The following is a 55,305-nucleotide window of genomic DNA, read 5'->3' on the forward strand; positions in this document are numbered from 1 at the left end:
GAGCCCGGCGGCGAGGCCGAGGACGAGATCTGCGAACTGAGCGCGCTGCCCAGCGAGCTGCTCATCGCGCCCAGGCTGGCCATCTGCGCCGTTGAACCCCGGTACCAGCCCATCGAGCGCGCGGTTTGTTCGGCCTGGGCCGCGCCCACTGCGGAAGTAAAGTGTTTCGTCCAGGCCTCTTCCACGTCGAGCGCCAGCGCGTAGGGCAGCAGCGCCTGGTAGCGCTCGGGATCCGGCGACGGCGCGTCGGGGCCGCCGGGCTTGGCCAGGCGGGCCAGCTCGTCGCGTTCGGCCACGCCGAGGTACAGGCGCAGGCCCTCGATGTGGTCGAGCAGCTTCCGCCCTTCGGGCGTCGGCGCCTTCATCAGGTAGCCGAAACCCACGTGCGCAACCAGCGCCAGGGCCAGCAGCAGGATGATGAGCGGGATCCCGCTGCCGCCCGCGACCAGGAAGGCCAGCGCGCCGTAGCCGAAGGAAAACAGCCAGCCCAGCAGCAGCGGCAGGCCGTTGCGCTTGAAGTAGGCCGGGTGCATCTTCTTGTCGAGTGCCGCGGTGTGCAGGATGCGCGCACCGCCGATCACCGAGGCGTTGGTGTCCTTGAGTTCGACCCGGCTGTCCTTGGAGAACAGCTTCTCCACCAGCTTGCTCTGCGCTTCGGAGGCGATCGGCTCGACGCTGACGCTGCGTTCGAGCACCCACTTCTTCGCGCCATCCTGCTCCACCAGGACGTGCCCGTGCACGCCCAGATCGACGATGTCGGCAGCGAAGCAGCGGTCGGTGTAGGCCTGTTTCCACAGGTAGCGCAGCTCGCCCGGGGTGAAGCCTTCCGGCGCCTCGTAGCGCGGGAAGATCGACCCCGGCGGCAGGTCGCGGCCGACGCGGTGCCAGTTCAGCAGGTACCAGGGCAGCAGCAGCAACAGGCCCAGCAGGGCGACGAGCCCGCCGGCGTTGTCGCGCAGCAGCCAGAACAGGCGTCGCGCGGCCGATGGTTCGGTCACCAGGCCCTTCGGGAAACCGACGACGATGGTCAGTCCTTCGTAGGATCCGAGCGGATTGGCGGTCCGGAACTCCGCCACCCCGGGCTCCGGGACCCGCGAAAGATAATTGGAGAGCGTTGAACCCTGCGGCCCGGTGTAGCCGTCGAGCCGCATCTCCCCCGCCGGCACCGGTGCCGGCAGCGTCACCTTCGCGCTGGCCTGCTCAATGGTGAAATCCCAGCCCAGCCCCGTGACGTTCCAGTACAGCTCGTCGTGCTCGTCGAAAAAACCGATCTGCCGCGACGTCCGGTAGCGGATCGAGAACGTGTAGTCGGCCGGCACCGGCAGGAAAGCGTCGCCGCCGGTGTTCACGCGCACGCCGTTGGACTGCTTCTCGGTGAACCAGGACTCCGCTTCGCCGTCGCGCTGGACGCCCAGCACTTCGAAGTCCACGACGTAGCGGTTGCCCAGGCGGTCCTTGTAGCGCGTCGGGAAATCCCGGTAGATGCCGCGGCGGATCCGGTTGCCCTCGGCGCGCACGGTGATGTGCTCGGTGACCTCCATCGAACCGTCGGCCAGCACCGTGATGTCGGCGTGGTAGGCCGTGATTCGCTCCTGCGCGGCGGCCGGGGCGACCCAGGCCAGCAGCAGGCAGGCGGCGAGCGCGAACAGGCGGCTCATGCCGACACCCGCGGCGCCGCACGCGAGCCTTCGTCGGCTTCGTAGAACTCCGCCTCGCGGAAACCGAAGCTGCCCGCCACCACCAGGTCGGGGAAACGCTGCACGGCGTCGTTGTTGGCGCGCACCGCGCCGTTGTAGAAGCGCCGGGCGTACTGCAGGTGGTCCTCGACCTCGACCAGGTCGTTCTGCAGTTTCAGGAAGTTCTCGCTGGCCTTGAGGTCCGGATAGGCCTCCTTGAGCAGCATCAGCCGGCCCAGCCCAGCCTCGAGCTGGCCCTCCAGCCCGGCCAGGCGCGCCGGCGACGAGGTCTGCATGGCCTGGGCGCGCAGCTCGGTGACGTTCTCGAGCACGGCCTTCTCGTGGCCGGCGTAGGCACGCACGGCCTCGACCAGGCGCGGCACCAGGTCGTGGCGGCGCATCAGCTGCACGTCTATGTCGCTCCAGCCGGCCCGCACCTGGTTGCGCAGGCGCACCAGCCGGTTGAAGGTGAAGACGAGCCACAGCACCAACACCAGGCTCACGATGATGAGCAACAGCACCATGAATATGTCTCCCCCTTCGAGATGGGCCCGATTATCCACATCCCGGGCGACGGCTGCCCGCCCTCGGTTATAGTCGGGCGCCCCGGGCCGCTGATGACGGCCCGCCCACGTTTCCCGGAGACTTTGAATGGCCGATCCCGCGACCAAGAAGCGCAGCCTGATGGACCGCTTCCTGACCATCGTCGAGCGCGGTGGCAATGCCCTGCCCCATCCCGCCACGCTGTTCGCACTGCTGGCCCTGGCCGTGGTGGTGATGTCCTGGCTGGCCTCGATGGCCGGCCTGAGCGTGGCGCATCCGTCCACCGGCGAGATCGTCACGCCGGTGAACCTGATGAGCATCGAGGGCCTGCACCGCATGCTCACCGGCGCGGTGACCAACTTCACCGGCTTCGCGCCGCTGGGCGTGGTGCTGGTGGCGCTGATCGGCATCGGCGTGGCCGAACACAGCGGCCTGATCGGCGCCTCGCTGCGCATGCTGGTGCTGGCGGCGCCGCGGTTCCTGCTGACGCCGGTGCTGGTCTTCGCCGGCGTGATGTCGAACATGGCCAGCGAAATCGGCTACGTGCTGCTGGTGCCGCTGGGCGCGCTGATCTTCCTGTCGGCCGGCCGCCATCCCATCCTCGGCATGGCGGCGGTATTCGCCGGCGTGTCCGGCGGTTATTCGGCCAACCTGCTGATCGGCACCATCGACCCGCTGCTGTCGGGCCTGTCGCAGGAAGCGGCGCGCATCGTTGATCCGAACTACACGGTCAGCCCGCTGGCGAACTGGTATTTCATGATCGCCTCGACGCCGGTGATCACCCTGCTGGGCTGGTTCGTCACCGAAAGGATCGTCGCGCCGCGCTTCGCCGACGCGCCTACGCAGGTGGTCAAGACCGCCGACGACGTGGACCCGGACTCGCAGAAGCTGAGCAAGGCCGAGAAGCGCGGCATGGGCTACGCCGCCATCGCGGTCGCCCTGTTCACCCTGATCCTGGTCTGGTCAGCCCTGCCACAGGGAACGATCCCGGGCGCCGGCTTCCTGCGCGATGCACAGACCGGCGACCTGCTGCGTTCGCCCTTCCTCAGCGGCGTGGTGGTCATCATCTTCCTCTACGGCGTCATCGCCGGCATTGCCTTCGGCGTCGGCGCCGGCACGATCAAGTCGGACAGCGACGTCATCAAGGGCATGTCGGCGAGCATGAGCACGCTGGGCGGCTACCTGGTGCTGGTGTTCTTCGCGGCGCAGTTCGTGGCCTTCTTCAACTGGACCCAGCTTGGCCTGGTGTTCGCCGTCGAAGGCGCCGACTTCCTCAAGGCGCTGGGCCTGCCGACGATCCCGCTGTTCATCTGCTTCATCCTGCTCACCGCGACGGTGAACCTGTTCATGGGCTCGGCCTCGGCCAAGTGGGCGCTGATGGCGCCGGTGTTCATCCCGATGTTCATGCTGCTGGGCTATTCGCCGGAGATGACCCAGGTGGCCTACCGCGTCGGCGACAGCGTCACCAACATCATCTCGCCAATGATGAGCTACTTCGCGCTGATCATCGCCTTCTTCCAGCGCTACGAGCCCAAGGCCGGCATCGGCACGCTGGTGGCGACGATGCTGCCGTATTCGATCGTGTTCCTGATCGGCTGGAGCCTGATGTTCGGCGTCTGGATCTGGTTCGAGCTGCCGATCGGCCCGGATTCGCCGCTGACCTACATCCCGGCCGCCCCCGTCGCGAACTGAGCCATGTCGCGCTGGCGGCCGCCGGGCGAAAAGTCCACGGCGATCATCACCCGCGCCGGCTTCGACCGCCTGCGCGCCGAGCTCGACGAGCTCTGGCGCGTCCGGCGGCCGGTGGTGGTCAAGGCCCTGGCCGATGCCGCGGCCGAGGGCGACCGCAGCGAAAACGCGGAATACACCTACCGCAAGAAGCAGCTGGGCGAGATCGACCGGCGCGTTCGCTACCTGACCAAACGCATCGAGGTGCTGAAGGTCGCCGAAGGCCCGCCTTCGGACCAGGGCGCGATCTTCTTCGGCGCGGTGTTCGAGATCGAGGACATCGAAAGCGGCGACTGCGTGCGCTACCGCATCGTAGGCCCCGACGAAACCGACGCGAAGGCCGGCTGGATCAGCGTGGATTCGCCGCTGGCACGTGCGGCGCTACGCAAGCGCGTGGACGATGAGTTCGAAGTGCAGCTGCCGGCGGGGCCGGCGCGTTACGTCGTCGTCTCCGTCAGTTACGACGACTAGGGGACGGGTGCAATTTGCCCAGGGGATGCGTGGGCTGACGAACAAGGTCCGGGCAAATTGCACCCGTCCCCTACGCCTCGTCGCCGACCAGGCCGAACAGGTCATGCTCGTCGCTGCCCATGATGCGCACTTCGCAGAAATCACCGGGCTTGAGGCCGGCGGCCTCGCCGTCCTGGATCTGCACCAGGCCGTCGATCTCGGGCGCGTCGGCCATGGACCGGGCGATGGCCAGCTCGCCGTCGATCGCGTCCACCAGGCAGCGCTGCACCGTGCCGACCTTGCGTTCGAGTTTCTCGGCGCTGATCTCGGCCTGCAGGGCCATGAAACGCGCCAGCCGCTCCTGCTTCACCTCTTCCGGCACCGGGTCGGGCAGCGCGTTCGCGGCCGCGCCGTCCACTGGCGAATAGGCGAAGGCGCCGACCCGGTCGAGTTCAGCCTGGTCGATGAAGGCCAGCAGCTGCTCGAAGTCGTCCTCGGTTTCTCCGGGGAAACCGACGATGAAGGTGCTGCGGATGGTCAGCTCCGGGCAGATCGCGCGCCAGCGCTGCACGCGCTCGAGTGTCTTCTCAACCGCGCCGGGACGCTTCATCAGCTTCAGGATGCGCGGGCTGGCGTGCTGGAACGGGATGTCCAGGTAGGGCAGCACCTTGCCCTCGGCCATCAGCGGAATGATCTCGTCCACGTGCGGGTACGGGTAGACGTAGTGCAGGCGCGTCCACAGGCCCAGTTCGGACAGGCCCTCGCACAGCCCCTTCATGCGGGTCTCGTAGGACTTCCCGCGCCACTCGCGCTGGGCGTAGCGCAGGTCGACGCCGTAGGCGCTGGTGTCCTGGGACACGACCAGCAGCTCCTTCACCCCGCCGCGCGCCAGCTTCTCGGCCTCGCGCAGCACCTCGTCCACCGGCCGCGACACCAGGTCGCCGCGCATCGACGGGATGATGCAGAAGCTGCAGCGGTGGTTGCAGCCTTCGGAAATCTTCAGGTAGGCGTAGTGCTTCGGGGTCAGCTTCAGGCCATAGTCCGGCACCAGGTCCACGAAGGGGTCGTGTTTGGGCGGCAGCGCCTTGTGCACCGCCGACATCACGCTGGCGTAATCCTGCGGGCCGCTGATCGACAGCACGTCCGGGTGCGCCTGCAGGATCTGCTCCGGGCGCTTGCCCAGGCAGCCGGTGACGATCACCTTGCCATTCTCGGCCAGGGCCTCGCCGATGGCGTCCAGGCTTTCGGCCACGGCCGAGTCGATGAAGCCGCAGGTGTTGACCACCACCACGTCGGCGTCGTCGTAGCTGGGCACGATGTCGTAACCCTCGACCCGGAGCTGGGTGAGGATGCGTTCGGAATCGACGAGGGCCTTCGGGCAGCCGAGGCTGACGAAGCCCACCTTGGGCTGGCTGGCGGACATGGGGCACGGGTTCGGGACGGGGCGCGGAGTATACCCTCCCCCGGCCCCCCGGCCGGTGTAGGCTAGGCGCCGGGGACAGCTGAACCGGGGAAAGCCGCGATGGGCCAATCGATCTCCATCAACACCCGCCACGGGCGGATTTCCGGCTACCAGGCGCGGCCGCATATCCCGCCGCGCGGCGCGATCATCCTGGTGCACGAGATCTTCGGCGTGAACCACTACATCCGCGCCCAGGCCGACCGCTTCGCCAACTACGGTTACCTCACGGTGGCCCCGGCCCTGTTCGACCAGGTCCACCCGGGCACCGAGCTGGGCTACGACGACGAGTCCGTGGCCAAGGGCCGCGCGATCGCCGAAGAGCTGGGTTTCAACGGCGCCCTGGACGGCGTGCGCGGCGCCTACGACATGCTCGAGGCCGAGAACCGCGTCGTCGTGCTGGGCTATTGCTGGGGCGGCAGCGTCGCCTTCCTCGCCAATACCCGGCTGGGCCTGCCGGCCGTCAGCTATTACGGCGGCCGCACCGTCCCCCTGCTCGGCGAGCGCCCGAAGGCGCCGCTGCTGCTGCATTTCGGCGAAAACGACCCGCTGATCCCGCCCGAGGACGTGCAAAAGCACCGGGACGCGCTGTCCGGGGCGGAAATCCACGTCTGGCCCGACGCCGGCCACGGCTTCGACTGCGACCAGCGGGCGGACTACAACGCCGAGGCCTCGCAGCAGGCCCTGCAGCGCACGCTGATGTTCCTGCAGAAGAACCTGCGCTGAGCATGGCCGGCGGTTTTTGCCTGGACCCGCGGCTGGCGGGTGATTCGGTGCTGGTCGCCGACGGCCCGCTGTCCCAGCTGCGGCTGATGGACGACGCCCGTTTTCCCTGGCTCGTGCTGGTGCCGCGCCTGCCGGGCGCCGAGGAATGGCTGGACCTGGACGGCGACGCCCAGCGCCTGCTGCTGGCCGAGATCAACCTCGCCGGCCGCGCGCTGCGTTCGCTCGGCCCCGTGCACAAGCTCAACATCGGCGCGCTGGGCAACATCGTGCGCCAGCTGCACGTGCACGTGGTGTCGCGCCGGGAAGGCGACGCCGCCTGGCCGGGCCCGGTCTGGGGCAGCGGCCCGCGCCAGCCTTATGCGGATGCGGCGCGCGTAGCGCTGGTATCGTCCCTGCGCAAAGGCCTGGAAGACCCCGGCCGCTGAACCGGAGCCCCCATGAAAGGCAACCTCATCCCCGCCATCATCCTGATCGTGCTCGGCGCCCTGCTGCTGGCCAACAACCTGGTGCCGAACTTCCGCGTCTGGGAAATGCTGCTGGACTGGTGGCCGCTGGTGCTGATCGCCCTGGGCATCAACATGCTGGTGAAGAAGGGCTGAGGCCGCCCCTCAGGTGCGCGGCAGCGTCACCCCGGTCTGGCCCTGGTATTTGCCGCCGCGGTCCTTGTAGCTGGTCTCGCAGACTTCGTCGGACTGGAAGAACAGCATCTGCGCCACGCCTTCGCCGGCGTAGATCTTGGCCGGCAGCGGGGTGGTGTTGCTGAACTCCAGGGTCACGTGCCCTTCCCACTCGGGCTCGAGCGGCGTGACGTTGACGATGATGCCGCAGCGGGCATAGGTGCTCTTGCCCAGGCACACCACCAGGGTGTCGCGCGGGATGCGGAAGAACTCCACCGTGCGCGCCAGCGCGAAGCTGTTGGGCGGGATGATGCAGACGTCCGATTCCACGTCCACGAAGCTCGACGGGTCGAAGGCCTTGGGGTCGACGATCGTCGAGTTGATGTTGGTGAATATCTTGAACTCGCGCGCGCAGCGCACGTCGTAGCCGTAGCTCGAGGTGCCGTAACTGACGATGCGGTGGCCGTCGGCGGCGTGCTTGACCTGGCCGGGCTCGAAGGGCTCGATCATGCCCTGCTGCTCGGCCATGCGGCGGATCCACTTGTCGGACTTGATGCTCATGCGGGGGCTCGTGGGCGAAAGGCCGGATTCTAGCCGGTTGGGCGGCCGCGGCGGGCCGCCGCGGGCTCAGGTGTTCTGGATGACGATGTTGGGCAGGCCGATCGCCTTGTTGCGCGCTTCCAGCGAAAGCCGGGCCGCGGTGCGCCGGGCGATGTCCCGGTAGACCAGGGCCAGGCGCGAAGCCGGGTCGGCTGCCACGGTCGGCGTGCCCGAATCGGCCTGTTCACGGATGCGGATGTCCAGCGGCAGCGCGCCCAGCAGCGGCACCTCGTACATCGCCGCCATGCGCTCGCCGCCGCCGGCGCCGAATACGTGTTCGGTGTGGCCGCAGTTCGTGCAGGTGTGCACGGCCATGTTCTCGACGATGCCGAGCACCGGCACCTCGACCTTGGCGAACATCTGCAGGGCCTTGCGGGCGTCGAGGGTGGCGATGTCCTGGGGCGTGGTGACGATGACCGCGCCCGACACCGGCACCCGCTGGGCCAGGGTCAGCTGGATGTCGCCGGTGCCCGGCGGCAGGTCGATCACCAGGTAATCAAGATTGTCCCAGCGGGTGTCGTTGAGCAGCTGCTGCAAGGCCTGGGTGACCATCGGGCCACGCCAGATCATCGGCGTGTCCTCGCCGACCAGCAGGCCGATCGACATCGCCTGCAGGCCGTGGTTGCGCTTGGGCTCGATGGACTTGCCGTCCGGGCTGTCCGGCCGGCCTTCGAGCCCCAGCATCTTGGGAATCGAGGGGCCGTAGATATCGGCGTCGAGCACGCCGACGCTGGCGCCCTCGGCCTGAAGGGCCAGGGCCAGGTTGACCGCCGTGGTGGACTTGCCGACGCCGCCCTTGCCCGAGGCGACGGCGATGATGTTGCGCACGCCCGGCAGCGGGGTCAGGTCCTTCTGGACCTTGTGGGCCTGGACCCGCGATGCCACCGAGACCGTGGCCGCGGCCACCCCGGGCAGGGCCTCGAGCGCGCCCCGGACCTGCGCCTCCAGGCTGTCGTGCCAGCCGGCGGCCGGATAGCCCAGCAGCAGCTCGACCGCGACGCGGTCCCCGTCCACCCCGATGCCCCGCACGCAGCCCTGGGCGACCAGGTCGCGGCCGGTATGGGGATCGACCACGGTGGCCAGGGCGCTGCGTACGGCGGATTCGTTCAGGGACATCTCAAACTCCTGTTTTTCCAGCGATTAGTGCCGGTTTTGTGACGGCGGTCTTCAGTTTTGTGACCAGGCCGGAAGTCATGCTGCATTTCGGCCCGGCCCTGTGTTACTTTCCGGTTAAGGCGACGCCGGGGTTGGGTACGCCGAAAAGCAAGTTCAAGCCAGATCCAAATAAAACGTGTCCATTCTAGGGGGTCCAATGACTACTGCTCCAATTGCCGGGTACCGCCGTTCGGTGCTTGCGCGTTCCCTTGCCTTTGCCCTGACCATCCCGTTTGCCTGCGGCGCCGCGTTTGCCCAGGAAGCGTCGGACGAGGAAGAGGAAGATTCCGCCGACACCACCCAGCTCGATACCGTCGAAGTCGTCGGCTCCCGCATCAAGCGCGCCGAGATCGAAGGTCCGTCCCCGGTCACCGTGATCACCGCGGCGCAGATCGAGGCGGAGGGCTTCAACACCGTCTATGACGCGCTCAACACGCTGACCCAGACCACCGGCTCGATCCAGAACGAGCTGACCCAGAGCGGCTTCACCCCGAACGCCCAGGTGCTGAACCTGCGTGGCCTCGGCCCGGGCCGCGTGCTGACCCTGATCAACGGCCGCCGCGCCGCTGACTACCCGCTGCCCTACAACGGCCAGTCGAACTTCGTGAACCTGTCCTCGGTCCCGGCCGCGGCGGTCGAGCGCATCGAACTGCTGGCCGGCGGCGCTTCGGCCATTTACGGCTCCGACGCGGTCGCGGGCGTGGTCAACATCGTCCTGAAGTCCAACTTCGAAGGCCAGTACCTGTCCTACCTGACCGGCCGGCCGACCCGTGGTGGCGCCCCGACCAACAACATCCAGTGGGTGGGCGGCAACACCGGCGACCGCTGGAGCCTGACCTACGCCGTCGAGTACTACGACCGCGGCGAGATGTTCGCTTCCGAGCGTGACTTCATGGACTCCTACCGCGACGACCCCTCGGTCGACCCGGCGACGGCCACCGCGGTGCAGGGCATCCGCCTGCGTGACCGCCTCGCCGGCCCGGGTGCCATCGGCACCGGTCCGCAGAGCCAGGTCTGGCAGAACGGCGAGACCCTGGAGTCGACCTGCGCCCGCTGGGGCGGCGACTTCGAGATCGACACCCGTACCGGCAGCGCCAACCCGGCGAACGACGGCAGCTGGTGCGGTTACTACGGCTATCCGGCGACCCAGGCCATCCGCAACTCGGACGAGAACATCTCCGGTTACATATACGGCACCCTGGACATCACCGACAACACCCAGGCTTTCATGAGCCTGAACGTCTGGGATTCCGAGGCCTCCGCCGCGTCGAACACCCAGTTCTGGTCGGTGCCGCTGTACTACGACCCGAACTACGGTTCGATCATGGACGGCCAGCGCATCTTCACCCCGAATGAAACCGGCGGTGTCGGCGGCCAGCGCACCATCTTCAACGAGCGTGCCATCGACTTCGCGGCCGGCCTGCGTGGCTCCTTCGCCGACAGCCGCTACACCTGGGACCTCGTGCTGAGCCACTCGCAGTACGAAACCAGCAACGACCGTCCGCGCTTCCTGGCCCAGGAACTGACCAACTTCTTCCTCGGCCCGCGCCTGGGCACGGTTTCCGGTTACCCGGTGTACGAGCTGAACCAGGATCGTTACTTCAACCCGATCACGGCCGCCGAGTTCAACGCGATGTCCACCATCGTCAAGACCGAAGCCGACTCGTCCGCCACCAACGCGCAGTTCGTCGTTACCGGCGACCTGTTCGAAATGCCGGCCGGCCCGCTTTCGTTCGCGGCCGTGGTCGAAATGGGCTCCCAGGAATATGACCTGAACCCGGATCCGCGCATCCTGCCGGGCCAGAACATCATCTACAACCTGACCGGCACCGGCGGCGGCGGCGAGCGTGACCGTTACGCGTTCGGCACCGAGTTCTCGATCCCGCTGCACGACACCTTCAAGGCCACCCTGGCGGCGCGTTACGACGTCTACGACGACATCACCGCCGTGGACAACGCCTTCACCTGGAATGCCGGCCTCGAGTGGCGTCCGACCGACAGCCTGCTGTTCCGCGGCGCCTACTCCACCTCGTTCCGCGCTCCGGACATGCACTTCGTGTTCGCCGAGACCAGCGGTTTCTTCCAGACCTCGTTTGACGAATTCGCCTGCCGCAACGCCGGCCTGACCGTCACGCAGTGCGGCAACTCGGGTGTCTACAACTACTCGGTGTTCGGTACCCGCGAAGGCAACCCGGACCTGGAAGAAGAGACCGGCCGCAGCTACACCGTCGGCATGGTGTGGGACATCGTCGACAACCTGGCCCTGACCGTCGATTACTACAACATCGAGCTCGAGGGCGGCGTGCGTGACCTGAGCCGCTCCTACATCCTGCAGAACGAGGCGGACTGCCGCCTTGGCCAGGATCGCCAGGGCAATGCGGTCGACGGCGGCTCGGCGTTCTGCCAGTACATCACCGGCTTCGTCACCCGCACCGTCGGTGGTCCGAACGACGGTCGCCTGGAGCAGATCGACAGCATCCCGATCAACGGTTCCTTCATCTCGAACGAAGGCATCGATGCCAGCATCCGCTACACGCTGGACACCGACCGCATGGGCAACTTCGGCTTCCAGCTCGGCTGGTCGCACGTGCTTGACCAGAAGTTCGCCGAGTTCGAAGGCCAGCCGCGCGACAGCTACCGCGACGACCTGACCAACTTCGACTTCCGCAGCCGTATGCGTGGCAGCGTGTCCTGGCAGTACAAGGACCTCGACGTCACCGTGTTCGGCACCCGTTACGGCTCGCTGCCGAACTGGGCGGAAACCGGCCGCATCGCGCCCTACCACGTGTACAACCTCAACGTTGGCTACGAGTTCACCGAGAACTTCCGCGCCAGCCTGATCGTGAACAACGTGCTGGACAAGATCGCCCCGAAGGACGACACCTTCTTCACCTACCCGTTCTTCTGGCGCGCCTTCAGCCCGATCGGCCGCGAGGTCTTCGTGCAGGCCGAGTTCAACTGGTAAGAGCTGCAAGACTGGTCGCATGACCAAGGGCCCGGCGAAAGCCGGGCCCTTTTTTATGCCCACCCCTGTAGGAGCGCCTTCAGGCGCGAATCTTTTGGCTTTGCCTGCGGCAAAGAAGGGATTCGCGCCTGAAGGCGCTCCTACAGGCGGCTTCCTCTGGGATAATGCAGGCCTTCTTCGCACCGACTCCTTCCGATGACGCCCCGCCCCGCCCTCGTCACCACTGCCCTTCCCTATGCCAACGGCCCACTGCACCTGGGCCACCTGGTGGGTTACATCCAGGCCGACATCTGGGTCCGGGCCCGGCGGCTGGCCGGCGGCGAGGTGCACTTCGTTTGCGCCGACGACGCCCACGGCACCCCGATCATGCTGGCCGCCGAAAAGGCCGGCATGGCGCCCGAGGAATTCATCAAGGCCATCCAAGAGGGGCACGAAGCCGATTTCGCGCGGTTCGGCGTGCACTTCGACCACTACCACTCGACCCACTCAGACGAGAACCGGGAACTGGCCAGCCTCATCTACACGCGCCTTCGCGACGGCAGCCACGGCCCCAAGGCTGTCGCCAGCCGCTCCATCCAGCAGCTGTTCGACCCCGAGCGGAAGATGTTCCTGCCCGACCGCTACATCAAGGGCGAGTGTCCCAACTGCGGCGCCGCCGACCAGTACGGCGACAACTGCGAGGTCTGCGGCAAGGCCTATGCCCCCACCGACCTGAAGAACCCGCGTTCGGTGGTGTCCGGCGCCACGCCGGAGCTGCGCGACTCCGAGCACTATTTCTTCGAGCTTGGCAAATTCGAGGCCTTCCTGCGCGAGTGGCTGGCCGGCGACGTCGCCCACCCGGCGGTGAAGGCCAAGCTGGCGGAATGGCTGGAAGGCGGCCTTCGCGACTGGGACATCAGCCGCGACGCGCCCTACTTTGGCTTCCCGATTCCCGACGCGCCGGGCAAGTATTTCTATGTCTGGCTCGATGCACCCATCGGCTACCTGGCCTCGTTCAAGGCCCTGTGCGCGAAGAAGGGCCTGGACTTCGGCGCTTACACCGACGAGGCCCGCAACCCGGCCGGCGCCGCACCCACGGAAATGCACCATTTCCTGGGCAAGGACATCATCAACTTCCACGGCCTGTTCTGGCCGGCGATGCTGCACGGCGCCGGGCTGCGGCCGCCCACCGCGCTGCACGTCAACGGTTACCTCACCGTCAACGGCGCCAAGATGAGCAAGTCGCGCGGCACCTTCGTGATGGCGCGCACCTACCTCGACCATGGGCTCGACCCGGAAGCGCTGCGTTATTACTTCGCGGTCAAGACCGGCGCCGGCGTGGTCGACCTCGACCTGAACCTCGAAGACTTCGTCGCCCGCGTAAACGCCGACCTGGTCGGCAAGTTCGTCAACATCGCCAGCCGCTGCGCCGGCTTCATCAGCAAGCGCTTTGACGGCCAGCTGGCCGCCGAGCTGCCGGATCCGGCGATGTACGAACGTTTCGTCGCCGGCGCGCGCGAGGTCGCCGCCAGCTACGCCCGCGACGAATACGGCCAGGCCATGCGCCAGGTGATGGCGCTGGCGGACGAGGCCAACCGCTACATCGACGAGAACAAACCCTGGGTCATCGCCAAGCGCGAGGGCGCCGATCCCGAACTGCAGGCGGTGTGCAGCCAGGGCCTGAACCTGTTCCGGGTGCTGGCCGCGGCGCTCAAGCCGGTGCTGCCGGGCACGGTGGCGCGCGCCGAGGGCTTCCTGCGCGCCCCGGTGGACCACTGGGACGACATCGCCGCGCCGCTGCTCGGCCACGCCATCGCGCCCTTCGAAGCCCTGATGACCCGCATTGATCCCAAGAACATCGAAGCCATGACCGACGCCAGCAAGGAAGACCTCAAGCCCGCGAACGCCCCTGTAGGAGCGCCTTCAGGCGCGAAGCCTTTGCCTGCGGCAAAGAAGGAATTCGCGCCTGAAGGCGCTCCTACCGGTGAAAAATTCATCGGCATCGACGACTTCGCGAAGCTCGACCTGCGCATCGGCAAGGTCGTCGAATGTGGTTTCGTCGAGGGTTCGGACAAGCTGCTGCGCTTCCTGCTCGACGCCGGCGAGCTCGGCCAGCGGCAGATCTTCAGCGGCATCCGCGCCAGCTACGGCGAACCGGAGAAGCTGGTCGGCCGCCATGTCGTGTTCATCGCCAACCTGGCGCCGCGCAAGATGCGCTTCGGCCTGAGCGAAGGCATGATCCTCTCGGCCGGTTTCGACGGCGGTGCGCTGGCGCTGCTGGGCGCCGACGACAGTGCCGAGGCCGGCATGCCGGTGCGCTGAGGCCCGCATGGACGACATCGCCCTGCTGCTGGTCGGCGCGGTGTTCGTCAACAACTTCGTGCTGGTGAAGTTCCTGGGGCTGTGCCCCTTCATGGGCGTGTCGCGGCGGCTCGATGCCGCCTACGGCATGGCCCTGGCCACCGGCTTCGTGCTCACGCTGTCGGCCGCCCTGGCCTGGTGCGTGCACCACTGGCTGCTGGCGCCGCTGGGCCTGGAGCACCTGCGCACCCTCGGCTTCATCCTGGTCATCGCCGCCGTCGTGCAGTTCACGGAAACGGTGATGAACCGCCAGAGCCCGCGCCTGTACCGCGTGCTGGGCATCTACCTGCCGCTGATCACCACCAACTGCGCCGTACTCGGCGTGGCGCTGCTGAACGTGCAGGCGCGCCGGGGCCTGTTCGAGGCCGTGCTTTACGGCTTCGGCGCCGCGGTGGGCTTCGGTCTGGTGCTGGTCCTGTTTTCTTCGATGCGCGAACGCCTTGAAGCCGCCGACGTGCCCGCGGCGTGGCGCGGCACGCCGATCGCGCTGGTCACGGCAGGCCTGATGTCGCTGGCCTTCATGGGCTTCACCGGCATGGTGCCGGCCTGATGGGGCTGTCGGTGCTGGTGGTCGTGTTCCTGGCCGCCGTGTTCGGCGCCGTGCTGGGCTGGGCAACGGTGCGCTTTCGCGTGCAGGCCGACCCGATGGTCGAGCGCATCGACCGGCTGCTGCCGCAGACCCAGTGCGGACAGTGCGGCTACGCGGGCTGCAAACCCTATGCCGAAGCCATCGCCCGCGGCGAGGCCGACATCGACCAGTGCCCGCCCGGCGGCGAGGCCGGCGTGCGTGCACTGGCCGAACTGCTCGGGCGCGAACCCAAGCCCGTGAATCCGGAAAACGGCGTCGTCAAGCCGCCGCTGCTCGCGCTGATCGTCGAAGAAGACTGCATCGGCTGCACCAAGTGCATCCAGGCCTGCCCGGTCGACGCCATCATCGGCGCGCCCAAACGCATGCATACGGTGATCCCCGAACTGTGCACGGGCTGCGAGCTGTGCCTGCCGCCCTGCCCCGTGGACTGCATCGAACTGGTGCCGCCGGCGCCGCGGGCAAGCGAGTACCGCTGGCCCCGACCCGGGGTTCAGAGCCGTTCGACGGTGTAACCGGCCCCGCGCAGCAGCGCGACCAGGCCGTCCTCGCCCAGCAGGTGCATCGCGCCCACGACCACCAGCACGTCTTCGTCGCTGCCCCCGCGGTCGAGCCGCTGCCGGATCACCGGCAGCCAGGCCAGGTTGCGGTCGCGGTTGATGCGCGCGTACAGCTCCGGGTACTCGTCGCGCATGCGCTCATTTGTCTCGGCTTCCAGGCCGGCCACGTCGCCCCGGCGCCACAGTTCGTGCAGGCGGTTGATGTTTTGCTCCATCTCCCCGGCATCGGACAGCACGTCCTCCAGCGACTGCTGCTGCAGGCGCGGGTCCATGCCGTCGAACAGGGCGATCTGCGCGGCGCCGGTTTCCAGGCCTTCGGCAGGCTTGCCGGCTTCGGTGGCGCGCTGCGCGAAATGGCGGTCCAGCCCCATCTTCGGATCCAGGCCCAGGGCCTGCATTTCCACCAGCGAAATGGTCAGGCTGACAAACCAGGCGTCGAAGCCCTGAAGGTTCTCCAGCGGCACGGCGCGGCGCTGCGCCCAGGCCTGAAGCTGCGCCCAGGTTTCGGGTGCCAGGGTGTCCTGGAGGCGCTTGCCGTCCTCGCGCCGTGCAGCGGCGCCCATCATCTGGCCCAGTGCCGGGTCGTTCATCTCCGAAGGCGACAGTTCGAACACCACTGATTCGGCGTCCTCGAAGGCCAGGTCCGTGCTTGCGGCCAGCGGATAGTCGCCCGGGCGCAGCAAATGGAAGGAACCGAGCAGGTAGACGCTGTTGTCGGCGTCGCTGACCTTCCACAGCAGCGGCCGGGGTGGCTCGGCGCGGGCGCAGCCGGCAAGCAGGGTCAGACAGAGCAGGCAGGCGATCCAGGCCAGGCGCATCCGGGGGGTCCTTTGAACGTGGGGGCTTATTCGGGGAAAGGCAGGGGCTTCTTCTCGCCCGCCTCGATGCGCAGATCCAGGCGGTTTTCCGGGGGCGGCATCGGGCAGGTCGAGTACGGGGTGAAGGCGCAGGGCGGGTTGTAGGCACGGTTGAAGTCCAGCACCGTGCTGCCGTCTGGGCCGGCGGCTTCGGCATAGAGGAAGCGGGAGGCCGCGTAGGTTTCATGGCCGCTGGTGCGATCGGCGAATACGAAGAACAGCCGGCCATCGCCTTCGTCCAGCGCTTCCAGGCTGTAGCTGACGCCGTCCTTCTCGAAAAACACCCGGCCCGGATTCGCCATGGGCTCGACCATGCCCAGCATGTTGACGATGTCCACGGTCTTGCCGGCCGGATACGCTTCGAAACGCGCCTGGAAACGGAACCCGGGATCGATGTCGAAATAGTCGATGCCCGGGAACGAGGTCCGCGTGCGCGCCATCGCGTTGCGCACGCGCAGCGCATGGCGACCGGAGCGTTCGATCAGGATGAAGCTGGCGTCGCCCCGGTTGAAGCCGACGACCGTCGGCTTGCCGCGCGCATCGGAAACCAGCTCGACGCGTCCCTTCGCCGGTTCGCCGTCTATCCAGACTTCCGCACCCTCGGCGACGTCCAGGCGCGCGCTGCCGTCCTTGTCCAGGCTAAGCATGCCCAGCTGCGGCGGCCCAAGCTCCAGGCGGGTTCCGTTGTCCCTGGCCGAACCGACGAAGGTCGTGCCGGTGCCCACCCAGTGCAGCCCGACCAGGGACAGCCAGCCATCCGGACGCGTCAGCCGTTCGACGCGCTCGTTGCGCCAGGCGCGGATCTCGCGCTCGTAGGCCGTGCGCGCGGCCTGCTCGGCGCGGGCGGCCGCGTCGGCATTGTTTTCGCCGTCGTTGCCGCCGCAACCGGCGAGCGCGGCGGACAGGGCGAGTCCGGGCAGCAGGATCGTTCGCATCAGCGTCCCCTGAGGAAAAGTCGGTCGAGTTCGGCCTTGCTCAGCTGCACCCAGGTCGGGCGGCCGTGGTTGCACTGGCCGCTGCGTTCGGTGGCTTCCATGTCGCGAAGCAGTGCGTTCATCTCCGGCAGCGTCAGCCGGCGGTTGGCGCGCACCGAGGTGTGGCAGGCCAGGGTGGAAAGCAGTTCGTTGCGGGCCTGTTCGAGCTTGCGGCTGCTGCCGTGTTCGCGCAGGTCCGAGAGCACGTCCAGGGCCAGTGCACGCGGGTCCAGGTCGGCCAGCAGGCTGGGCACGGCGCGGATCGACAGGGCCTGCGGGCCCGCGCGCCGGATCTCGAAGCCATATTCAAGCAGGGCTTCGGCATGCTGTTCGGCGGCATCGGCCTCGCGTTCGCTGACCGCCAGCGACACCGGCACCAGCAGGGGCTGGCTGCGGATGCCCTCGCCGTCCAGCGCCGCCTTCAGGCGTTCGTAGGTGATGCGCTCGTGGGCGGCGTGCATGTCGACCAGCACAAGCCCGTGTTCATTCTCCGCCAGCACGAACACGCCGTGCAGCTGTGCGAGCGCATACCCCAGCGGCGGCGCCTCGCCTTCGTTGGCGGCCGCTGGCGCCGGGCTTGCGCCGCCCTGCCCCGGTGCCGGCGCGCGATACAGCGAGGCATAGGCAGACATCGCCTCGCGCACGGGCAGGCCGAGGCCGTCCTGGCGCGGCGCCCAGCCACCGCCACCGCCACCGGCGGGCAGCGCCGCCGTTGCCAGCTGCCCCGGCAAGGGCGAAGCTGCTTCCGCAGCGGCTGCGCCCGCGCGCGTGCCGGCCAGCGCCTCGTGCAGGGTTCGGTAAATGAATTCATGCACCAGGCGCTGTTCGCGGAAACGCACCTCGTGTTTGGCCGGGTGCACGTTGACGTCCACCTGGCGCGGATCACACTCCAGGAACAGCACGAAGGCCGGATGCCGGCCATGGAACAGCACGTCCGAATACGCCTGGCGCACCGCATGCGCGACCGTACGATCGCGGACCGCACGGCCATTGACGTAGAAGTACTGCTGGTCGGCACTCGAGCGCGCCGCGGTCGGCAGGCCGACCCAGCCGTGCAGGCGCAAGCCGGCGGCCGCATGTTCGACGGCCAGGCACTGGCGGGTGAAATCCTCGCCCAGCGCCTCGGCGACCCGGCGCAGGCGTTCCCCGCCGTCGCGCACGGGCTTGTAGTGGCGGCTGGCGCGGCCGTTGTGGCTGATGCGCAGTTCGACGCCCGGACGGGCCAGCGCCAGCGAACGCAGCCATTCCTCGATGTGGCCGAGCTCGGTGCGTTCGGCACGCAGGAACTTGCGCCGCGCCGGCACGTTGAAAAACAGGTCGCGCACTTCGACCGTGGTGCCATCGGGATGCGGATGCGGCGTGACCTCGCCAACGCGGCCGCCGTCGACCTCCAGGCGCGCGCCCTGCGCCTCGCCGCGCGGACGCGCACTGATCGCGAACCGGCTGACCGAGGCGATCGACGGCAGCGCTTCGCCGCGAAAGCCCAGCGTCGCGACTTCCTCGAGGTCTTCGATCGAGCTGATCTTGCTGGTGGCGTGGCGCGAGATCGCCAGGGCCAGCTCCGCGGCCGGGATTCCGCCGCCGTCGTCGCGGATGCGGATCAGCCGCACGCCGCCTTCCTCGAGCTCGATGTCGACGCGGCCGGCGCCGGCATCCAGTGCATTTTCGACCAGCTCCTTGACCACCGACGCGGGGCGTTCGACCACTTCGCCGGCGGCGATCTGGTTGACCAAAGTGTCGGGCAGGGCTTGGATCGGCACGTCGCGCGGGGCCTGGGTGGGAACAGGCCCGATGATACCAGCGGCGGTGCGGCTTACTCCGGCAGGCCGGCCAGCGTGGCGGTGGCCGCCGGGATGGTCAGGCGTTCGCCGACCTTCACGGTGTCGCCGCTGATGCGGTTGGCGGCGCGGATTGAATTCATCGGCACGCCGTGGCGCTGCGCGATCAGGCTCAGGGTTTCACCGCGGCTGACCACGTGCTGGCGACTGCCGCCCAGGGTGCCCTGGCGCGCGGCATACCAGGTGCCCGGGGGCGCCTGATTGGCGAAGTAGTTGCGCACGCCCGACACGATGGCGCTGGCCATGCGGCCGCGGTAGGCCGGATCGGACAGGCGGGTTTCTTCGCCGGGATTGGTGATGAAGCCGGTTTCGACCAGCATCGAGGGCACGTCGGGCGAACGCAGCACGACGAAGTTGGCGCGTTCGATCTGCTTCTTGTGGGTCTTGCCCATGCCCTTGAGCGCCGACAGCACTTCGCCGGCGACGTCGTCGGAAACGCGCATCGTGGCGTTCTGCGAAAGGTCGAGCAGCACTGCGGCGAGGTTCTTGTCGCGCGCATCCAGCGACACGCCGCCCACGAGGTCGGCGGCGTTCTCCTGGTCGGCGAGCCAGCGCGCGGCTTCGGACGAGGCGCCGCGCAGCGAGAGCACGTACACGGAGGCGCCGCTGGCCGCCTTGTTGTGGGCGGCGTCGGCGTGCACCGAGATGAAGAGGTCGGCCTGGGCTTCGCGCGCCTTCTGGTAGCGCTCGTGCAGCGGGATGAAGACGTCGGCGTCGCGGACCAGGAAAGCTTCCATGCCCGGATCGGCGTTCACCTGCCGGGCGAGCTCGCGTGCCATCGCCAGGGTGATGTCTTTTTCGTACTTGCGGCTCGGACCGATCGCGCCCGGGTCCTTGCCGCCGTGGCCGGCGTCGATGGCGATCACCAGCTTGCGTTCGCCGGCGCCGATGACATCCTCGAGCGTGCGCGCCACGGCGGGCGTGCCGCTGGGGCGGTTGTTGGAAATGAGTTCGACGATCAGGCGGGCCGAATCACCTTCGCGTTCGATGCGGCTGCGCGGCTGCACCGCGCTGCCCAGGTCGAGCACCACGCGCAGTTCGCCTTCGGCCGGCTTGCCGGTGCGCACGCCCGAGACCAGGCCGTTGGGCGACGGGGCACGGAAACCACTGGCCACCGAGGAGCCCGACAGGTCCAGCACCAAGCGGTGCGGGTTGGCCAGGGTGAAAACCTTGTAGTCGGCCGGTGCCGAAAGATCGAGCACGGCATGCGTGCCGGACTCCCCCTCGACCAGGGTCAGCGCTCGCAGCTGCGCGGCCTGGGCCACGCTGGCGGCGACGCCCAGCAGGGCGGCAAAGGAGATGGCAAGGACCCGGATCCGGCGCATGGGCCGATTGAAGCACCGCCCTTGCACGAATGCAAGGACTTTTTCCTTTGTAATCCGGCACCTGCCCCACCTTCCTAGGAATTGGGTAAGAAGGGGGCCCCAAACACACTATCCGGGGAGCCGGCCCAGCCAGGCCTCGCCGCGGGCGCTGCAGGCCTGCAGGCGAGCCACCCGCCCGGATCCGTCCATGGCCAGCCGGATGCGCAGATCGGGCGGCGGAAGCCCGACCGCCCCGCGATCCGGCCATTCCACCAGCCAAAGGCCGGCGTCCGCGAGTTCGTCCAGGCCCAGGAAGTCCAGCTCGCCGGCATCCGCCAGCCGGTAGAGGTCCAGGTGTGCTGCTTCGCCGCCGGCCGGCAGCGGGTAACGCTCGACCAGGGTGTAGGTCGGACTCTTCACCGGGCCGGTGACCCCGAGGGCACGCAGCCAGGCCCGGGCCAGGCTGGATTTGCCGGCGCCCAAGGGGCCGTCCAGGAAGACCACGGCGCCCGGCGGCTGGCTGCCCGCGAGCAGGCGGCCCAGGGCATCGGTGGCCTCGGGATCGGCCAGGGAGATTTCGCGCTCGCTCATGCGGGATTGGCCAGGCGGCGCAGGTGCGGGAACAGGTCGGAGGGCAGCAGCCCGCGTTCGCCGTCGACGCGGGCGGCGGCGTCACCGGCCGTGGAATGCAGAAGCGCCCCGGCGACGGCCGCTTCGAAGCCCGGCAGGCCCTGCGCCAGCAGCGAGGCGATGACGCCCGACAGCACGTCCCCCATGCCGCCGGTCGCCATGCCCGGGTTGCCCGCGGCGATCACCACGGGCACCCGGTCCGGCGCCGCGACCACGCTGCCGGCGCCCTTGAGCACCACCACGGCCTGGTAACGCCCGACGAGCGCAGCCGCCGCCGCGAAACGATCCGCCTGTACCTCGGCGGTGGAACAGCCGAGCAGGCGACCGGCCTCGCCGGGATGCGGCGTCAGCACGGCCTGCGGCACGAACCCGGGCGCCGACGCCATCAGGTTCAGCGCGTCGGCATCAAGCACCGCGGGCTTGCCGGTGGCCAGCGCGGCCGCAAGCAACTCCCGACCCCAGTCGCCCTGGCCCAGGCCCGGCCCGACGGCCAGTACGCTGGCGCGGCCGAGCAAGGGGGCCAGCGCGCGCGCATCTTCGACGGCGTGGGTCATCGCCTCGGGCCGGGCAGCGACCAGGGCAGCCACGCCGGCGCTGCGCGTGGCCACGCTGGCCAGGCCAACGCCGGTGCGCAGCGCCGCTTCGGCACACAGTCGCACCGCGCCGCCCATGCCGACTTCGCCACCGATGCAGAGCACATGGCCGTTCTCGCCCTTGTGCGCATTCGCGTGGCGCGGGGCCAGCCAGGCGGACAGGTCGGTGTCGCGGACCAGCCAGGCCGAAGGCGGGTCCTGGTCGGTGTCGATCGGCGGCAGGCCCAGCCGGTCCACGCGCACTTCGCCGTCGACATCGCGCGCATGGCCGGTGTAAAGCCCCTGCTTGGCGGCGATGAAGGAAATCGTCGTGCGTGCATTGACCACCATGCCCGGCGCATGGCCCCGGTCGGCATCCAGGCCCGAAGGCACGTCCAGCGCCAGCACCGGCCGGCGGCTGGCATTGATGCGTTCGATCAGCGCGCGCACGGCGTCGGTGGGCGGACGCGAGAGGCCGATGCCGTAGATCGCGTCCACCCAGACATCCACGTCCGGCAGCATGCCGTCGAAGGACTCGACCCGCCCGCCGGCTTCCCGCCAGGCCGCCAGCGCCGCCCGGGCCGGATCCCGGCGCGGATGACCGCCGGGGGCAGACACCACGTGGACCGTGCGGCCTGCCGTGCGGGCCAGCCGCGCGAGCACGTAGCCGTCGCCGCCGTTGTTCCCCGGCCCGCAGGCCACGCCGATGGTCCTGGCCTGCGGCCACTGGGCCTGAAGCAGGGCCCAGGCCGCCGCGCCGGCGCGGTTCATCAGTTCGAGCGCGGGGATGCCCCACTGTTCGATCGCGCGGCGGTCCATCGCGCGCACCTGGTCCGCGCGGTAGAGGGGGAACATGTCGGCCATGACGGGATTCTATACTTGCCGGCATGCACGACACCTCGGACATGCACGCACTGGCGCGGGCCATCAAGGCCTGGGGCGCCGAACTGGGCTTCCAGCAGGTAGGCATCGCCGGCATCACCCTCGATGCCGATGCAGCGCACCTGCGCGACTGGCTGGCGCAGGGCCTGCACGGGCGCATGGACTACATGGCGCGGCACGGCGACAAGCGCGGCCGCCCGGATGAACTGGTGCCGGGCACCATCCGGGTGGTTTCGGTGCGGCTGGACTACGGCACCGACGAGGATGCCGAGGCCTGGGCCACGCTGGCCGACGGCCGGCGCGCCTACGTCGCCCGTTATGCCCTGGGCCGCGACTACCACAAGCTGATGCGCAACCGCCTGCAGAAGCTGGCCGACCGCATCGCGGGGGAAACCGGGCCGTTCGGCTACCGCGCCTTCGTCGATTCGGCGCCGGTGCTCGAGCGCGCCCTCGCCCGCGACGCCGGCCTGGGCTGGATCGGAAAACACAGCTGCCTGATCAACCGCGGTGCCGGCAGCTGGTTTTTCCTGGGCGAGATCTACACCGACCTGCCGCTGCCGGTGGACGCGCCGGCGACCGCCCACTGCGGCACCTGCACGCGCTGCATCGAGGTCTGCCCGACCGGCGCCATCGTCGCGCCCTACCGGGTGGATGCACGGCGCTGCATCAGCTACCTGACGATCGAACTGCGCGAGGCGATTCCCGAGGAACTGCGCCCGCTGATCGGCAACCGCATCTTCGGCTGCGACGACTGCCAGCTGGCCTGCCCCTGGAACAAGTTCGCGGTGCGCCACGACGAGCCGGACTTCCGCGCCCGCAATGGCCTGGACCAGGCCAGCCTGGCCGAACTGTTCGCCTGGGAAGAGGACGAATTCCTGCGCCGCACCGAAGGCTCCGCGATCCGCCGCACCGGCCACGAAGGCTGGCTTCGCAACATCGCCGTGGCCCTGGGCAATGCGCCGACGACGCCCGAGGTGCTGTCGGCCCTGGCCTCGCGCCGCGACCACCCCAGCGACCTCGTGCGCGAACACGTCGCCTGGGCCCTGGCCCGCCACGCGAAGGGGTCCGCGAAGGGGTCAGAGTCGAATTTTGAAAACCCGGGTCAGAGTCGGGTTTCTTAAACGTGACTCTGACCCGGGTTTTCAAAATTGGACTCTGACCCCGGTTTTCACCGCCGTGAGCGAATTTCGTGGATGAGAGCGCGGGTGACCGGGTCGGAAGGCTCCACATCCCCCGCCACCGCCGGCAGCAGTTCGCCGGCGATTTTCTTGCCAAGCTCGACGCCCCACTGGTCGAAGGCGTTGATGCCCCAGAGCACCGACTGCACGTACACGCTGTGTTCGTACATCGCCAGAAGCGCGCCGAGCGAATACGGCGTCAGCTCGTCGAGCAGGAACATCGTATTGGGCCGGCCGCCGGGGTAACGCCTGTGCGGATCCTCCGAAGCCGCCCCGTTGGCGAGCGCTTCGGACTGCGCCAGCAGGTTGGCGAGCAAGGCGTGGTGGCTCTGGTCGAAACCATGGGCAGGCCGCACGACGCCGATGAAATCGGCCGGCAGGATGTCGGTGCCCTGGTGCAGGGCCTGGAAGAAGCTGTGCTGGACATTGGTGCCCGCCCCACCCCACAGCACCGGTACGGTAGGCCCCAGTACCGGACTCCCGTCCAGGCGCACCGACTTGCCCAGGCTCTCCATCACCAGCTGCTGCAGGAAACCCGGCAGCAAGGCCAGCCGCTGGTCGTAAGGCATCACCGCATGGCTGGCGGCACCCAGCGCGTTCCGGTTCCAGACCGCGAACAGGCCGTGCCAGGCCGCCAGGTTGCGCGCCGGCGGTGCGTCGCGCACGTGCTGGTCCATCATCGCCGCGCCTTCGAGCAGGCGCGCAAAGCCGTCGTGGCCAATCGCCAGCTGCAGCGCGAAACCCACCGCCGACCACAGCGAATACCGCCCGCCGACCCAATCCCACATCGGCAGCACGCGCTCGCGCGGGATGCCGAAATCCTCGGCGCGAGCAATGTTCGCGCTGACCGCGTACAGACGCTCGGCGCCACCCAGCCAGTCGCGAAGGATCGCACCGTTGAGCAGGGTCTCCTGGGTGCCGAAGCTCTTGGACACCAGGATGCCGGCGGTGCGCGCCGGGTCCAGGTCGGCCAGCAGGTGGCGCGCGGCGCTGCCGTCGACGTTGGTCAGGAAGTGCACGCGGAAGCGGCCGTCGTGGAAGTCGCGCAGCGCGTCGACCGCCAGCCGGGGCCCCAGGTCGCTGCCGCCGATGCCGACGCTGACGATGTCGGTCACCGGCCCGGCCGCCAGCTGCGCATGCAGCTGGTCGATGCGTCCGCGGGCCTCGCGGGCCTGCGCCGCCGCGGCCCGGGCGGTGGCGCCCTGCCCCACGTCGCCGCGCAGCGCGCTGTGCAGGGCCGGACGTCCCTCGGTCGGATTGACCACCTCGCCGTCGAACAGCGCCGCAAGCGCTGGACCCAGGCCAGCCTGGCCGGCCAGCGACTGCAGCTGCGCCCAGGCGGTGTCGTCGATGCGCTGCCGGGCGAAGCTGGCGTGGATCGGCCCGACCCGCAGCGACCAGGTGCCGGCGCGCGCCGGTTCGGCGGCCATCAGTTCGGCCAGCGGCTTCGCCGCCAGGCGTTTGCCGTGCTGGCGCAGGGCCTGCCAGTGCACCGCGGTCAGCATGCGTGTTCCCGAAGGCTGGCCGGTCGGTTCATGCGTCGTCGAACGCCAGGTTGTCGATCAGCCGCGTTCGGCCCAGTCGCGCGGCGATCAGGGCCAGCAGGCCCGGCTCGTCCGGCGAACGCGGCCGCGACAGGTCGGCGCGCCGCACTTCCGCGTAGTCCACCGAGAACCCCGCGGCCTCCAGGCGCGACACCGCTTCGTCTTCGATGCCGCGCACCGGCAGGCCCTGGCGCGCGGCATCGCGCATGAACAGCAGGGTCTGGTGGATATGCGTGGCGGTCTGGCGCTGGTCGCCCTGCAGGTACTGGTTGCGCGAACTCATGGCCAGGCCATCGGCCTCGCGAAGGGTCGGCGCCGGGATGATCTCGACCGGGAAGCTCATCTCCCTGGCCATGTAACGGATCACCTGCAGCTGCTGGTAATCCTTGCGGCCGAACACCGCGAGGTCGGGCTGGACCATGTTGAACAGCCGCGCGACCACCTGCGCGACGCCGTTGAAATGCCCGGGCCGGTGCGCCCCGCAAAGGATGTCGGTGATGCCCGGCACGTGCATCTGCACGCAGCCCATCGTGCCGAAGGGATACATCTGTTCGACGTCCGGCAGGTACAGCGCGTCGCACTTGTGCGCGGCCAGCGCGTCGATGTCGCGCTGCGGCGTGCGCGGATACAGCGCGTAGTCCTCGTTGGGCCCGAACTGGGTGGGGTTGACGAAGATACTGGCCACCACCTTGTCGGCGTGTTTGCGCGCGAGTTCCACCAGCGCGAAATGCCCCGCGTGCAGGTTGCCCATCGTCGGCACGAAGCCGACGCTCGCCCCCTCCCGGCGCCAGTGGCGGAGCTGGGCGCGCAGCGACGCCAGGGTTTCATGGGTCTGCATCAGGCGTATCCGTGTTCGGGGCCGGGGAAGCTGCCGTCGCGCACCGCGTCGGCATAGGCGCGCAGGGCGCCTTCGACGGAGCCACCTTCGGCCAGGAAATCCTTGACGAAGCGCGGGCGCCGATGGCCGCTGTTGAGGCCAAGCAGGTCGTGCAGCACCAGGATCTGGCCGTCGCAGTCGGGGCCGGCGCCGATGCCGATGGTGGGAATGGCGATGTCGTCGGTGATGCGCTTGGCCAGGGCCGAAGGCACGCACTCGAGCACCAGCATGTCGGCGCCGGCATCGGCGACCGCGCGGGCGTCGGCGGCGAGGCGGTCGGCGGCGGCCTGCTCGCGACCCTGCACCTTGTAACCACCCAGGCGCAGCACCGACTGCGGCGTGAGCCCCAGGTGCGCGCAGACCGGTATCTCTCGCTCCGACAGGAAGCGGATCACCTCGAGCTTGGGACCGGCGCCTTCGAGTTTCACCATGGCCGCGCCCACCTGCAGGAAGCGGGTCGACGCGGCCAGCGCGCGCTCCGGCGTGGCATCGGCCTGGAACGGCAGGTCGGCGACCAGCAGAGCCGACGACAGCCCGCGCGCCACGCAGGCGACGTGGTAGGCGATGTCGTCGACCGTGACCGGCAGCGTGCTGTCGTGGCCCTGGCAGACCATGCCCAGCGAATCGCCGACCAGCACGAAGTCCAGGCCGGCGCTGTCCACGCAGCGCGCGAAGCCGGCGTCGTAGGCGGTGACCGACACGATGCGCTTTCCCTGGGCCTTCATGCCGCGAAGCGCGGGGACCGTCAGGCGCGGTCGCGGCGCGGCCTTTTGTTCGTTGGCGTACATGGCGGCGTCCAGGAAGGGGAAAGCCTAAGGTATCGCCTCAATGCCCGACGCATCCACCTTCGCGAGCAGTTGCCCGACCGGGCCGCGACCCGGCACGACCAGCTCCGGCGAAATCTCCGCCAGCGGCACCAGCACGAAGGCGCGTTCATGCAGGCGCGGGTGCGGCAGGCTCAGGCCGGGCAGCTCCAGCACCTGGTCGCCGTAGAGCAGCAGGTCCAGGTCGAGCGTGCGCGGGCCCCAGCGGACGTCGTCGGCTGCGCGGGTGCGGCCGAAGCGGCGCTCGATCGCCAGCAGTCCTTCCAGCAGCACCGGCGCCGGCAGCGTGGTTTCGATCGCCAGCACGCCGTTGAGGAAATCGGGCTGGTCGGTCCGGCCCCAGGCCGGCGTGCGGTAGATCGCCGATGCCGCCAGGACGCGCGTGCCGGCCAGGGCGCCGATGTCCCCGGTCGCCGCTTCCAGCGTGGCCCGGACCTCGCCCTGGTTGCCGCCGATCGCGACCCAGGCCGGCACCGGGACGGTCGGAGTCACTCGGAGCCGCCGCCGGCGGGTTTGCGCCGGCGACGGCGCGGACGCCGGCGCGGGCCACGGTCCTCGTCGGCGTCGCCGTCGGAAGGCTCGCCGCCGGCTTCGTCGTGGGCGCCGCGGGGCAACGTCTTGGGCGACAGCCGGCTGGCCAGCTGCTCGGGCGCCTGCGCCTGGGCCTCGCGCCAGAAGGCCAGGTCCGCGGCGACATCCGGCGCGGCGCTGGCGCGCAGCTCGAGGAAATCAAAGGCGGCGCGGAAACGCGGGTGCGCCAGCAGCCGGAACACGCGCTTGCGCACGCGCTGGGAGAAGCGCGCCTGCAGCAGCCAGATTTCCTGCATCGGCAGCGAAAAACGCCGCGGCAGCGCGATGCGCTGGGCCTGGTGCAGGGTCACGCGGTCGGCGGCGCGCTGCTGGGCGACGCCGGCGTCCACGCCCTGGTTCTGCAGCAGGGCCAGTTCCCGGCAATACGCCGGCCACAGCAGCGCGGCGAACAGGAAGGCCGGCGTCACCGGCTTGTCCTGGGCGATGCGCTCGTCGGTGCTGCGAAGGGCCTGCAGCACCATCGCGCGCAGCGCGCCGCTGCGGTTGGTGGCCAGCGCCTTGGCGGTCTCGGGGAACAGGGCCGGCAGCAGGCCGAGTTCCTCGAGCGTGAGGAAACTCTTCTCGGCGTGCCCGGCCAGGAACATCTTCAGGCATTCATCGAACAGCCGCGCCGGCGGCGCCGAGGACAGCAGGTCGGCCAGGCCGGGGATCGGTTCGGCGGCCTCGGGTGCGATGGAGAAACCCAGCTTCGCCGACAGCCGGGCGGCGCGCAGCATGCGCACCGGGTCTTCGCGGTAGCGTTCGACCGGGTCGCCGATCAGGCGCAGCACCCGGTCGCGCACGTCGGCATAGCCGCCGACGTAATCGCGCACTGAAAAATCCTCGACCGTGTAGTACAGCGCGTTCGCGGTGAAATCGCGGCGCACCGCGTCGTCCTCGATCGTGCCGTAGACGTTGTCGCGCAGCAGGCGGCCGCCGTCGTCGGTTTCGCGGTCGTCGGTGTCGTTGGAGCTGTTGGCCCGGAAGGTCGCGACCTCGATGATCTCGCGGCCGAACACCACGTGCGCCAGGCGGAACCGGCGGCCGATCAGCCGGCAATTGCGGAACAGCTGCTTGACCTGTTCCGGCGTGGCGTCGGTGGCGACGTCGAAATCCTTGGGATGGCCGCCGGCGAGCAGGTCGCGCACGGCGCCACCGACCAGGTAACCCTGGAAGCCGCCGTCGCGGAGCCGGTACAGCACGCGCAGCGCGTTCGGACTGATGTCCTTGCGGGAAATGCCGTGTTCGGCGCGCGGCACGACCTCGGGCGGGTTCAGGCTGGGAATGGCGGTGTCCGTCATGGGCTGGAGGCGGCGCGGGATCCTTGCGCGGCGGGCGGGCGCCGGCGGGCCGTGTGGCTTCCCGCAGACGATCAAGCCCGCTATACTAACCGCCGCTTCATCGCTTCGCCATCCGCGCTCCCTTCGTCTAGTGGCCTAGGACACGGCCCTCTCAAGGCTGGAACAGGGGTTCGAGTCCCCTAGGGAGCGCCACCCATTCCGAAGGCCCGGCCATGCCGGGCCTTCTTCGTTCCGGGCCCCGGCCGGTACAATGTCGGGCCAGAGTCGCCAGAACCGGGAATCCCCATGCCCTTCGTCGTCACCGAGAACTGCATCCGCTGCAAATACACCGACTGCGTCGAGGTATGCCCGGTGGATTGTTTCCACGAAGGCCCGAATTTCCTGGTGATCGACCCGGAGGAGTGCATCGACTGCACCCTGTGCGAGCCCGAGTGCCCGGCCAAGGCGATCTACCCGGAAGACGACGTGCCGGCGGGCCAGGAAGGCTATATCGCGCTCAATGCCGAACTCTCGAAGGACTGGCCCGTGATCACCACGCGCAAGGACCCGCTGCCCGACGCCGCCGACTGGGACGGCAAGACCGGCAAGCTTGGCGAGCTCAAGCGCTGAGCCGGGCTTCCCCCTGACGTCAAAAGGGCGCCCACCGGGCGCCCTTTTTGCTTGCCGCCGGGACGGGACCTCAGCCCAGGCGGGCCTTGAGCAGGGCCAGCAGCTCGGTGGCCACGCCGCTGCGCACCGGCTGGCCATCCGGACCCAGCGCCACGACGCGGGTCTGGCCGTCGGCGGCTTCCGCGCGCACCAGCACCGTCACGCCCTTGTAGCTGACCTCGTAGCTGTTGAGCAGCTGCGCGCGCTCGCCGATGCTGGCGCCTTCGATCTTGCCCAGCGCGATGCCGATGCGGCGCCAGCTGCTGGCCACCGAGTCGGCCAGGGTGAAGGCGTCGATGCCGGCGACGGTCTGCGCTTCGGTGGCCGAGGGCACGCCCGTGGCGACCGCGGCGCGGGGCGCCGACGGACTGGCGGCGGGGATGGTGATGGCGCCGGCGGTCGACGGCACGTCCAGGCCCGGCGGCACTTCCAGCGGCTGGTTCTGGCGGCTGGCCTGGTATTCGGCCTCGTTGCCCCACTTGCTGCGGACCCAGCTGCAGCCGCTGGAGGCAAGCACCGCCACGGCCAGGGTGGCGACCATCAGCGGGCGGAAGGAAAGGGTGGCGGTCATGGGGTTCTCCTGGGGAGCGGCGCGCCGGGGGCGCACGCGCGGGATTTGAAGTCGGCTAGGTTACTTCAGTTCGGATTCGATCTGCTCGCACAGCGCCGTCATGGCGTCGGCTGCCGCAGCGTGGCCCTGCGAGAGCGGCAGCAGCGGCAGCCGGAGGCCGGCGCCGATGCCCTGGCGGGCAAGGATGGCCTTGACCGGGATCGGGTTGGGCTCGACGCCGAGGAAGTGATTGAGGTCGGCCAGCCGGGCGTCGAGTGCCCTCGCCTGCCCCGCATCCCCTTCCCGCGCCAGCCGGCAAAGCCGGGCGAACGCCCGGGGCACCACGTTCGAGGCCACCGAGATGACGCCGGCGGCACCTCCCAGCATGGCGCGCACGAAAGTGGGGTCGTCGCCGCTAAGCAGCGCGAAACCCTCGCCGCCCAGCGGATACAGCGCCTGCCAGCGGGCTTCGTCGCCACGCGCTTCCTTCAGGCCGATGATGTTCGGGTGCCCACGCAGCTGCGCCACCACGTCCGGCGACATGTCGCAGCCGGTACGACCCGGCACGTTGTACAGCACCACCGGCAGCCCGCCTTGATCGGCGACCGCGCGGTAATGCGCCACCAGGCCCTCGGGCGTGGGCCGCACGTAGGGCGGCGTGACCACCAGCGCGATGTCGGCGCCGCCGTCGCGGGCCAGGCGCGTCTGGCTGATGGTTTTCGCCGTGTTCGACAGGCCGGTGCCAGCCAGCACCGGGATGCGCCCGTCGACCTGCTGCACGGCGGCCCTGAGCAGCGCCATGTATTCGGCGTCGGTGAGGGCGGCGGCCTCGCCGGTGGAGCCGGCGACGACGATGCCGGCGGTGCCGGCTTCAAGCTGGCGGTCGATCAGTCGCGACCAGGCGTCGAAATCGGGTTCGCCGGCGGCCGTGAACGGCGTCGCCAGCGCGGTGATGCTGCCGGAAAGTTGCAAAATGAATGCCTTGCAGGGACTGCCTGCGATCTTACTTGCGGCCTCAAAGCGGCGGCAAGTATGCTGGCCGGGACCGCCAGGCGCGCCCCCTGCCGCGCCCCCTTGGACCTTCGCTTTGACCGACCCTGCCGCACGCCCGACCGCCAACGAGAACCACCTGCTGATCAGCGCGTACACCACGCATCCGCAGTCGCCGCTGCTGTCGGTCAGCCGCCGCATCTCGGACAGCGGCTGCAACCTGGTCGATGCCCGCCTCACCACCGTCGGCCGCGATGTTTCGGTCACCGCGCTGGCCGTCGGCTCCTGGGACGCGGTGGCCAAGCTCGAGGCCATGCTTGGCCGGCTCGAACGCGAGGACGGCTACAAGCTCGTCTGGTACCGCACCGGCCCCAAGGCCCCGCAGTCGAACCTGCTGCCCTACATCGTCGAGGTGGTGGCGGCCGACAAGCCCGGCATCCTGTTCCAGCTGGCCGATTTCTTCGACCGCCAGGGCATCACCGTCGAGAACCTGCACAGCTCGCGCTACCGCGCGATGCAGACGGGCGCCGACATGTTCTCGGCCCAGGTAACCATCGGCATCCCGGCGAACATGCACATCGCCGCGCTGCGCGACGACTTCCTCGAGTTCTGCGACCACCTCAACCTCGACGCCATCATGGACCCGATGAAATTCTGAGGACGCGATGACCGGAAACGGCGACAAGATCCCCGACCTCCCGCTCACCCTGGGCAGCGGCACCACCGCGAAGCTTTCCGACTACCGCGGCAAATGGCTGGCGCTGTACTTCTACCCCAAGGACTCCACGCCCGGCTGCACCACCGAGGGCAACGACTTCAACGCCCTGCTGACGAAATTCCGCCGCGCCGGCGCCGAAGTGCTGGGCGTGTCGCGTGATTCGGTGAAGTCGCACGCCAACTTCTGCGAGAAGCAGGGTTTCCGCTTCGACCTGGTCTCCGACGCCGACGAAGCCCTGTGCCAGGCCTTCGACGTAATCAAAGAGAAGAACATGTACGGCCGCAAGGTGCTGGGCATCGAGCGCAGCACCTTCCTGCTCGACCCGCAGGGCCGCATCGCGCAAGAGTGGCGCAAGGTGAAGGTGGCCGGCCACGCCGACGCCGTTTACGAAGCACTCAAGCAGCACCAGCAGGCCGCCAGGGCAAAGTGACCCTCCCTCCGAACATCCCCGCCGCCGACTCGCCCCGCGAGCATCGGCGGCGCTGTCCTTTCCGGGGCCCACGCCCCTAGCCCGAGAAGCCCATGACCCGATCGAAGCGCATCTACGTCCTGGACACCAACGTGCTGATGCACGACCCCACCGCCCTGTTCAAGTTCGAGGAACACGACGTCTTCATCCCGATGATGGTCCTGGAGGAGCTGGACAACGGCAAGAAGGGCCACTCGGAAGCCAGCCGCAACGCCCGCCAGGTCAGCCGCTTCCTCAACGAGATCATCGTCGCCCACGGCAGCGACAGCATCGAGGACGGCGTGAAACTCGTGCGGCCGCAGGGCCTGCAGCTACGTTCGGCGGAAGCGATCGGTTGCCTGCGCTTCCAGCTCAAGCAGGTCGAGGTCGGCAAGCGTTTCGGCACCGTGCTGCCGGACAACCAGATCCTCGGTTCGATCCTGCAGCTGATCGAGGACAATCCCGGCGTGCCGGTGGTGCTGGTGTCCAAGGACATCAACCTGCGCATCAAGGCATCGATCTGCGGCGTCAAGGCCGAGGACTACGAAAACGACCGCGCGATCGACGACTTCAACCTGCTCTTCACCGGCGCCACCGAGCTGCCGGCCGATTTCTGGGAGCTGCACGAAGGCAGCCTGCGCAGCTGGACCGACCGCGGCCGCACCTTCTACGAAGTCGCGCGAAGGGACGACGACGGCTGGTACCCGAACCAGTTCCTGTACATGCCCGGCGACGACGAAGTGGAAATGAAGGTCGCGCGCCTGGACGACCAGAAGGCGGTACTGCAGATCGTCGACGACTTCCGCAACCCGCAGCACCAGGTCTGGGGCATCAACGCGCGCAACCGCGAGCAGAACTTCGCCTTCAACGCGCTGATGGACCCGGAGATCGACTTCGTCACCCTGCTCGGCACCGCCGGCACCGGCAAGACCCTGTTGGCGCTCGCCGCGGGCCTGACCCAGACCATGGACGTGCAGCGCTACCGCGAGATCATCATGACCCGCGCCACGGTCAGCGTCGGCGAGGACATCGGCTTCCTGCCCGGCACCGAAGAGGAAAAGATGACGCCGTGGATGGGCGCGCTGACCGACAACCTCGAAGTGCTCACGCACACCGAGGACCACGGCAGCTGGGGCCGCGGCGCCACCAACGAACTGCTGGCCAGCCGCATCAAGATCCGTTCGATGAACTTCATGCGCGGCCGCACCTTCCTCAACCGCTGGGTCATCGTCGACGAGGCGCAGAACCTCACGCCCAAGCAGATGAAGACGCTGATCACCCGCGCCGGCCCGGGCACCAAGATCATCTGCATGGGCAACGTCGAGCAGATCGACACGCCCTACCTCACCGAGACCACCTCGGGCCTGACCTACGCCGTGGACCGGTTCAAGAACTGGAACCACAGCGCGCACATCACCCTGCGCCGCGGCGAACGTTCGCGCCTGGCCGACTACGCCTCGGAAGTGCTGTAGCGCCATGGCCGAACGGCTGGCGACCTGGGTCTGGGTGGGTGCGGCCGCCCTGGCCTTCGTCGCCGGCATGGTGAACGTCGTCGGTTACCTGGGCTTCGAGCACCAGGCGATCACCCACCTGACCGGCACCACCACCCTGCTCGGCGCCGCGCTGGCCGGCGGCGAAACTGGCGCCGCGATGCAGCTGGCGGGCATGGTGCTGGCCTTCGTCGCCGGCGCCGCCTTCAGCGGATTGCTCATCCAGGACAGCGTGCTGCGCCTGGGACGCCGTTACGGCGTGGCGCTGACGCTGGAGGCGCTGCTGCTGGTGGCGGCGGTGCCGCTGTTCCAGCGCGGCCTGTTCGCCGGGCCGCTGCTGGCCGCCGGCGCCATCGGCCTGCAGAACGCCATGGCCACGACCTACAGCGGCGCGGTGGTGCGCACCTCGCACGTCAGCGGCATGTTCACCGACCTGGGCATCATGCTGGGCCATGCGCTGCGCGGGCTGCCGCTGGCGCGACGACGACTCTGGCTGTGCCTGGTGATCATCAGCGCCTTCCTGGCCGGCGGCGTAGTCGGCGCCCTGGCCTTCGAGCGCGTGGACTATTCGGCGCTTTACCTGCCCGCCGCGCTCACTGGCGGCACCGGCCTCGCCTACGCCCTTTGGCGGCGGCGCGGCGCCTGAGCCGGGACTGGACTAAGCCCGATCCAGCCGCGACCATGCCGCCATGACCGACACCCGACCCGTCTGCGCGCTGACCATCGCCGGCTCCGATTCCGGCGGTGGCGCCGGCATCCAGGCCGACCTCAAGACCTTCGCCGCCCACGGCGTGCATGGCCTGAGCGCGCTGGCGGCGCTCACCGCCCAGCACACCCGCGGCGTCACCGCGGTGCACGTGCCGCCGGCCAGCTTCCTGCGCGAACAGATCGATGCTTGTTTTGCCGACTTCGAGATCGGCGCGGTGAAGCTGGGCATGCTGGCCAACGCGCGGATCATCAACGCGGTGGCGGACGCCCTCGAAGCGCACCGTCCCCGGGCCGTGGTGCTTGACCCGGTGATGGTCGCCACCTCGGGGGCCAAGCTGCTCGAGGACGCCGCACTCGACGCCCTGCGCCGGCGCCTGCTGCCGCTGGCCACGGTCGTCACGCCCAACATCCCGGAAGCCGAACTGCTGCTCGGCCATCCGGTCGCCGACGACGAGGCGGCCGAGGCCGCGCTCGTTGAACTGCTGGCCCTGGGGGCCGGCGCCGTGCTGCTCAAGGGCGGCCACCTGCCGGGCACCGGCGCGATGGTGGACCGGTTCGACGACGGCGAGGCGCTGCTGGAGTTCGAACACCCGCGGCTGGACCTCGAAGGCCACGGCACCGGCTGCACCCTGGCCTCGGCCATCGCCGCCAACCTCTGCCGCGGCCTGTCGCTGCGCGAAGCCTGCGCCAGCGCCACCGACTACGTGCATTGCGCCCTGCAGTCCGCCTACCGCCCGGGCAAGGGATCGGCCGCGGTCCTCGACCATTTCTGGCGGCGCCGCGGCGAGGTGCCGGGCCCCTGAACTGGCGGTTCCGGCCCGCCCTCCGGTAGCATCGGGCGCAGTCCCCGCCCCTTTCCGGAGCCCTCCATGCGCAGCGGCAATCCCGCCCTGAACCAGAACACCTTCCTCGACGTCGGCAGCGGCCAGGTCGTTTCCCGCGACGCCAGCCAGGTGATGACGCTCAACGGCACGGTCAACAAGACCGGCATGCTGCTGTTGATGTGCGTCGCCACCGCTGCCTACACCTGGAACCTGTTCGACCCGGCCAACCCCGGCGCGATGATGCCGTGGATGCTGGTCGGCGGCATCGGCGGCTTCATCGTCGCCCTGGTCACGGTGTTCAAGAAGACCTGGTCGCCGGTGACGGCGCCCATCTACGCGCTGCTCGAAGGCCTGTTCCTGGGCGGCATCTCGGCCTTCTTCGAGGCGCAGTTCCCGGGCATCGTGATGCAGGCGGTGATGCTGACCCTGGGCGTGCTGGCGGCCCTTCTGATGGCCTACAAGTCCGGCCTTATCAAGGCCACCGAGAACTTCAAGCTGGGCGTCGTCGCGGCCACCGGCGGCATCGCGCTGCTCTACCTGGTCAACATCGGCATGCGCCTGTTCGGCTTCGAGGGCATGGGCTTCATCCACGAGTCGAGCGCCATGGGCATCGCCTTCAGCGTGTTCGTGGTGATCATCGCCGCGCTGAACCTGGTGCTGGACTTCGACTTCATCGAGTCCGGCGCCGAGGCCGGTGCGCCCAAGTACATGGAGTGGTACGGCGCGTTCGGCCTCGTTGTCACGCTGATCTGGCTGTACCTGGAAATCCTGCGCCTGCTCGCCAAGCTGCAGTCGCGCGACTGATCGCCGCGATGCGCCACCCGGAGGCGAACTGATGCCGGACGCGTTGGCCTCCTGGCTGCGCCGGCGCCTGCTCGACCTGCGCCAGCGGCTGTGGGCCAAGCCGCTTGCGGCCTGCGTGCTGTCCGTGATGGGCGTCGGGCTGGCCTGGATGCTCGACGCCGAGTGGCTGATGAAGGATCCGCCGGAGGTCTCGGCGGACTCGATCGAGTCGCTGCTGTCGATCATGGCCTCGAGCATGCTGGTGATCGCCATTTTCGCCGCCGGCGCGATGGTCTCGGCCTATGCCTCGGCCAGCAACAATTCCTCGCCGCGCTCCTTCCCGCTGGTGCTGGCCGACGACAGTTCCCAGAACGCCTATTCGATCTTCGTCGGTGCCTTCATCTTCGGCGTGGTCGGGCTGGTGGCGGTGGAGAACAGCAGCTTCGACACCGTCGGGCGCTTCGTGCTGTTCATCGAAACGGCGCTGGTGTTCGCGCTCGTCATCCTGACCTTCGTACGCTGGGTCGACCGCATCGCCCGGCTCGGGCGCCAGGGCAATACCAACCAGCGCGCCGAGGAAGCCGTCACGGCGGCGATCCGCCGCTATCGCCGGGCCCCGCTTCGCGGCGGCGTTCCAGCGACCGGGCTGCCGCCGGATGCCCTGGCGGTCGAGGCCGACGAGGTGGGTTTCGTCTGTGCGATCGACATGCAGGCGCTGCAACAGTGCGCCGCGGATCACCATCTCCAGCTTGAAGTCGCCGCCCTGCCCGGCGCCTTCATGGTCCCGGGCCGCCCCCTGCTGCGGGTGGCCGGCGCCGGCCAGGGCCTGCCGGGAAACGTGGCCGCGTCGCTGCGCGGTGCTTTTCGCATCGCGCAGAGCCGTGAATTCGACGGTGATCCGCGCTTCGGGCTGGTGGTGCTGTCCGAGATCGCAGGTCGCGCGCTGTCGCCGGCGGTGAACGACCCCGGCACCGCGATCGACGTGACCGGGCGCCTGGTCCGGATCTTCGTGCGCTGGCTGCAGACGGCTCCGGAGGTCGACGCTCCTGATTTTCCGCTGGTGCAGGTGCCCGAACTCGCCCTTTCCGATCTGGTCGAAGACGCCTTCACCGCCATCGTCCGCGACGGCGCCGGATCGCTCGAGGTCAGCTGCCGACTGATGAAGGCCCTGCAGACGCTGGCCTCACTGGGCAACGAGGAACTCGCCGCGGCCGCCCGCGCCAAGGCCCGCGAGGCGCTGGCCCTGGCGGAGCTGCGCATGGAGCTGCCGGCGCACCTGGAGCGGCTGCGCAGCTTGGCAAGCTTCGCCGACTGACATAGGGTATCGCCCGCGGCGGGGACCGCCCTGCAGGGACGACGATGCGAAGGAACTTCATTTCAAGTGCGGCAATCGGGCTGGTGCTGCTGATCGCCGGCATCTGGTTCGTGGTGGTCTGGCGCGGTGCCGACCCCGGCGCTCCGCGTTCCGCGGCCGTCGCCCTGCCGCTGGCATCCACGCAGGAACCGAAGGCCTTCCAATGCGACGGCCGCATACACTGTGCCCAGATGAAATCCTGCGCCGAAGCCACCTACTTCATCCGCAATTGCCCGGACACGAAGATGGACGGCGACGGCGACGGCATCCCCTGCGAATCGCAGCACTGCAAGCCATGAAAAAGGGCGCCTTCCGGCGCCCTTCCCATTCCGGCAACCCGATGACCCGGGCTCAGGCCCGGGCGCGGTTCGCGATCGCCTCGGCGAAGCTCATCGTGGTGCCGTTGCCGCCCAGGTCGGGCGTCAGGTTGTCCTTCGCCGTCATGGTGTCGACGATGGCCTGGCGCAGGCGGCGCGCAGCGTCGTTGTGGCCCAGGTGGTCGAGCATCTGGGCCGCGCCCAGCAGCAGCGCGACCGGGTTGGCGATGCCTTTGCCGGCGATGTCGGGCGCCGAACCGTGCACGGCCTCGAAGATCGCCGCCTCGGTGCCGATGTTCGCGCCCGGGGCCAGGCCCAGGCCGCCGACCAGGCCGGCGCACAGGTCGGAAATGATGTCGCCGAACAGGTTGGTGGTGACGATCACGTCGAACTGCTCGGGACGCATCACCAGCTGCATGCAGGTGTTGTCCACGATCATGTCGTTGCACTGGATGTCCGGGTACTCGGTGGCCACCTGGCGCGCGACCTTCAGGAACAGGCCGGACGTCGACTTCAGGATGTTGGCCTTGTGCACCACGGTGACCTTCTTGCGGCCGATGCGGCGCGCCAGGTCGAAGGCGTAGCGCACGATGCGCTCGGAGCCGCGGCGGGTGATCTTCTGGGTCAGCGTGGCGGTTTCACCGTCGGCGGTGAGGTTCTGGCCCTCGCCGATGTAGGCGCCTTCGGTGTTCTCGCGCACCGTGATCAGGTCGATGTTCTCGTAGCGCGACTTGGTGTTCGGGAAGCTGATCGCCGGGCGCACGTTCGCGTACAGGTCGAAACGCTTGCGCAGCTCGACGTTGATCGAGGAAAAGCCCTCGCCGACCGGCGTGGTCAGCGGGCTCTTGAGCGCCACGCGATGCTTGCGGATGGCGTCCATGGTGGCGGCGGGCAGCAGTTCGCCCTGCTTCTCGTAGGCGACCAGGCCGGCCTCGACGAAGTCGTAGGACAGGCCCAGGTCCAGGGCGTCGAGCACCTTGAGGGTGGCATCCATGATCTCCGGGCCAATGCCGTCGCCACGGATCACCGCAATCGTCTGGGTCATAAATTTCTTCTTGGGCAATGAGTTAGGGCAACCGAGCGGCTGCCGAAGGCGCGATATTATGCCCCAAACGGGCGGTCGCCGTTCGATTGGACCTTGGTAGCAGGCGCCTCAGTGACCGTGCCCGGGGGGGTCCGCCGCACCCGAAGCCTCTCCATTCTCGAGCTGGTCCAGGAAATCCACCGCCCGCCGCAGGTGCGGGATGACGATGGAACCACCCACCACCAGGGCCACGCTGAACGCCTCGAAAAGCTCGTCCCGGCTGACCCCGGCCTGCTTGCACTGGGCCACGTGGTAGGCGATGCAGTCGTCGCAGCGCAGCACCATCGAGGCCGCCAGGCCCATCAGCTCCTTGGTCTTCACGTCCAGGGCGCCGGCGCGGTAGGTCTGGGTGTCGAGCGCGAAGAAGCGGCGCACGACCTGGTTGTCCTCGGCCAGGATGCGTTCGTTCATGCGCTTGCGGAAGGCGCTGAACGCGGCGACGCGGTCGCCGGCGGCGTCGTCCCTGCCGGCGCTCATGCCTGCTGCTCCAGGAGGGGCTTGAGCCCGCCGGCCCGGTCCAGGGCCACCATTTCGTCGTAGCCGCCGACGTGCGTCTCGCCGATGAAGATCTGCGGCACCGAGGTGCGCTGGGTACGCGCCATCATTTCCCGGCGGCGCTCGAGGTCCAGGTCCACGCGGACCTCCTCCCACTGCGCGCCGCGGGACTTGAGGAAATTCTTGGCCGCCACGCAGTAGGGGCAGACGGCGGTGGTGTACATCAGGACCTTGGACACGGGGCTCTCCGGTTGTTCGAAGCGCAGTGTGCGGCCGGGCGGCGGCCTTTTCCAGCCATCGCCTGCAACGCAGCGACGCGGTGCCGGCGGGTTAACCGCGGATTCACCCGCGCCCCGTTCCCCAGCCGCTATGCTCTGGCCACCCCCGACCGGAGCCCGCCTTGCGCATCCTCGCCACCGCCGCCCTCAGCCTGGCCATAACCCTGGCCTGTGGCGCCCGTGCCCAGGACGGCTCCCTGCCCGACATCGGCTCTTCGGCCGCCGAGATGATCGACCCGGGCACCGAGGCCGAATACGGCGCCTACCTGCGCTACGAACTGCGCCGGCTGAACATGCTGGTCGAGGACCCGCTGGTCGACGACTGGCTGCAGTCCATGGGCTTCCGCCTGGCCGCCGCCAGCGACGTGCCCGGGAACGAATACACGTTCTTCATGATGCGCGACCGGCAGATCAACGCCTTCGCCACGCTCGGCGGCTACATCGGCATGAACGCCGGCCTCGTGCTCACCGCGGAAACCGAGGACGAGGTCGCCGGCGTGATGGCCCACGAGATCGCCCACGTCACCCAGCGGCACGTCCTGCGCGCCTACGAGCGCGCCAGCAAGGACCAGGTGCCGATCATGCTGGCGATGCTGGGCGCCATCGCCGCCGCCCAGGCCGTTGGCGACAGCGGTGGCCGCGACAGCTCGAGCAGCAATGCCTCGATGGCCGCCGTGGCCGGCGCGATGGCCCTGATCCAGCAGCGCCAGATCGACTACACCCGTTCCAACGAGTCCGAAGCCGACCGCATCGGCATCCAGACCCTGGCCCGCGCCGGCTACGACCCCGACGGCATGGCCAACTTCTTCGAGCGCATGCAGCGCGCCACCCGCGGCAATTCGGGCGGCTACCAGGTCCCCGAGTACCTGCGCACTCACCCGGTCACCACCACCCGCATCAGCGAAACCCGGCAATTGGCCAGCCGCCTCGCCGCCGCGCCGACCCCGGGGCCGGTCGCGGCGCCCGTACGCACCTCGCTGCTGCTGCCCGGCGAACTGAGCCTGGTGACCGGCGGGGCCGCTGACCTCGGCCGTGACGCCGTCTTCCCCTGGGCGCGCGAGCGGCTGCGCGTATTCAGCGCCGGCAGTGCGCGCCAGGCGCTGCTCGAGTACGAGGCCATGGCCAAGGCGCCCGGCACGAAGGACGACGACGCGATCCGCTATGGCCTGGCCCTCGCCCAGGAACGGGCCGGCCGCCCGCGCGAGGCCGCGGCCACGCTCGACGCGCTGCTTGCCCGCCACCCCGGCGACCTGTGGCTCGAGCTGGCCCGCGCAGAAGCGGCCGCCGCGTACCGCCAGCCGGAGGAGGCCAGCGAACGCTTCGAGGCCCTGCTCAAGCGCCACCCGGAAAGCCGGGCCGTGCGCCTGGCCTACGCCGAAGTCCTCGGCGAACGGGCCACGGCCGAAGCCGGCCGCCGGGCCCAGGACGTGCTGCGTCCGCTGCTGGCGACGGCCGGCGACGACCCCCTGTTCCAGCGCAACTTCGCCCGCGCCAGCGAACTGGCCGGGGACGAGATCCGGGCCAGCGAGGCCTACGCCGAGGCCGCCTTCCTCAACGGCCGGGCGGTCGACGCCCTGAACCAGCTCGAGCGCCTCAAGCAGCGCGAGGACCTGAGCTATTACCAGCGCGCCCGCATCGAGGCGCGCATGGCCGCGATCACCCCGGTGGTGCTGGAAATGCGCCGCCAGGGCATCCGCGCCGAGGAGCAGCGTCCGGACCGGCGCTAGGCCCGCCGGCCGGGGGTGTCACGGGGAGGTCACAAAAGTTTTATCTACTTGCACCCGACCCCACCCGATGACACGGTACGCCAGTGCAGAAACGCATCCTCATCGTCGACGACGAACCCGCCATCCGCGAGATGGTCGCCTACGCCCTGCGCAAGGCCGATTACGAACCCGCCCACGCCGGCGACGCCCGGGAAGCCCAGGTCGCCATCTCCGAGAAGGTGCCCGACCTGATCCTGCTCGACTGGATGCTGCCCGGCACCTCGGGCCTGGAGCTGGCCCGGCGCTGGCGCAAGGACGAGCTGACCCGCGACGTGCCGATCATCATGCTCACCGCCCGCGGCGAGGAAAACGACCGGGTTTCGGGCCTGGAATCGGGCGTCGACGACTACGTGGTCAAGCCCTTCTCCGCCCGCGAACTGCTGGCCCGCATCCGCGCCGTGATGCGCCGGGCCCGCGACGACGAAGATGACGGTTCCGTGGCGGTGGGCAACCTGCGCATCGATGGCGCCGCGCACCGGGTCTTCGCCGGCGACCAGCCCCTGCACGTGGGACCGACCGAATACCGCCTGCTGCACTTCTTCATGACCCACGCCGAGCGCGTTTACACCCGCACCCAGCTGCTCGACCACGTATGGGGCGGCAATGTCTACGTCGAGGAACGCACCGTGGACGTGCACATCCGCCGCCTGCGCAAGGCGCTCGAACCCTTCGCCCTGGACAACATGGTGCAGACCGTGCGCGGCGCCGGCTATCGCTTCTCCGCGGCGACGGGCTGAGGCCGGCGCGCGGATGAGCGTATCGATGCTGCTGCGGCTGGCCTGGCGCCAGTCCCTGATCCGGCTGCTGCTGTTTTATGCGGTGGCGATCGGGCTGGGCCTGTGGCTGGGCGAGCCCTGGTGGGCGCTGGGCCTGGCCACCGCCGTGGTGGCCGCGCGGGCCTACTGGCGCCTGTACCGGGTGCTGCGTTTCCTGGACTGGCGCAAGCAGCTGCAGACGGTCGATGGCCAGGGCCTGTGGGCCGCGCTGGAAACCCTGATCCACCGCCGGCAGACCGAAAACCGCCGCCGCGGCCGCCGCCTGGTGCAGCTGCTGCGCGCCTACCGCCAGGCCGCCACCGCCATGCCCGACGGCGCCCTGGTGATCGGCCGTCGCGACGGCCGGCTGGTCTGGTTCAACAAGACCGCCCGGCACCTGCTGGGCCTGCGCTACCCGCAGGCCCTGGGCCAGCCGCTGGCCGAGGCGTTCGCCGGCCAGCCGCGCGTGCGCGACTGGCTGGCCGCCGGTGACACCGACGAGCCGCTGCTGGACCTGGCCAGCCCGGTCGATCCGATGGTGCGCATCAGCCTGCGCCTGATCCCCTACTCCGGCTCGCAGTGGCTGGTGGTGGTGCGCGACGTCACCAAGCTGATGCGGCTTGAACAGGTCCGCCGCGACTTCGTCGCCAACGTGTCGCACGAGCTGCGCACGCCGCTGACGGTGGTGCACGGCTACCTGGACATGATCGAACCCGAGGAACACCCGGAGCTGGCGACCATGGTCGGGGAGATGCGCAGGCAGTCCCAGCGCATGACCCAGCTGGTCGAGGACCTGCTGACCCTGTCCCGGCTCGAGGCCCAGGAATCGCTGCCCGAAGAACCGCTGGCGATGGCGCCGATGCTGGTCACCCTGCGCCGAGAGGCCGAGGCCCTTAGCCAGGGCCGGCACACCGTGCAGGTGCAGGACACCGCCGGCTGCGACCTGACCGGCTCGACCAAGGAGCTGCACAGCGCCTTCTCCAACCTGGTCTCCAACGCCATCCGCTATACCCCGACCGGTGGCCACGTGCTGATCCGCTTCGAACGCGTGGCCGGCGGCGGCGTGCGCCTGGCCGTGCAGGACACCGGCTACGGCATCCCGGAACAGCACCTGCCGCGCATCACCGAGCGCTTCTACCGGGTCTCGACCAGCCGTTCGCGCGAATCCGGCGGCACCGGCCTGGGCCTGTCGATCGTCAAGCACGTGCTGAGCCTGCACCAGGCCCGGCTGGAGGTGGAAAGCGAGGTCGGCCGCGGCAGCACCTTCGCCTGCGTGTTCGGTCCGGCCCGGGTGCGCATGCGCGGCTCGAACGCCATGCCGGGCGCCGACGACGGCCCGGACGTCGTAAGCTAGGGGCATGAGTCCCGACAGCCCCGACGCCGGCGCCAGTGCACCCGACCTGCACGCGCCCGATCTCTACCTCAACCGCGAACTGTCGCAGCTGGAGTTCAACTTCCGGGTCCTGGCCCAGGCCAAGGACCCGCGGGTGCCGCTGCTCGAGCGCCTGCGCTACCTGTGCATCAGCTGCACCAACCTCGACGAGTTCTTCGAGATCCGCGCCGCCACCGTGCGCACCGCGCTGCAGTTCGGCGGCCCGCTGCCGCCCGATGGCATCGCGCCCTCGCGGGCGCTGGAACTGATCCACGACAAGGCCGCCGAACTGGTGGCCGAACAGTACCGCTACTGGAACGAAGCCCTGCGCCCGGAGCTCAACGCCGCCGGCATCCGCATCCTGGCGCATTCGTCCTGGAACGCCCGCCAGCGCAAGTGGCTGCACCGCTATTTCCGCGACGAACTGCTGCCGGTGCTTTCGCCGCTGGGCCTGGACCCGGTGCATCCGTTCCCGCGCATCCTCAACAAGTCGCTCAACGTGGTGGTGGTGCTGGAGGGCAAGGACGCGTTCGGACGCAGCGGCGGCATGGCCATCGTGCGCGCCCCGCGCTCGCTGCCGCGCATCATCCAGCTGCCTCGGGAGATCTCCGGTGGCGAGCACGACTTCGTGCTGCTCTCGGCGGTGCTGACCGCCTTCGTGGACGACCTCTTCACCGGCATGAAGGTCAAGGGGGCGTACCAGTTCCGCGTCACCCGCAACTCCGAGCTGTTCGTGGACGAGGAGGAGGTCGAGAACCTCGCCAGCGCGCTCAAGGACGAGCTGGCCAGCCGCGGCTTCCGGCCCGCCGTGCGCCTGGAGATCGCCGAACACTGCCCGAAGCCCATCGTGCGCACCCTGCTGCAGAACTTCGGGCTGAGCGAAAACGCCGTCTACCGCATCAACGGCCCGGTGAACATCAACCGCGTCACCCAGGTCTACGACCTGGTGGACCGGCCGGACCTGAAGTTCCCGGCCTTCAAGCCCGGCGCGGTGGCCATCGACGAGGACTCGCCGTTCGAGACGCTGCGCCAGCGCGACGTACTTGTGCACCACCCCTACCAGAGCTTCCAGTCGGTGCTCGACCTGCTGCAGCACGCCGCCCACGACCCCGACGTGCTGGCGATCAAGCAGACGCTCTACCGCACCGGCAAGGACAGCAAGATCATCGACCACCTGATCACGGCCGCACGCAACGGCAAGGACGTGACGGTCGTGGTGGAACTGCGCGCGCGCTTCGACGAGGAAGCCAACATCCGGCTGGCCGACCAGCTGCAGGAAGCCGGCGTGCAGGTGATGTACGGCGTGGTCGGTTACAAGACCCACGCCAAGATGATGCTGATCGTGCGCCGCGAGGGTAAGAAGCTGCAGCGCTACGTGCACCTGGGCACCGGCAACTACCACGCCGGCACCGCCCGGGCCTACACCGACATCGGCCTGATGACCTCGAACCCGGACATCGCCGCCGACGTGCACGACATCTTCCACCAGCTCTCCGGCCTGGCGCCGTCGATCAAGCTGCGCAAGATGATGCAGTCGCCCTTCACACTGCACACCGGCATCCTGGCGCGCATCGAACGCGAGGCCAGGCTCGCGCGGGCCGGCAAGGGCGGCCACATCATCGCCAAGATGAATGCGCTCAACGAAGCCAACGTCATCCGGGCGCTGTACGAGGCCTCGCAGGCGGGCGCGAAGGTCGAGCTGATCGTGCGCGGCGCCTGCTGCCTGCGCCCCGGCGTGCCCGGCGTGTCGGACAACATCACGGTGCGGTCGGTGGTCGGGCGTTTCCTCGAACACAGCCGCGTGTACTGGTTCGGCAACGGCGGCAAGCCCGAGATCTTCTGCTCGAGCGCCGACTGGATGGAGCGCAACCTCCTGCGCCGCGTCGAGACCTGTTTCCCGATCCTCGAACCGCGCCTGGCCGAACGCGTCTACGACGAAGAGCTGGCGAACTACCTGGCCGACAACCAGCAGGCCTGGGAGCTGCGCGAGGACGGCAGCTACGCGCGCGTCCAGCCTGGCGAGGGCGACATGCCCTACTCCGCCCAGGGCGCGCTCCTGGCCAAACTCTGCGGGTAAGCCGATGCCGACCGACGCCCTCCCCCCGCTCAAGGACGGCGACATGCTGGCCGCCGTCGACCTGGGTTCGAACAGCTTCCACATGGTCGTCGCCCGCTACCTGCTGGGCCAGCTGCGCATCGTCGACCGCATCAAGGAAACCGTGCGCCTGGCCGAGGGCCTGGACGGCCACGGCGGGCTGGACCCGTCGGTGATGCCGCGCGCGCTCGAGTGCCTGGCCCGATTCGGCCAGCGCATCCGCACCCTGCCCGCCCCGCGCGTGCGCGCCATCGCCACCAACACCGTGCGCCAGCTGGCCAACCCGCAGGCCTTCCTGATGCCGGCCGAAACCGCCCTCGGCCACGGCATCGAAGTCGTCGCCGGCCGCGAGGAGGCGCGCCTGATCTACCTGGGCGTGGCCCACGGCAATCCGCCCGAGCCCGGGCGCAGCCGCCTGGTGATGGACATCGGCGGCGGCTCCACCGAGGTGATCATCGGCGAGGGCATGGAGGCCGTGGAGCGCGAAAGCCTGCAGATGGGCTGCATCGCCACCACCCGGCGTTTCTTCGGCGACGGCCGGATCAACCGCAAGCGCTGGAAGGAAGCGCGCACCGAACTGGCCGCCGAATTCCAGCAGTTTTCCGAAGCCTACCGCCGGCGCGGCTGGCACGAGGCCATGGGCTCCTCGGGCACGATCAAGGCGATCTGCGACGTGTCGGTGAAGATGAAGCTCACCAAGGTTTCGATCACCCAGGACAGCCTGGGCGTCATCCGCGACAAGCTGCTCGACTTCGACACCCTCGAATCGATCAGGTTGCCCGGCCTGTCCGGCGAACGCCGGCCGATTTTCGCCGGCGGGCTGCTGGTGCTCGACGCCGCCTTCGGCGCGCTGGGCATCGAGCGCATGTACGTCAGCGACCACGCCATGCGCGAGGGCGTGCTTTACGACCTGGTCGGCCGCGACAGCCAGCAGGACCCGCGCGCCGAATCGATCCGGGCCATGCAGTCGCGCTACGGCGTCGACCCGGAGCAGGCGGCGCGGGTCGAGGCCACGGCGATGAGCCTGTTCGACCAGGCGGAACTGCCCTGGGGCCTGGACGCCGACAACCGCCGCCTGCTGGCCTGGGCGGCGCGCATCCATGAGGTCGGCCTGGTCATCGCCCACAGCCAGTACCACCAGCACGGCGCCTACCTGCTGGAGAACTCGGACATCGCCGGCTTCTCGCGCACCGAGCAGCAGACCCTGGCCGCCCTGGTGCGCAACCAGCGCCGCAGCTTCCATCCGGCCAGCTTCGACAAGGTGCCCGACCGGCTGGTCACCAACATCAAGCGCTGCGCGCTGCTGCTGCGGCTGGCGGTGCTGATGCACCGCAGCCACGACCGCGACCCGCTGCCCGTGGTGGAGCTCGACGTGGACGGCGACGAGCTGCTGCTGCGCCTGCCAAAACGCTGGCTCGAGGGCCATCCGCTGACCCGCCTGGACCTGGAAACCGAGCGCGAGCAGCTGCTCGGCTTCGGCCACCGCCTGGTGCTGCGGGCGATCTAGCGCGGTAACGCCCGCGTCATGCGCCGGTCATGCCGCTGGCACACGGCGGCGGCAATCTTCGGCGCATGGACAAGCGCCTGCACATCGAACTGGTCACCGAAACCTACCCGCCCGACGTCAACGGCGTCGCACTGACCGTGCAGTCGCTGGAGAGCGGCCTGCGCGGACTGGGCCATGCGGTCGGCGTGGTGCGGCCCGAGCGCGAGGACGACGGCCCGCGCCCCGACCCGATGCTGATGCTCGTCGAGGGTGCGCCGATCCCGCGCTATCCGGGCCTTCGATTTGGCCTGCCGGCGGGCCGGCGACTGCAGGCACGCTGGCAGGTTCAGCGCCCCGACGCGGTCTACATCGCCACCGAAGGCCCGCTGGGCTGGTCGGCGCTGCGCGCCTGCCGCCAGCTCGGCATCCCGGTCGCCACCGGCTTCCACACCCGCTTCGACGACTACGTGGGGCGCTACGGCGCCGGCTTCCTGAGTCCGTGGGTGTTCGCCTGGCTGCGCCGCTTCCACAACCGCGCCGACGCCACGCTGGTGCCGACGTCCGAACTTCGCGACCAGCTTGCGCAGCAGGGCTTCCGGCAGGTCGCGCACCTGGGCCGCGCGGTGGACACCACAGGATTCCATCCCGGTTTCCGCGATGGCTCGCTGCGCGCCCGCTGGGGCGCCGCCGACGATGCGCCGGTGCTCGTGCACGTCGGCCGCATCGCGCCGGAAAAGAACCTGCCGCTCGCGGTGCGCGCCTACCGCGAACTGCAGAAGCGCCGCCCCGACGCGCGTTTCGTCTGGGTCGGCGACGGCCCGGCGCGCGCCGGCCTGCAGGCCGCCAATCCCGACTTCCTGTTCGCCGGCGTGCTGCGCGGCGAGGCGCTGGCCCGGCATTTCGCCAGCGCCGACCTGTTCTGTTTCCCCAGCCTGTCGGAAACCTTCGGCAACGTGACGCTCGAAGCGATGGCCAGCGGTATCGCTACCGTGGCCTTCGACTACGGCGCGGCGCGCGAACACCTGCGCAACGGCCTGCACGGCGCCGCGGTCGCCTTCGGCGACGAAAACGGCTTCGTGCAGGCGCTGGTGGAGACGGGCAGCGGCGACGGACTGCGCCATCGGGGCGAGGCCGCGCGGCTGGCCGTGCAGCACCTTCATCCAGGGCAGGTGGCGCGGGACTTCGCCGCGCTGCTCGGCGAGCTGGGTGGCCGGCGGGAGCAGGCGGCGTGAACGCCCGGGTCCGTCGCCTGTCGGACCGCGAAAACGACTGGTGCCTCGCCGCCAACCGCTGGGGCACGCGCTCGGTGGTGCGGGCCTGGTTCCGCGCGGTCAGCCGGCTGGGCGACGGGGCCTTCTGGTATTCGCTGATGGCGGCGCTGGTGGTGTTCGACGGCTGGCGCGGGCTGGCGGTGTCGGCGCAGCTGGCGGCGACCGGCCTGGTGGCGCTGCTGATGTACCGCAAGCTCAAGCGCTGGACCCGGCGCCCGCGCCCCTTCGCCGCCGACGTGCGGATCCGCGCCTGGATCGCTCCGCTCGACGAATTCAGTTTCCCTTCCGGCCACACGCTGCACGCGGTGGCCTTCACGGTGGTCGCGCTGGCGCACTACCCTGCCCTCGCGCCGCTGCTGCTGCCCTTCGCCGCCAGCGTCGCGGCTTCGCGCGTGGTGCTGGGCCTGCACTACCCCAGCGACGTGCTCGCCGCCACCGGCATCGGCCTGGCCCTGGGCACGCTGTCCCTCTGGATCGTCGGTTTGCCTCTCTAACAGCCCCCTTGTGGGAGGGACTTCAGGAAGGAAGTTGGCGAAGCCAGAAGGTCAGCGGTTTTTCCGAAGGTTTGTCTTCGCCGATTTCGCGCCAGGCCAGCCGCATCGTCAGGCCGGGCTGGCGGACGTAGCCGCGTTTCGTCCAGAAGGCTTCGTTGCCGCGATGGCCGGGCGGCCGGCGCGGGTCGGACGGATCGCGGTCGACCGCGCAGAAAGCCGTCGTGTTGAAACGCCCGAGGGCGGCCGCATGCGCCTCGCGCTCGTCGAAGAAGCGGTGGCCGATGCCCTGCCCGCGATACGCCGGCAGCAGCACCGACTCGCCGAAGTAGAACACCTCGTCCACCGGACGTCCCGCGTCCAGGAAAGGCTTGCGGAACTCGGCGCTGTCGTCGGCCAGCGGAAGTCCGGTCGAGGCACCGACCACCTGATCGCCATCGAACGCCAGCACCACGACGCTGTCCGGCGACGCGGCGTAGGCCTGCAGGTACTCGCGCTCGTAGGCCGGGTCGCCTTCGTACAGGTAGGGCCAGTCCCGGAAGACCGCCACGCGCAGTCGCGCGACGGCGTCAAGCCAGGGCGTGATGTCGCGACCGGCGAGCCGCCGGACGGTGGCGCCTGCGGTCACGGCGCCGCCTGTTCGGCTATCCAGGCGTCCACGCGCTTCTCAAGCAGGACCAGCGGCAATGAACCGCTGGTCAACAGCACGTCGTGGAACGCCGGCAGGTCGAAGGCCGGACCCAGGCGCGTGCGCGCACGCTCGCGCATCGCCAGCAGGCGGTTCATGCCGACCTTGTAGGCCAGGGCCTGGCCGGGCATCACCAGGTAACGCTCGATCTCCGCCACCACGTCGGTCTGCGGCATGCCGGTTTTTTCGCTCATGTAGGCGATGGCCTGTTCGCGGGTCCAGCGCTTGTCGTGCATGCCCGTGTCCACCACGAGTCGCACGGCGCGGAACATTTCCGCCTGCAGTCGCCCGAGGTTGTCCAGCGGCTGGTCCTGGAAGCCCATCTCCCAGGCCAGGCGCTCGGTGTACAGGGCCCAGCCTTCGGAGAACGCAGTGAATGGCAGCACCTTCCGGAAGGTCGGAAGACCGGTCAGTTCCTGCTGGATCGTGACCTGGAAATGGTGGCCGGGAATGGCCTCGTGATAAGCCAGCGTGCGCATGCCGAACTTCGCCACTTCCGCGGTGTTGCGCAGGTTGATCGAGAACACGCCGGGCCGGGAACCGTCGAAAGCCGGCGGGTTGTAGTAGGCGCCGGGCGCGGTCTTTTCGCGGAACTCAGGCACCCGCTCGACGACCACGCCCTGCTTCGGGCGGACGTTGAAGGCGGCGTCGATGCCTGCGTCGATCTCTTCGATGATCGTGGTGAAGTCGGCGATGATCGCCGCCCGCCCCTCGTCGGTGTCGGGGTAGAGCTGGTCGGGCCTGGACGCGATGATCTGCAGGCGCTCGCCGACGCTGCCTTCGGACAGGCCTTCGGCGACCAGGATGGCGTGCATTTCGGCTTCGATGCGCGCGACTTCGTCCAGGCCCAGCTGGTGGATCTGCGCCGGCGTCATGTCGGTGGTGGTATGCATGCGTGCAGCCCAGGCGTAATAGGCCTCGCCGTCGGGCAGCGCCCAGGCGCCGTGGTTGCCCTGGGTCTTGGGCAACAGCTGCGCGTAGTAGTCGATGAACCGACGGTAGGCGGGCAGCACGCTGTCGGACACCGCGGCCTGCGCCCGGTCCAGCAGGGCCTGGCGGGCCGGCGCGTCGAGTTCCTCCGCGGGAAGCTTCGCCAGCTTTTCCTCGAACGAGGTGTACAGGATGTTCTGCGTCGCGGGCGTGGCGGCGAAGGCGCGCATTTCGGCGAGGACCTTCTCGACCACGAAGGTCGGCGGCAGGATGCCGGCCTGCTCGCGCTCATGCAGCCCTTCGAGCACCTGTCCGGCCATCTGCGGGAACTGGCCCAGCCGCGCGAGGTAGTCGTCGGCGTCATCGGCGGACGTTACCGCATGCTGCACGGCCAGGAAGGTCGGCAGGCCGTTCTGGACGCCGAACACCGGATTTAGCGGGTAGTTGTGCAGCGCGAAGCGTTCCCCGTCCTGCTGCACGGACAGGAAGTGCTCGAGCACGTCGTAGGAGAGCTGGCCGGACGGATCGAGGTCACTGCGGTCGTAGCTGCGCAGGGTGGCGAGGTCCTCGCCCAGCTTCTGCTGCATCGCTCGGGCCTGCGCCGGCGAGCGGTCGGTGAGCTCGTCGCCGTACCAGTTCAGCCATGGCGGCAGCATGCGCAGCGAGGTCAGCATCTCCGGGTCGTCCAGCGCGTATTCGATGAAGACGCGTTCGTAGAACCAGCCGATCTTCAGCGGCTTGCCGTAAACGGTGTGCAGGCCCAGGGCGGTGGCGGCCACGATCACGGCCAGCAGGGTCCAGGCAAGGAACTTGAACAGGGTCTTCATGGCGCCTCCATAGAGGCCGGGAACCTTAGCAGAGCCCGCGCCGCCCGGGCCGGGCGGGCGCTACACTGACGGCATGAACTACCGCCACGGATTCCATGCGGGCAACCACGCCGACGTGCTCAAGCACCTGGTGCTGGTGGCCCTGCTCGATGCGCTCAAGCGCAAGGACGCGCCCTTCTTCGTGCTCGACACCCACGCCGGCCGGGGCCAGTACGACCTGGCGGCCAGCCAGGCCCAGCGCACCGGCGAAGCTGAGGCCGGCATCCGGCGACTCTGGGCGACGCGGCCGTCCGAGCCCCCCGCGCTGGCCGCCTACCTGGCGGCGGTGGCGGCCTGCTGGACGCCCGAGGCCGACACCTACCCGGGCTCGCCGCTGCTGGTCGCGCGCGCGCTGCGCGAACAGGACCGGCTCGCCGCCTGCGAACTGCAGCCCGAGGAAGCCGCCGCGCTGAAGGCCCTGCTGGCCGGCAACCCGCGCTGCCACGTGCACCAGCGCGACGGCTACGCCGCCATCAAGGCCCTGCTGCCGCCGCGCGAAGGCGCGACGCGGTTCGCCCGGGCGCTGGTGCTGGTGGATCCGCCCTACGAAGCCCAGGCCGAGGAATACCCGCTGATCACCACCGCCCTGCGCGACGGCCTCGAGCGTTTCCCGCAGGGGATTTTCGCGCTTTGGTACCCGATCAAGCAGCGCGCCACCCTGCAGCCGCTGATGCGCAAGCTGGCCAACCTGCCGATGAAGTCGGCGCTGGCGATCGAGCTGCTGGTGCGTCCCGACGACTCGCCGCTGCGCATGAACGGCAGCGGCATGGTCGTGATCAACCCGCCCTGGCAGTTCGAGCGTTCGGTCGAACCCGCCCTGCGTCCGCTCGCCCAGGCCATGGGCGACACCGGCGCCTCCTGGCGCCTCACCTGGCTCAAGCAGGAAAAACCCTGACCATGTCCACGCCCAAGCATGCCCGCTACGAATCCCGCGGCCCGGTGCCGCACGAGGTGATCCGTCCGGTCGAATTCGAGCTGGCGCCGCCGGCCGACGGCGAATGCCGGGTGGCGGTGCTGGCCGCGCCGGTCAACCCGTCCGACGTGCTGACCCTGACCGGCGAATACGGCCAGCTGCCGCCGCTGCCCGCGGTCGGCGGCAACGAAGGCGTGGGCCGGGTCGAACACATTGAGGGCGAGGCGCATGGCCTCGCCGAAGGCGACATCGTGCTGCTGCCCGTGGGCTGCGGCAGCTGGAGCACCCACCTCAACCTGCCAAGCAAGACACTGGTGAAGCTGCCGCACGACGTCGACCCGGTTCAGCTGTCCATGCTCACCGTCAACCCGCCCACGGCGGCATTGATGCTCTCGGACATCATCGAACTGCAGCCCGGCGACTGGGTGGTGCAGAACGCCGCGAACTCCGCCGTCGGCGGCTACCTGTTGCAGCTGGCGCGCCGGCGCGGCATCAACGTCATCAATGTCGTGCGCCGCAGTTCTGCCATCCAGGCCGTGCAGGACCTGGGCGGCGAGCACGTGCTGGTGGACGCCGAGGACCTGCCCAAGCGGGTGCGCGACGCCGTCGGCGAAGTGCACGTGCGGCTGGCGATCGACTGCGTCGGCGGCGTGCACACCGAACACCTGGCGCGCTGCCTGGTGCCCGGCGGCACCGTGGTGAACTACGGCGCGATGGGCGGCGACCGCTGCATGCTGTCGCCGCGCTACCTGGTCTTCAACGACATCCACCTGCGCGGCTTCTGGCTGGCGCAGTGGTTCCGCAAGGCCCGGCCGGAAAAGCGGCAGGCGCTGTTCGCCGAACTCGCCGGCCTGGTTGCCGACGGCACCCTGCACGCCCGCATCCAGGCCAGCTACGGCATCGACCACGTGCGCGAGGCCGTGCAGGCGGCGGCGTCCGGCGCCCGCGACGGCAAGATCGTGATCGAACCCAACGGTCCCTCGCGCGCCGCGATCTGAGGCGGGTGACGCGCTGCGCTACTCGTAGCGCAGCGCCTCGATCGGGTCCAGGCCGGCCGCCTTCGAGGCCGGCATGATGCCGAACACCACGCCCACCAGCGCCGAGAACCCGGCCGCGGCACCGACCACCCACAGGGGAACCTGCGCGGGCGGGAAATTCGGGATCATCGAAGCCACCAGGATGCCGGCGCCGTAGCCGAGCGCGATGCCAATCAGGCCGCCGAGCAGCGCCAGCAGGCCGGCTTCAAGCAGGAACTGCACCAGGATGTCGCGGCGGGTCGCGCCCAGGGCCTTGAGGATGCCGATCTCGCGGGTCCGCTCGGTCACCGACACCAGCATGATGTTCATGATGCCGATGCCGCCGACCAGCAGCGAAATGCTGACCACGCCGCCGACCACCGCGGTGGCGGTGCCGGTGATCTGCTCGAACTGCTTTACGAAGGAATCGGCCGCCTCGACCTTGAAGTCGTCGTCCTGGCCCGGCTTGAGCCGGTGCGAGGCGCGGATGGCGCGCTTGACGCGTTCGCGCAACGGTTCGACGTCCTCGATGTCCTGGGCGGTGAACGAGACGCTCATGCGTGGCCGCACCTCGTTGCCGGTCATCGCCCGGCCCACGTCGAAGGGAATGATCACCAGGTTGTCCTGGCTGAAGCCCAGCAGCTCGCCGCGCTTTTCCAGGACACCGACGACCTTGAACCACTCGGCGCCGATGCGGATGTATTCCCCTACGGGGTCTTCCGGCAGCTCCAGGTCCTCGATCGCCTTGGCGCCGACGACGGCGACCCGGCGCCGGCTCTGGTCGTCGCTGTCGACGATGAATCGTCCCGCTTCCGGATACAGTCCACGCACGACGGTGAAATCGGCGGTCGTGGCGATGACCTGCGGCATGGCCGTCCGGCTGCGATAGCCGATGCCCGTGCTGGGCACGGCCATCATCGGCACCACGTCGCCCACGCCCGCGATGCGGTAGCGCAGCAGGTCGACGTCGTCGAAGCTCAGCCGGTTCTCCTTGCCCAGGCTGGCGTCGGAGAAGGAGGTGTAAGCCTGCAGCGTCAGCGTATTGCTGCCCAGGTCGGCGAACTGGTCGGAGATCGAGCGCGAGAAGCCCTGCACCAGCGACACCACGGCGATCACCGAAGCGGTGCCGATCAGGATGCCCAGGGTGGTGAGGAAACTGCGCATCCGGTGCGCCATCAGGCTGGTCAGCGCGGCGCGGAAGGCTTCGAGGAAGGCGTACATGTCAGGCCACCTGCGCGGGCGACGGATTGCTGTAGTCCTCGACGACCTTGCCGTCGGAGACGCGGATGGTGCGACGGCAGTGCGCCGCGATGTCGGGCTCGTGTGTCACCACCACGACCGTCTGGCCGGCACGATGCAGTTCGTCGAACAGCGCCATGATCTCGGCCGAGGTCTTCGAGTCGAGGTTGCCGGTGGGTTCGTCGGCCAGCAGGATCGAAGGGCGGCCCACGAGGGCGCGCGCCACGGCCACGCGCTGGCGCTGGCCACCGGAAAGCTGGTTCGGGCGGTGGCCCATGCGGCTGCCCAGCCCGACCTGCTCGAGCGCCTTCGTGGCCAGCACCTTGCGCTCGGCGCGGGGCATGCCGCGGTAGACCAGCGGCTGCATCACGTTCTCGAGCACGGTCATGCGCGGAAGCAGGTGGAAGGACTGGAACACGAAGCCGATTTCCTTGTTGCGCACGTGCGCCAGCTCGTTGTCGCCCAGCGTCGAGGTGTCGCGGCCGTTGAGTTCGTAGGTACCCTCCGAAGGCGTGTCCAGACAGCCGATCAGGTTCATCAGCGTGGACTTGCCCGAGCCGGAGGGACCGATCAGGGCCACGTATTCATTGGACCCGATGAACAGGTCGACGCCGTTCAGCGCCAGCACCTCTTCCTCGCCCATCATGTAACGCTTGACGATGCCGGTGAGGCGGATCATTCCTCGTCTTCCCCGTCCTCGTCTTCTTCTCCGGCCTTGGCCCTGGCCTTCTCGTCGCGCAGTTCGCCGTCGATCGCCGCGCCCTCGCGCAGGATGCGCAGGGTCTTGGCCGGGCCGACGATGATCCGGTCGCCCGCGGCCAGGCCCGACGTGACGGCCTCCCAGCGGTCGTCAGACAGGCCGGTTTCGATCTGCACCTTGCGGGCGCTGCCGTCGCGGTCGACCCAGACGAAACGCTTCACCGGGCCGTCTTCCGATTCTTCCGTGACAACGGCTTCCACCGGCACCGCCAGGG

General features: G+C 69.2%; 54 protein-coding genes and 1 tRNA gene (1 of these 55 only partly in view). 29 read left to right on the forward strand and 26 right to left on the reverse strand.

All coding sequences use genetic code 11. The features are described 5' to 3' along the window. Positions 1-1,658, reverse strand: a 1,658-nt coding sequence (locus ACE3TE_RS01285) for a DUF2207 domain-containing protein (protein WP_374601481.1), incomplete at its 3' end; no start/stop codon positions are given. Further along, a complete protein-coding gene (locus ACE3TE_RS01290) occupies positions 1,655-2,200 on the reverse strand; it encodes a LemA family protein (RefSeq protein ID WP_374601483.1) in 546 nt (181 codons plus the stop codon). The genes ACE3TE_RS01285 and ACE3TE_RS01290, both read right to left, overlap by 4 nt. Before the next feature lie 127 nt (positions 2,201-2,327). Here ACE3TE_RS01290 and ACE3TE_RS01295 point away from each other — a divergent pair, with 127 nt between their 5' ends. Both ACE3TE_RS01295 and greB read left to right on the forward strand, forming a co-directional pair. Continuing rightward, positions 2,328-3,911: an AbgT family transporter gene (locus tag ACE3TE_RS01295; RefSeq protein WP_374601484.1), complete on the forward strand. Its 1,584-nt coding sequence runs from the start codon at positions 2,328-2,330 to the stop codon at positions 3,909-3,911. Between the two features lie 3 nt (positions 3,912-3,914). Beyond that, entirely contained in the window at positions 3,915-4,418 is a 504-nt protein-coding gene (greB, locus tag ACE3TE_RS01300; protein ID WP_374601486.1) for a transcription elongation factor GreB, read from the forward strand. 70 nt (positions 4,419-4,488) lie between these two features. On the opposite strand, the gene rimO is transcribed toward greB, so the two are convergent. Next, positions 4,489-5,820: a 30S ribosomal protein S12 methylthiotransferase RimO gene (gene rimO / locus ACE3TE_RS01305; protein WP_374601488.1), complete on the reverse strand. Its 1,332-nt coding sequence runs from the start codon at positions 5,818-5,820 to the stop codon at positions 4,489-4,491. A gap of 99 nt (positions 5,821-5,919) precedes the next feature. Between rimO and ACE3TE_RS01310 the strand changes: the two genes are divergently transcribed. From ACE3TE_RS01310 to ACE3TE_RS01320, 3 genes are read left to right on the forward strand one after another with little or no spacing between them, the layout of a single operon-like run. Next, on the forward strand, positions 5,920-6,582 hold the full coding sequence (locus tag ACE3TE_RS01310) for a dienelactone hydrolase family protein (RefSeq protein ID WP_374601490.1): 663 nt from the start codon (positions 5,920-5,922) through the stop codon (positions 6,580-6,582). A 2-nt stretch (positions 6,583-6,584) separates the two neighbouring features. Continuing rightward, positions 6,585-7,007 carry an HIT domain-containing protein gene (locus ACE3TE_RS01315; RefSeq protein WP_374601492.1) on the forward strand — a complete coding sequence of 141 codons (423 nt, stop codon included), beginning with the start codon at positions 6,585-6,587 and terminating at the stop codon, positions 7,005-7,007. A 12-nt stretch (positions 7,008-7,019) separates the two neighbouring features. Further along, positions 7,020-7,181, forward strand: a complete 162-nt coding sequence (locus ACE3TE_RS01320; protein WP_374601494.1) for a LiaI-LiaF-like domain-containing protein — start codon at positions 7,020-7,022, stop codon at positions 7,179-7,181. Between the two features lie 9 nt (positions 7,182-7,190). Here ACE3TE_RS01320 and dcd read toward each other — a convergent pair whose 3' ends face one another. Both dcd and apbC read right to left on the reverse strand, forming a co-directional pair. After that, a complete protein-coding gene (gene dcd / locus ACE3TE_RS01325; RefSeq protein WP_374601496.1) occupies positions 7,191-7,760 on the reverse strand; it encodes a dCTP deaminase in 570 nt (189 codons plus the stop codon). A 66-nt stretch (positions 7,761-7,826) separates the two neighbouring features. Next, the gene (gene apbC / locus ACE3TE_RS01330; protein ID WP_374601498.1) at positions 7,827-8,915 is read right to left on the reverse strand and encodes an iron-sulfur cluster carrier protein ApbC; all 1,089 of its coding nucleotides are present in this window, start codon (positions 8,913-8,915) and stop codon (positions 7,827-7,829) included. Positions 8,916-9,111: 196 nt separating this feature from the next. Between apbC and ACE3TE_RS01335 the strand changes: the two genes are divergently transcribed. From ACE3TE_RS01335 to rsxB, 4 genes are all read left to right on the forward strand, one after another. Beyond that, a complete protein-coding gene (locus ACE3TE_RS01335) occupies positions 9,112-11,919 on the forward strand; it encodes a TonB-dependent receptor plug domain-containing protein (RefSeq protein ID WP_374601500.1) in 2,808 nt (935 codons plus the stop codon). Between the two features lie 195 nt (positions 11,920-12,114). Further along, positions 12,115-14,220 (forward strand): methionine--tRNA ligase, encoded by a 2,106-nt coding sequence (gene metG, locus ACE3TE_RS01340; protein WP_374601502.1) that lies wholly within the window; start codon positions 12,115-12,117, stop codon positions 14,218-14,220. A gap of 7 nt (positions 14,221-14,227) precedes the next feature. Then, on the forward strand, positions 14,228-14,809 hold the full coding sequence (rsxA, locus tag ACE3TE_RS01345) for an electron transport complex subunit RsxA (RefSeq protein WP_374601504.1): 582 nt from the start codon (positions 14,228-14,230) through the stop codon (positions 14,807-14,809). Then, the gene (gene rsxB, locus ACE3TE_RS01350; protein WP_374601506.1) at positions 14,809-15,360 is read left to right on the forward strand and encodes an electron transport complex subunit RsxB; all 552 of its coding nucleotides are present in this window, start codon (positions 14,809-14,811) and stop codon (positions 15,358-15,360) included. The genes rsxA and rsxB overlap by 1 nt, the downstream gene beginning before the upstream one ends. Here the strand turns inward: rsxB and ACE3TE_RS01355 are convergent. The 6 genes from ACE3TE_RS01355 to ACE3TE_RS01380 all read right to left on the reverse strand — a co-directional run bounded on the left by ACE3TE_RS01355 (position 15,339) and on the right by ACE3TE_RS01380 (position 22,444). Then, on the reverse strand, positions 15,339-16,223 hold the full coding sequence (locus ACE3TE_RS01355) for a TraB/GumN family protein (RefSeq protein WP_374601507.1): 885 nt from the start codon (positions 16,221-16,223) through the stop codon (positions 15,339-15,341). The two genes, rsxB and ACE3TE_RS01355, sit on opposite strands and share 22 nt — an antisense overlap. A 26-nt stretch (positions 16,224-16,249) precedes the next feature. After that, positions 16,250-17,197 carry a DUF1684 domain-containing protein gene (locus tag ACE3TE_RS01360; RefSeq protein ID WP_374601509.1) on the reverse strand — a complete coding sequence of 316 codons (948 nt, stop codon included), beginning with the start codon at positions 17,195-17,197 and terminating at the stop codon, positions 16,250-16,252. Next, positions 17,197-18,996, reverse strand: a complete 1,800-nt coding sequence (mutL, locus tag ACE3TE_RS01365; protein ID WP_374601510.1) for a DNA mismatch repair endonuclease MutL — start codon at positions 18,994-18,996, stop codon at positions 17,197-17,199. The genes ACE3TE_RS01360 and mutL overlap by 1 nt, the downstream gene beginning before the upstream one ends. 53 nt (positions 18,997-19,049) lie before the next feature. Next, entirely contained in the window at positions 19,050-20,399 is a 1,350-nt protein-coding gene (locus tag ACE3TE_RS01370; protein ID WP_374601511.1) for an N-acetylmuramoyl-L-alanine amidase, read from the reverse strand. A 108-nt stretch (positions 20,400-20,507) separates the two neighbouring features. Further along, complete coding sequence (tsaE, locus tag ACE3TE_RS01375; protein ID WP_374601513.1) at positions 20,508-20,969, reverse strand: tRNA (adenosine(37)-N6)-threonylcarbamoyltransferase complex ATPase subunit type 1 TsaE; 462 nt, start codon at positions 20,967-20,969, stop codon at positions 20,508-20,510. Next, a complete protein-coding gene (locus ACE3TE_RS01380) occupies positions 20,966-22,444 on the reverse strand; it encodes an NAD(P)H-hydrate dehydratase (protein WP_374601514.1) in 1,479 nt (492 codons plus the stop codon). The genes tsaE and ACE3TE_RS01380 overlap by 4 nt, the downstream gene beginning before the upstream one ends. 23 nt (positions 22,445-22,467) lie before the next feature. On the opposite strand from ACE3TE_RS01380, the gene queG reads away from it, so the two are divergent. Further along, positions 22,468-23,583 carry a tRNA epoxyqueuosine(34) reductase QueG gene (gene queG, locus ACE3TE_RS01385; RefSeq protein WP_374601516.1) on the forward strand — a complete coding sequence of 372 codons (1,116 nt, stop codon included), beginning with the start codon at positions 22,468-22,470 and terminating at the stop codon, positions 23,581-23,583. Between the two features lie 47 nt (positions 23,584-23,630). Here queG and pgi read toward each other — a convergent pair whose 3' ends face one another. From pgi to pcnB, 5 genes are read right to left on the reverse strand one after another with little or no spacing between them, the layout of a single operon-like run. Then, on the reverse strand, positions 23,631-25,145 hold the full coding sequence (gene pgi / locus ACE3TE_RS01390; RefSeq protein WP_374601517.1) for a glucose-6-phosphate isomerase: 1,515 nt from the start codon (positions 25,143-25,145) through the stop codon (positions 23,631-23,633). Between the two features lie 28 nt (positions 25,146-25,173). Then, positions 25,174-26,025, reverse strand: a complete 852-nt coding sequence (gene panC / locus ACE3TE_RS01395) for a pantoate--beta-alanine ligase (RefSeq protein WP_374601914.1) — start codon at positions 26,023-26,025, stop codon at positions 25,174-25,176. Further along, positions 26,022-26,849, reverse strand: a complete 828-nt coding sequence (gene panB / locus ACE3TE_RS01400; RefSeq protein WP_374601519.1) for a 3-methyl-2-oxobutanoate hydroxymethyltransferase — start codon at positions 26,847-26,849, stop codon at positions 26,022-26,024. The genes panC and panB overlap by 4 nt, the downstream gene beginning before the upstream one ends. A gap of 24 nt (positions 26,850-26,873) precedes the next feature. Further along, a complete protein-coding gene (gene folK / locus ACE3TE_RS01405; protein ID WP_374601521.1) occupies positions 26,874-27,377 on the reverse strand; it encodes a 2-amino-4-hydroxy-6-hydroxymethyldihydropteridine diphosphokinase in 504 nt (167 codons plus the stop codon). Beyond that, positions 27,374-28,756, reverse strand: coding sequence for a polynucleotide adenylyltransferase PcnB (gene pcnB / locus ACE3TE_RS01410; protein ID WP_374601523.1), 1,383 nt, complete (start codon positions 28,754-28,756; stop codon positions 27,374-27,376). The genes folK and pcnB overlap by 4 nt, the downstream gene beginning before the upstream one ends. A gap of 116 nt (positions 28,757-28,872) precedes the next feature. Here pcnB and ACE3TE_RS01415 point away from each other — a divergent pair. Both ACE3TE_RS01415 and fdxA read left to right on the forward strand, forming a co-directional pair. Then, positions 28,873-28,948: transfer RNA gene (locus ACE3TE_RS01415), tRNA-Glu, on the forward strand. Between the two features lie 93 nt (positions 28,949-29,041). Beyond that, positions 29,042-29,365, forward strand: coding sequence for a ferredoxin FdxA (gene fdxA, locus ACE3TE_RS01420; protein WP_374601525.1), 324 nt, complete (start codon positions 29,042-29,044; stop codon positions 29,363-29,365). Positions 29,366-29,435: 70 nt separating this feature from the next. Here fdxA and ACE3TE_RS01425 read toward each other — a convergent pair whose 3' ends face one another. Together ACE3TE_RS01425 and dapA are read right to left on the reverse strand one after the other, a co-directional pair. Further along, a complete protein-coding gene (locus tag ACE3TE_RS01425; RefSeq protein WP_374601527.1) occupies positions 29,436-29,975 on the reverse strand; it encodes a hypothetical protein in 540 nt (179 codons plus the stop codon). A gap of 60 nt (positions 29,976-30,035) precedes the next feature. Further along, positions 30,036-30,926, reverse strand: a complete 891-nt coding sequence (dapA, locus tag ACE3TE_RS01430; protein WP_374601528.1) for a 4-hydroxy-tetrahydrodipicolinate synthase — start codon at positions 30,924-30,926, stop codon at positions 30,036-30,038. Positions 30,927-31,041: 115 nt separating this feature from the next. Here dapA and ACE3TE_RS01435 point away from each other — a divergent pair, with 115 nt between their 5' ends. From ACE3TE_RS01435 to ACE3TE_RS01470, 8 genes are all read left to right on the forward strand, one after another. Continuing rightward, a complete protein-coding gene (locus ACE3TE_RS01435) occupies positions 31,042-31,602 on the forward strand; it encodes a glycine cleavage system protein R (protein WP_229668443.1) in 561 nt (186 codons plus the stop codon). Positions 31,603-31,609: 7 nt separating this feature from the next. Further along, complete coding sequence (locus ACE3TE_RS01440) at positions 31,610-32,092, forward strand: peroxiredoxin (protein WP_374601530.1); 483 nt, start codon at positions 31,610-31,612, stop codon at positions 32,090-32,092. A 92-nt stretch (positions 32,093-32,184) separates the two neighbouring features. Beyond that, complete coding sequence (locus ACE3TE_RS01445; protein ID WP_374601532.1) at positions 32,185-33,582, forward strand: PhoH family protein; 1,398 nt, start codon at positions 32,185-32,187, stop codon at positions 33,580-33,582. A gap of 4 nt (positions 33,583-33,586) precedes the next feature. Continuing rightward, a complete protein-coding gene (locus ACE3TE_RS01450) occupies positions 33,587-34,246 on the forward strand; it encodes a YoaK family protein (protein WP_374601533.1) in 660 nt (219 codons plus the stop codon). A gap of 43 nt (positions 34,247-34,289) precedes the next feature. Continuing rightward, entirely contained in the window at positions 34,290-35,111 is an 822-nt protein-coding gene (gene thiD / locus ACE3TE_RS01455; protein ID WP_374601535.1) for a bifunctional hydroxymethylpyrimidine kinase/phosphomethylpyrimidine kinase, read from the forward strand. A gap of 66 nt (positions 35,112-35,177) precedes the next feature. Next, complete coding sequence (locus ACE3TE_RS01460) at positions 35,178-35,936, forward strand: Bax inhibitor-1/YccA family protein (RefSeq protein ID WP_374601536.1); 759 nt, start codon at positions 35,178-35,180, stop codon at positions 35,934-35,936. A 31-nt stretch (positions 35,937-35,967) separates the two neighbouring features. Next, positions 35,968-37,230: a DUF2254 domain-containing protein gene (locus ACE3TE_RS01465; protein WP_374601537.1), complete on the forward strand. Its 1,263-nt coding sequence runs from the start codon at positions 35,968-35,970 to the stop codon at positions 37,228-37,230. Positions 37,231-37,313: 83 nt separating this feature from the next. Continuing rightward, a complete protein-coding gene (locus ACE3TE_RS01470; protein WP_374601539.1) occupies positions 37,314-37,568 on the forward strand; it encodes an excalibur calcium-binding domain-containing protein in 255 nt (84 codons plus the stop codon). 52 nt (positions 37,569-37,620) lie between these two features. Here the strand turns inward: ACE3TE_RS01470 and ACE3TE_RS01475 are convergent, their stop codons facing one another. The 3 genes from ACE3TE_RS01475 to grxC form a co-directional block, all read right to left on the reverse strand. Beyond that, complete coding sequence (locus ACE3TE_RS01475) at positions 37,621-38,631, reverse strand: isocitrate dehydrogenase (protein ID WP_374601541.1); 1,011 nt, start codon at positions 38,629-38,631, stop codon at positions 37,621-37,623. A 108-nt stretch (positions 38,632-38,739) separates the two neighbouring features. After that, positions 38,740-39,147, reverse strand: a complete 408-nt coding sequence (locus ACE3TE_RS01480) for a carboxymuconolactone decarboxylase family protein (protein WP_374601543.1) — start codon at positions 39,145-39,147, stop codon at positions 38,740-38,742. Then, positions 39,144-39,389 (reverse strand): glutaredoxin 3, encoded by a 246-nt coding sequence (grxC, locus tag ACE3TE_RS01485; RefSeq protein WP_374601916.1) that lies wholly within the window; start codon positions 39,387-39,389, stop codon positions 39,144-39,146. The genes ACE3TE_RS01480 and grxC overlap by 4 nt, the downstream gene beginning before the upstream one ends. A gap of 176 nt (positions 39,390-39,565) precedes the next feature. Between grxC and ACE3TE_RS01490 the strand changes: the two genes are divergently transcribed. The 7 genes from ACE3TE_RS01490 (at position 39,566) to ACE3TE_RS01520 (ending at position 48,682) form a co-directional block, all read left to right on the forward strand. Then, a complete protein-coding gene (locus ACE3TE_RS01490; protein ID WP_374601544.1) occupies positions 39,566-41,170 on the forward strand; it encodes a M48 family metalloprotease in 1,605 nt (534 codons plus the stop codon). A gap of 83 nt (positions 41,171-41,253) precedes the next feature. Next, the gene (gene phoB / locus ACE3TE_RS01495; protein ID WP_374601546.1) at positions 41,254-41,946 is read left to right on the forward strand and encodes a phosphate regulon transcriptional regulator PhoB; all 693 of its coding nucleotides are present in this window, start codon (positions 41,254-41,256) and stop codon (positions 41,944-41,946) included. A gap of 13 nt (positions 41,947-41,959) precedes the next feature. Continuing rightward, on the forward strand, positions 41,960-43,318 hold the full coding sequence (phoR, locus tag ACE3TE_RS01500) for a phosphate regulon sensor histidine kinase PhoR (protein ID WP_374601548.1): 1,359 nt from the start codon (positions 41,960-41,962) through the stop codon (positions 43,316-43,318). A gap of 4 nt (positions 43,319-43,322) precedes the next feature. After that, positions 43,323-45,413 (forward strand): polyphosphate kinase 1, encoded by a 2,091-nt coding sequence (gene ppk1, locus ACE3TE_RS01505; RefSeq protein ID WP_374601550.1) that lies wholly within the window; start codon positions 43,323-43,325, stop codon positions 45,411-45,413. Positions 45,414-45,417: 4 nt separating this feature from the next. Continuing rightward, positions 45,418-46,938, forward strand: coding sequence for an exopolyphosphatase (gene ppx / locus ACE3TE_RS01510; RefSeq protein ID WP_374601551.1), 1,521 nt, complete (start codon positions 45,418-45,420; stop codon positions 46,936-46,938). A 77-nt stretch (positions 46,939-47,015) separates the two neighbouring features. Continuing rightward, positions 47,016-48,149, forward strand: coding sequence for a glycosyltransferase family 4 protein (locus tag ACE3TE_RS01515; protein WP_374601918.1), 1,134 nt, complete (start codon positions 47,016-47,018; stop codon positions 48,147-48,149). Then, complete coding sequence (locus ACE3TE_RS01520; RefSeq protein ID WP_374601553.1) at positions 48,146-48,682, forward strand: phosphatase PAP2 family protein; 537 nt, start codon at positions 48,146-48,148, stop codon at positions 48,680-48,682. Before ACE3TE_RS01515 ends, ACE3TE_RS01520 begins: the two co-directional genes overlap by 4 nt. Before the next feature lie 22 nt (positions 48,683-48,704). Here the strand turns inward: ACE3TE_RS01520 and ACE3TE_RS01525 are convergent, their stop codons facing one another. Together ACE3TE_RS01525 and ACE3TE_RS01530 are read right to left on the reverse strand one after the other, a co-directional pair. Next, positions 48,705-49,307 carry a GNAT family N-acetyltransferase gene (locus ACE3TE_RS01525; protein ID WP_374601555.1) on the reverse strand — a complete coding sequence of 201 codons (603 nt, stop codon included), beginning with the start codon at positions 49,305-49,307 and terminating at the stop codon, positions 48,705-48,707. Continuing rightward, complete coding sequence (locus ACE3TE_RS01530; RefSeq protein ID WP_374601557.1) at positions 49,304-51,124, reverse strand: DUF885 family protein; 1,821 nt, start codon at positions 51,122-51,124, stop codon at positions 49,304-49,306. The genes ACE3TE_RS01525 and ACE3TE_RS01530 overlap by 4 nt, the downstream gene beginning before the upstream one ends. Before the next feature lie 73 nt (positions 51,125-51,197). Between ACE3TE_RS01530 and ACE3TE_RS01535 the strand changes: the two genes are divergently transcribed. Both ACE3TE_RS01535 and ACE3TE_RS01540 read left to right on the forward strand, forming a co-directional pair. Continuing rightward, positions 51,198-52,058: a 23S rRNA (adenine(2030)-N(6))-methyltransferase RlmJ gene (locus tag ACE3TE_RS01535; RefSeq protein ID WP_374601558.1), complete on the forward strand. Its 861-nt coding sequence runs from the start codon at positions 51,198-51,200 to the stop codon at positions 52,056-52,058. 2 nt (positions 52,059-52,060) lie between these two features. After that, positions 52,061-53,074, forward strand: a complete 1,014-nt coding sequence (locus ACE3TE_RS01540; RefSeq protein ID WP_374601560.1) for a zinc-dependent alcohol dehydrogenase family protein — start codon at positions 52,061-52,063, stop codon at positions 53,072-53,074. Between the two features lie 18 nt (positions 53,075-53,092). Here ACE3TE_RS01540 and ACE3TE_RS01545 read toward each other — a convergent pair whose 3' ends face one another. The 3 genes in view from ACE3TE_RS01545 to ACE3TE_RS01555 are tightly spaced (at most 1 nt apart) and all read right to left on the reverse strand, a layout consistent with a single transcriptional unit that may run on beyond the window. Continuing rightward, on the reverse strand, positions 53,093-54,313 hold the full coding sequence (locus ACE3TE_RS01545; protein ID WP_374601562.1) for an ABC transporter permease: 1,221 nt from the start codon (positions 54,311-54,313) through the stop codon (positions 53,093-53,095). 1 nt (position 54,314) lies between these two features. Beyond that, positions 54,315-55,010: an ABC transporter ATP-binding protein gene (locus ACE3TE_RS01550; protein WP_374601563.1), complete on the reverse strand. Its 696-nt coding sequence runs from the start codon at positions 55,008-55,010 to the stop codon at positions 54,315-54,317. Then, a protein-coding gene (locus ACE3TE_RS01555) for an efflux RND transporter periplasmic adaptor subunit (RefSeq protein WP_374601565.1) crosses the window boundary here: on the reverse strand, positions 55,007-55,305 show its 3' portion. It continues 928 nt past the right edge of the window; only the last 299 of its 1,227 coding nucleotides appear in the window; its start codon lies off the right edge, out of view; its stop codon occupies positions 55,007-55,009. Before ACE3TE_RS01555 ends, ACE3TE_RS01550 begins: the two co-directional genes overlap by 4 nt.

This window comes from Arenimonas sp., assembly GCF_041919775.1.
In the GTDB taxonomy this organism is placed as follows: domain Bacteria; phylum Pseudomonadota; class Gammaproteobacteria; order Xanthomonadales; family Xanthomonadaceae; genus Arenimonas.

What these genes read in the sequence shown, in the direction of transcription:
- ACE3TE_RS01370 (WP_374601511.1), bottom strand. Translation starts at nt 20,399, where the DNA reads ATGCGCCGGATCCGGGTCCTTGCCATCTCCTTTGCCGCCCTGCTGGGC.
- ppk1 (WP_374601550.1), top strand. Translation starts at nt 43,323, where the DNA reads ATGAGTCCCGACAGCCCCGACGCCGGCGCCAGTGCACCCGACCTGCAC.
- ACE3TE_RS01440 (WP_374601530.1), top strand. Translation starts at nt 31,610, where the DNA reads ATGACCGGAAACGGCGACAAGATCCCCGACCTCCCGCTCACCCTGGGC.
- queG (WP_374601516.1), top strand. Translation starts at nt 22,468, where the DNA reads ATGCACGACACCTCGGACATGCACGCACTGGCGCGGGCCATCAAGGCC.
- rsxB (WP_374601506.1), top strand. Translation starts at nt 14,809, where the DNA reads ATGGGGCTGTCGGTGCTGGTGGTCGTGTTCCTGGCCGCCGTGTTCGGC.
- ACE3TE_RS01450 (WP_374601533.1), top strand. Translation starts at nt 33,587, where the DNA reads ATGGCCGAACGGCTGGCGACCTGGGTCTGGGTGGGTGCGGCCGCCCTG.
- ACE3TE_RS01360 (WP_374601509.1), bottom strand. Translation starts at nt 17,197, where the DNA reads ATGCGAACGATCCTGCTGCCCGGACTCGCCCTGTCCGCCGCGCTCGCC.
- ACE3TE_RS01295 (WP_374601484.1), top strand. Translation starts at nt 2,328, where the DNA reads ATGGCCGATCCCGCGACCAAGAAGCGCAGCCTGATGGACCGCTTCCTG.
- rsxA (WP_374601504.1), top strand. Translation starts at nt 14,228, where the DNA reads ATGGACGACATCGCCCTGCTGCTGGTCGGCGCGGTGTTCGTCAACAAC.
- thiD (WP_374601535.1), top strand. Translation starts at nt 34,290, where the DNA reads ATGACCGACACCCGACCCGTCTGCGCGCTGACCATCGCCGGCTCCGAT.
- apbC (WP_374601498.1), bottom strand. Translation starts at nt 8,915, where the DNA reads ATGTCCCTGAACGAATCCGCCGTACGCAGCGCCCTGGCCACCGTGGTC.
- grxC (WP_374601916.1), bottom strand. Translation starts at nt 39,389, where the DNA reads ATGTACACCACCGCCGTCTGCCCCTACTGCGTGGCGGCCAAGAATTTC.
- ACE3TE_RS01465 (WP_374601537.1), top strand. Translation starts at nt 35,968, where the DNA reads ATGCCGGACGCGTTGGCCTCCTGGCTGCGCCGGCGCCTGCTCGACCTG.
- ACE3TE_RS01315 (WP_374601492.1), top strand. Translation starts at nt 6,585, where the DNA reads ATGGCCGGCGGTTTTTGCCTGGACCCGCGGCTGGCGGGTGATTCGGTG.
- fdxA (WP_374601525.1), top strand. Translation starts at nt 29,042, where the DNA reads ATGCCCTTCGTCGTCACCGAGAACTGCATCCGCTGCAAATACACCGAC.
- ACE3TE_RS01550 (WP_374601563.1), bottom strand. Translation starts at nt 55,010, where the DNA reads ATGATCCGCCTCACCGGCATCGTCAAGCGTTACATGATGGGCGAGGAA.
- ACE3TE_RS01335 (WP_374601500.1), top strand. Translation starts at nt 9,112, where the DNA reads ATGACTACTGCTCCAATTGCCGGGTACCGCCGTTCGGTGCTTGCGCGT.
- ppx (WP_374601551.1), top strand. Translation starts at nt 45,418, where the DNA reads ATGCCGACCGACGCCCTCCCCCCGCTCAAGGACGGCGACATGCTGGCC.
- greB (WP_374601486.1), top strand. Translation starts at nt 3,915, where the DNA reads ATGTCGCGCTGGCGGCCGCCGGGCGAAAAGTCCACGGCGATCATCACC.
- ACE3TE_RS01320 (WP_374601494.1), top strand. Translation starts at nt 7,020, where the DNA reads ATGAAAGGCAACCTCATCCCCGCCATCATCCTGATCGTGCTCGGCGCC.
- ACE3TE_RS01355 (WP_374601507.1), bottom strand. Translation starts at nt 16,223, where the DNA reads ATGCGCCTGGCCTGGATCGCCTGCCTGCTCTGTCTGACCCTGCTTGCC.
- ACE3TE_RS01380 (WP_374601514.1), bottom strand. Translation starts at nt 22,444, where the DNA reads ATGGCCGACATGTTCCCCCTCTACCGCGCGGACCAGGTGCGCGCGATG.
- ACE3TE_RS01475 (WP_374601541.1), bottom strand. Translation starts at nt 38,631, where the DNA reads ATGACCCAGACGATTGCGGTGATCCGTGGCGACGGCATTGGCCCGGAG.
- ACE3TE_RS01480 (WP_374601543.1), bottom strand. Translation starts at nt 39,147, where the DNA reads ATGAGCGCCGGCAGGGACGACGCCGCCGGCGACCGCGTCGCCGCGTTC.
- rimO (WP_374601488.1), bottom strand. Translation starts at nt 5,820, where the DNA reads ATGTCCGCCAGCCAGCCCAAGGTGGGCTTCGTCAGCCTCGGCTGCCCG.
- ACE3TE_RS01530 (WP_374601557.1), bottom strand. Translation starts at nt 51,124, where the DNA reads ATGAAGACCCTGTTCAAGTTCCTTGCCTGGACCCTGCTGGCCGTGATC.
- ACE3TE_RS01310 (WP_374601490.1), top strand. Translation starts at nt 5,920, where the DNA reads ATGGGCCAATCGATCTCCATCAACACCCGCCACGGGCGGATTTCCGGC.
- ACE3TE_RS01460 (WP_374601536.1), top strand. Translation starts at nt 35,178, where the DNA reads ATGCGCAGCGGCAATCCCGCCCTGAACCAGAACACCTTCCTCGACGTC.
- ACE3TE_RS01545 (WP_374601562.1), bottom strand. Translation starts at nt 54,313, where the DNA reads ATGTACGCCTTCCTCGAAGCCTTCCGCGCCGCGCTGACCAGCCTGATG.
- metG (WP_374601502.1), top strand. Translation starts at nt 12,115, where the DNA reads ATGACGCCCCGCCCCGCCCTCGTCACCACTGCCCTTCCCTATGCCAAC.
- pgi (WP_374601517.1), bottom strand. Translation starts at nt 25,145, where the DNA reads ATGCTGACCGCGGTGCACTGGCAGGCCCTGCGCCAGCACGGCAAACGC.
- phoR (WP_374601548.1), top strand. Translation starts at nt 41,960, where the DNA reads ATGAGCGTATCGATGCTGCTGCGGCTGGCCTGGCGCCAGTCCCTGATC.
- ACE3TE_RS01535 (WP_374601558.1), top strand. Translation starts at nt 51,198, where the DNA reads ATGAACTACCGCCACGGATTCCATGCGGGCAACCACGCCGACGTGCTC.
- ACE3TE_RS01425 (WP_374601527.1), bottom strand. Translation starts at nt 29,975, where the DNA reads ATGACCGCCACCCTTTCCTTCCGCCCGCTGATGGTCGCCACCCTGGCC.
- ACE3TE_RS01540 (WP_374601560.1), top strand. Translation starts at nt 52,061, where the DNA reads ATGTCCACGCCCAAGCATGCCCGCTACGAATCCCGCGGCCCGGTGCCG.
- ACE3TE_RS01445 (WP_374601532.1), top strand. Translation starts at nt 32,185, where the DNA reads ATGACCCGATCGAAGCGCATCTACGTCCTGGACACCAACGTGCTGATG.
- tsaE (WP_374601513.1), bottom strand. Translation starts at nt 20,969, where the DNA reads ATGAGCGAGCGCGAAATCTCCCTGGCCGATCCCGAGGCCACCGATGCC.
- panB (WP_374601519.1), bottom strand. Translation starts at nt 26,849, where the DNA reads ATGTACGCCAACGAACAAAAGGCCGCGCCGCGACCGCGCCTGACGGTC.
- pcnB (WP_374601523.1), bottom strand. Translation starts at nt 28,756, where the DNA reads ATGACGGACACCGCCATTCCCAGCCTGAACCCGCCCGAGGTCGTGCCG.
- dcd (WP_374601496.1), bottom strand. Translation starts at nt 7,760, where the DNA reads ATGAGCATCAAGTCCGACAAGTGGATCCGCCGCATGGCCGAGCAGCAG.
- ACE3TE_RS01290 (WP_374601483.1), bottom strand. Translation starts at nt 2,200, where the DNA reads ATGGTGCTGTTGCTCATCATCGTGAGCCTGGTGTTGGTGCTGTGGCTC.